The 57671-nt window shown below is 53.8% G+C and carries 52 protein-coding genes (1 of these 52 running past the window's edge); 17 read left to right on the forward strand and 35 right to left on the reverse strand.

Features of this window, described 5'->3' with window-relative positions; genetic code table 11:
- On the forward strand, positions 1–180 hold a 180-nt coding region (locus FVB43_RS24530; protein WP_207105626.1), incomplete at its 5' end, for a hypothetical protein.
- Positions 181–228: 48 nt separating this feature from the next.
- Here the strand turns inward: FVB43_RS24530 and gmhB are convergent.
- Positions 229–789: a D-glycero-beta-D-manno-heptose 1,7-bisphosphate 7-phosphatase gene (gene gmhB, locus FVB43_RS00005; RefSeq protein WP_133842165.1), complete on the reverse strand. Its 561-nt coding sequence runs from the start codon at positions 787–789 to the stop codon at positions 229–231.
- A 188-nt stretch (positions 790–977) separates the two neighbouring features.
- Here gmhB and metN point away from each other — a divergent pair, with 188 nt between their 5' ends.
- The 6 genes from metN (at position 978) to proS (ending at position 6565) form a co-directional block, all read left to right on the forward strand.
- Complete coding sequence (gene metN / locus FVB43_RS00010; protein WP_133842166.1) at positions 978–2009, forward strand: methionine ABC transporter ATP-binding protein MetN; 1032 nt, start codon at positions 978–980, stop codon at positions 2007–2009.
- A complete protein-coding gene (locus FVB43_RS00015; RefSeq protein WP_133842167.1) occupies positions 2002–2655 on the forward strand; it encodes a methionine ABC transporter permease MetI in 654 nt (217 codons plus the stop codon). Before metN ends, FVB43_RS00015 begins: the two co-directional genes overlap by 8 nt.
- Positions 2656–2691: 36 nt before the next feature.
- Positions 2692–3507: a MetQ/NlpA family lipoprotein gene (locus FVB43_RS00020; RefSeq protein ID WP_133842168.1), complete on the forward strand. Its 816-nt coding sequence runs from the start codon at positions 2692–2694 to the stop codon at positions 3505–3507.
- 140 nt (positions 3508–3647) lie between these two features.
- Positions 3648–4052: an Rcs stress response system protein RcsF gene (rcsF, locus tag FVB43_RS00025; RefSeq protein WP_133842169.1), complete on the forward strand. Its 405-nt coding sequence runs from the start codon at positions 3648–3650 to the stop codon at positions 4050–4052.
- On the forward strand, positions 4049–4756 hold the full coding sequence (gene tsaA, locus FVB43_RS00030) for a tRNA (N6-threonylcarbamoyladenosine(37)-N6)-methyltransferase TrmO (protein ID WP_133842170.1): 708 nt from the start codon (positions 4049–4051) through the stop codon (positions 4754–4756). Before rcsF ends, tsaA begins: the two co-directional genes overlap by 4 nt.
- 90 nt (positions 4757–4846) lie before the next feature.
- On the forward strand, positions 4847–6565 hold the full coding sequence (gene proS / locus FVB43_RS00035) for a proline--tRNA ligase (protein ID WP_133842171.1): 1719 nt from the start codon (positions 4847–4849) through the stop codon (positions 6563–6565).
- 73 nt (positions 6566–6638) lie between these two features.
- Here proS and FVB43_RS00040 read toward each other — a convergent pair whose 3' ends face one another.
- The 4 genes from FVB43_RS00040 to FVB43_RS00055 form a co-directional block, all read right to left on the reverse strand.
- The gene (locus tag FVB43_RS00040; RefSeq protein WP_167863197.1) at positions 6639–8495 is read right to left on the reverse strand and encodes a M48 family metallopeptidase; all 1857 of its coding nucleotides are present in this window, start codon (positions 8493–8495) and stop codon (positions 6639–6641) included.
- A gap of 337 nt (positions 8496–8832) precedes the next feature.
- Positions 8833–9243 carry a copper resistance protein NlpE N-terminal domain-containing protein gene (locus FVB43_RS00045; protein WP_133842173.1) on the reverse strand — a complete coding sequence of 137 codons (411 nt, stop codon included), beginning with the start codon at positions 9241–9243 and terminating at the stop codon, positions 8833–8835.
- 26 nt (positions 9244–9269) lie between these two features.
- The gene (gene arfB, locus FVB43_RS00050; RefSeq protein ID WP_133842174.1) at positions 9270–9686 is read right to left on the reverse strand and encodes an alternative ribosome rescue aminoacyl-tRNA hydrolase ArfB; all 417 of its coding nucleotides are present in this window, start codon (positions 9684–9686) and stop codon (positions 9270–9272) included.
- On the reverse strand, positions 9683–10237 hold the full coding sequence (locus FVB43_RS00055; protein WP_133842175.1) for a YaeQ family protein: 555 nt from the start codon (positions 10235–10237) through the stop codon (positions 9683–9685). Before FVB43_RS00055 ends, arfB begins: the two co-directional genes overlap by 4 nt.
- A 132-nt stretch (positions 10238–10369) precedes the next feature.
- Here FVB43_RS00055 and FVB43_RS00060 point away from each other — a divergent pair, with 132 nt between their 5' ends.
- Both FVB43_RS00060 and rof read left to right on the forward strand, forming a co-directional pair.
- Complete coding sequence (locus FVB43_RS00060) at positions 10370–10573, forward strand: YaeP family protein (protein ID WP_133842176.1); 204 nt, start codon at positions 10370–10372, stop codon at positions 10571–10573.
- Positions 10557–10823, forward strand: a complete 267-nt coding sequence (gene rof / locus FVB43_RS00065; protein WP_133842177.1) for a Rho-binding antiterminator — start codon at positions 10557–10559, stop codon at positions 10821–10823. Before FVB43_RS00060 ends, rof begins: the two co-directional genes overlap by 17 nt.
- Positions 10824–10860: 37 nt before the next feature.
- On the opposite strand, the gene FVB43_RS00070 is transcribed toward rof, so the two are convergent.
- From FVB43_RS00070 to rpsB, 21 genes are all read right to left on the reverse strand, one after another.
- On the reverse strand, positions 10861–11175 hold the full coding sequence (locus FVB43_RS00070; protein WP_159336930.1) for a c-type cytochrome: 315 nt from the start codon (positions 11173–11175) through the stop codon (positions 10861–10863).
- A 14-nt stretch (positions 11176–11189) separates the two neighbouring features.
- Positions 11190–12491 carry a tRNA lysidine(34) synthetase TilS gene (gene tilS / locus FVB43_RS00075; protein WP_159336929.1) on the reverse strand — a complete coding sequence of 434 codons (1302 nt, stop codon included), beginning with the start codon at positions 12489–12491 and terminating at the stop codon, positions 11190–11192.
- A 53-nt stretch (positions 12492–12544) separates the two neighbouring features.
- Positions 12545–12940: a VOC family protein gene (locus FVB43_RS00080; protein ID WP_133842180.1), complete on the reverse strand. Its 396-nt coding sequence runs from the start codon at positions 12938–12940 to the stop codon at positions 12545–12547.
- Positions 12941–13030: 90 nt separating this feature from the next.
- Entirely contained in the window at positions 13031–15181 is a 2151-nt protein-coding gene (locus tag FVB43_RS00085) for a lysine decarboxylase LdcC (RefSeq protein WP_167863198.1), read from the reverse strand.
- Positions 15182–15282: 101 nt separating this feature from the next.
- Entirely contained in the window at positions 15283–16242 is a 960-nt protein-coding gene (accA, locus tag FVB43_RS00090; protein ID WP_133842182.1) for an acetyl-CoA carboxylase carboxyl transferase subunit alpha, read from the reverse strand.
- Between the two features lie 12 nt (positions 16243–16254).
- Positions 16255–19737, reverse strand: a complete 3483-nt coding sequence (gene dnaE / locus FVB43_RS00095; RefSeq protein ID WP_167863199.1) for a DNA polymerase III subunit alpha — start codon at positions 19735–19737, stop codon at positions 16255–16257.
- A gap of 76 nt (positions 19738–19813) precedes the next feature.
- Entirely contained in the window at positions 19814–20446 is a 633-nt protein-coding gene (gene rnhB / locus FVB43_RS00100) for a ribonuclease HII (protein ID WP_159336926.1), read from the reverse strand.
- Positions 20443–21588: a lipid-A-disaccharide synthase gene (gene lpxB / locus FVB43_RS00105; RefSeq protein WP_159336925.1), complete on the reverse strand. Its 1146-nt coding sequence runs from the start codon at positions 21586–21588 to the stop codon at positions 20443–20445. Before lpxB ends, rnhB begins: the two co-directional genes overlap by 4 nt.
- A 3-nt stretch (positions 21589–21591) precedes the next feature.
- A complete protein-coding gene (gene lpxA, locus FVB43_RS00110; RefSeq protein WP_133842186.1) occupies positions 21592–22380 on the reverse strand; it encodes an acyl-ACP--UDP-N-acetylglucosamine O-acyltransferase in 789 nt (262 codons plus the stop codon).
- A 3-nt stretch (positions 22381–22383) separates the two neighbouring features.
- On the reverse strand, positions 22384–22839 hold the full coding sequence (gene fabZ / locus FVB43_RS00115) for a 3-hydroxyacyl-ACP dehydratase FabZ (RefSeq protein WP_133842187.1): 456 nt from the start codon (positions 22837–22839) through the stop codon (positions 22384–22386).
- Positions 22840–22987: 148 nt separating this feature from the next.
- Positions 22988–24010, reverse strand: a complete 1023-nt coding sequence (gene lpxD / locus FVB43_RS00120) for a UDP-3-O-(3-hydroxymyristoyl)glucosamine N-acyltransferase (protein ID WP_133842188.1) — start codon at positions 24008–24010, stop codon at positions 22988–22990.
- Between the two features lie 3 nt (positions 24011–24013).
- Positions 24014–24511, reverse strand: coding sequence for a molecular chaperone Skp (skp, locus tag FVB43_RS00125; RefSeq protein WP_133842189.1), 498 nt, complete (start codon positions 24509–24511; stop codon positions 24014–24016).
- A gap of 117 nt (positions 24512–24628) precedes the next feature.
- Positions 24629–27040 (reverse strand): outer membrane protein assembly factor BamA, encoded by a 2412-nt coding sequence (gene bamA / locus FVB43_RS00130; RefSeq protein WP_133842190.1) that lies wholly within the window; start codon positions 27038–27040, stop codon positions 24629–24631.
- 55 nt (positions 27041–27095) lie between these two features.
- Positions 27096–28445 carry a sigma E protease regulator RseP gene (gene rseP, locus FVB43_RS00135; RefSeq protein WP_133842191.1) on the reverse strand — a complete coding sequence of 450 codons (1350 nt, stop codon included), beginning with the start codon at positions 28443–28445 and terminating at the stop codon, positions 27096–27098.
- 9 nt (positions 28446–28454) lie between these two features.
- Positions 28455–29312, reverse strand: a complete 858-nt coding sequence (gene cdsA / locus FVB43_RS00140) for a phosphatidate cytidylyltransferase (protein ID WP_159336923.1) — start codon at positions 29310–29312, stop codon at positions 28455–28457.
- 18 nt (positions 29313–29330) lie between these two features.
- The gene (ispU, locus tag FVB43_RS00145; RefSeq protein WP_133842193.1) at positions 29331–30083 is read right to left on the reverse strand and encodes a (2E,6E)-farnesyl-diphosphate-specific ditrans,polycis-undecaprenyl-diphosphate synthase; all 753 of its coding nucleotides are present in this window, start codon (positions 30081–30083) and stop codon (positions 29331–29333) included.
- A gap of 293 nt (positions 30084–30376) precedes the next feature.
- The gene (gene ispC, locus FVB43_RS00150; RefSeq protein ID WP_133842194.1) at positions 30377–31591 is read right to left on the reverse strand and encodes a 1-deoxy-D-xylulose-5-phosphate reductoisomerase; all 1215 of its coding nucleotides are present in this window, start codon (positions 31589–31591) and stop codon (positions 30377–30379) included.
- A 149-nt stretch (positions 31592–31740) separates the two neighbouring features.
- Positions 31741–32298 (reverse strand): ribosome recycling factor, encoded by a 558-nt coding sequence (gene frr, locus FVB43_RS00155; protein WP_167863200.1) that lies wholly within the window; start codon positions 32296–32298, stop codon positions 31741–31743.
- A 128-nt stretch (positions 32299–32426) separates the two neighbouring features.
- Positions 32427–33152 carry a UMP kinase gene (gene pyrH / locus FVB43_RS00160; protein ID WP_133842196.1) on the reverse strand — a complete coding sequence of 242 codons (726 nt, stop codon included), beginning with the start codon at positions 33150–33152 and terminating at the stop codon, positions 32427–32429.
- 154 nt (positions 33153–33306) lie between these two features.
- Positions 33307–34158, reverse strand: a complete 852-nt coding sequence (gene tsf, locus FVB43_RS00165; protein ID WP_133842197.1) for a translation elongation factor Ts — start codon at positions 34156–34158, stop codon at positions 33307–33309.
- Between the two features lie 199 nt (positions 34159–34357).
- Positions 34358–35083 carry a 30S ribosomal protein S2 gene (rpsB, locus tag FVB43_RS00170; RefSeq protein ID WP_133842198.1) on the reverse strand — a complete coding sequence of 242 codons (726 nt, stop codon included), beginning with the start codon at positions 35081–35083 and terminating at the stop codon, positions 34358–34360.
- Positions 35084–35453: 370 nt separating this feature from the next.
- Here rpsB and map point away from each other — a divergent pair, with 370 nt between their 5' ends.
- The 4 genes from map to FVB43_RS00190 all read left to right on the forward strand — a co-directional run bounded on the left by map (position 35454) and on the right by FVB43_RS00190 (position 40632).
- Positions 35454–36245, forward strand: coding sequence for a type I methionyl aminopeptidase (map, locus tag FVB43_RS00175; RefSeq protein ID WP_133842199.1), 792 nt, complete (start codon positions 35454–35456; stop codon positions 36243–36245).
- 109 nt (positions 36246–36354) lie between these two features.
- Complete coding sequence (glnD, locus tag FVB43_RS00180; protein ID WP_133842200.1) at positions 36355–39012, forward strand: bifunctional uridylyltransferase/uridylyl-removing protein GlnD; 2658 nt, start codon at positions 36355–36357, stop codon at positions 39010–39012.
- Positions 39013–39185: 173 nt separating this feature from the next.
- On the forward strand, positions 39186–40010 hold the full coding sequence (gene dapD, locus FVB43_RS00185) for a 2,3,4,5-tetrahydropyridine-2,6-dicarboxylate N-succinyltransferase (RefSeq protein ID WP_133842201.1): 825 nt from the start codon (positions 39186–39188) through the stop codon (positions 40008–40010).
- Positions 40011–40239: 229 nt separating this feature from the next.
- Positions 40240–40632 (forward strand): DUF3461 family protein, encoded by a 393-nt coding sequence (locus FVB43_RS00190; protein ID WP_133842202.1) that lies wholly within the window; start codon positions 40240–40242, stop codon positions 40630–40632.
- Positions 40633–40730: 98 nt separating this feature from the next.
- Here the strand turns inward: FVB43_RS00190 and degP are convergent, their stop codons facing one another.
- Both degP and dgt read right to left on the reverse strand, forming a co-directional pair.
- Positions 40731–42176, reverse strand: a complete 1446-nt coding sequence (degP, locus tag FVB43_RS00195) for a serine endoprotease DegP (protein ID WP_133842203.1) — start codon at positions 42174–42176, stop codon at positions 40731–40733.
- A 147-nt stretch (positions 42177–42323) separates the two neighbouring features.
- Complete coding sequence (gene dgt / locus FVB43_RS00200) at positions 42324–43829, reverse strand: dGTPase (protein ID WP_159336920.1); 1506 nt, start codon at positions 43827–43829, stop codon at positions 42324–42326.
- A gap of 196 nt (positions 43830–44025) precedes the next feature.
- On the opposite strand from dgt, the gene mtnN reads away from it, so the two are divergent.
- From mtnN to FVB43_RS00215, 3 genes are all read left to right on the forward strand, one after another.
- Positions 44026–44724: a 5'-methylthioadenosine/S-adenosylhomocysteine nucleosidase gene (gene mtnN, locus FVB43_RS00205; protein WP_133842205.1), complete on the forward strand. Its 699-nt coding sequence runs from the start codon at positions 44026–44028 to the stop codon at positions 44722–44724.
- Positions 44717–45526: a vitamin B12 ABC transporter substrate-binding protein BtuF gene (btuF, locus tag FVB43_RS00210; protein WP_133842206.1), complete on the forward strand. Its 810-nt coding sequence runs from the start codon at positions 44717–44719 to the stop codon at positions 45524–45526. The genes mtnN and btuF overlap by 8 nt, the downstream gene beginning before the upstream one ends.
- A 120-nt stretch (positions 45527–45646) precedes the next feature.
- Positions 45647–45901: a hypothetical protein gene (locus FVB43_RS00215; protein WP_133842207.1), complete on the forward strand. Its 255-nt coding sequence runs from the start codon at positions 45647–45649 to the stop codon at positions 45899–45901.
- A 148-nt stretch (positions 45902–46049) separates the two neighbouring features.
- Here the strand turns inward: FVB43_RS00215 and erpA are convergent, their stop codons facing one another.
- Together erpA and clcA are read right to left on the reverse strand one after the other, a co-directional pair.
- Positions 46050–46394, reverse strand: a complete 345-nt coding sequence (erpA, locus tag FVB43_RS00220) for an iron-sulfur cluster insertion protein ErpA (RefSeq protein WP_133842208.1) — start codon at positions 46392–46394, stop codon at positions 46050–46052.
- Positions 46395–46494: 100 nt separating this feature from the next.
- Positions 46495–47910 (reverse strand): H(+)/Cl(-) exchange transporter ClcA, encoded by a 1416-nt coding sequence (gene clcA / locus FVB43_RS00225; protein WP_167863201.1) that lies wholly within the window; start codon positions 47908–47910, stop codon positions 46495–46497.
- Between the two features lie 168 nt (positions 47911–48078).
- Between clcA and hemL the strand changes: the two genes are divergently transcribed.
- A complete protein-coding gene (gene hemL / locus FVB43_RS00230; RefSeq protein ID WP_133842210.1) occupies positions 48079–49359 on the forward strand; it encodes a glutamate-1-semialdehyde 2,1-aminomutase in 1281 nt (426 codons plus the stop codon).
- 66 nt (positions 49360–49425) lie between these two features.
- Here the strand turns inward: hemL and fhuB are convergent, their stop codons facing one another.
- The 5 genes from fhuB to mrcB form a co-directional block, all read right to left on the reverse strand.
- Positions 49426–51402, reverse strand: a complete 1977-nt coding sequence (gene fhuB, locus FVB43_RS00235) for a Fe(3+)-hydroxamate ABC transporter permease FhuB (RefSeq protein WP_133842698.1) — start codon at positions 51400–51402, stop codon at positions 49426–49428.
- Positions 51402–52283 (reverse strand): Fe(3+)-hydroxamate ABC transporter substrate-binding protein FhuD, encoded by an 882-nt coding sequence (fhuD, locus tag FVB43_RS00240; protein WP_133842211.1) that lies wholly within the window; start codon positions 52281–52283, stop codon positions 51402–51404. Before fhuD ends, fhuB begins: the two co-directional genes overlap by 1 nt.
- Before the next feature lie 30 nt (positions 52284–52313).
- Positions 52314–53108: a Fe3+-hydroxamate ABC transporter ATP-binding protein FhuC gene (gene fhuC / locus FVB43_RS00245; protein WP_133842212.1), complete on the reverse strand. Its 795-nt coding sequence runs from the start codon at positions 53106–53108 to the stop codon at positions 52314–52316.
- Positions 53109–53156: 48 nt separating this feature from the next.
- Positions 53157–55370, reverse strand: a complete 2214-nt coding sequence (gene fhuA / locus FVB43_RS00250; RefSeq protein WP_167863202.1) for a ferrichrome porin FhuA — start codon at positions 55368–55370, stop codon at positions 53157–53159.
- A 211-nt stretch (positions 55371–55581) separates the two neighbouring features.
- Positions 55582–57671, reverse strand: the 3' portion of a protein-coding gene (gene mrcB, locus FVB43_RS00255; RefSeq protein WP_159336917.1) for a bifunctional glycosyl transferase/transpeptidase. 460 nt of this gene lie beyond the right edge of the window; only the last 2090 of its 2550 coding nucleotides appear in the window; its start codon lies beyond the right edge, outside the window; it ends in the stop codon at positions 55582–55584.

The raw sequence follows: 57671 nt of genomic DNA on the forward strand, positions 1-57671 counted from the left end.
AGCTTCCTGTTGCGAGGTGGCGTATATTACGCTTTCCTCCTTCGGAGTCAACTTCTTTTTGAGAAGTTTTTTCCGGCGGTTCAGATGCTTCCTGAACCTCCTGAGCCGCTGGCCGTAAGCCGTTGTGCCGTCTCAGTGGTTGCGCATTATAGACAGGCGCTCCGGGAACGCAAGCAGTAATCTCAACTTTTTCACTGCCTGCTGAAAGTTCCAGCGAAACGCTGCTTTTTAGCCCTGTTTGATACGTCCAGGCAGCTCTTTCAGGCTATTAAGCACCCAATCCGCTGCACTCTCGCCTTCAGCAGTGACAGGCTTCCCGCTACGAACCAGTACTTTTTTACCGACTCCGGCAGCTAAAGCGGCCTGCATGTCCTCAATCTTATCGCCAACCATATAAGAAGCGGCCATATCGATGTTCAGCTCCTGCTGCGCGGTCAGGAACATTCCCGGCTGCGGCTTACGGCAATCACATGACTGACGTAACTCTTCTACTATTGCTTCCGGATGATGCGGACAGAAATAGATGCCATCCAGATCGACATCGCGGTCGGCCAGCGACCAGTCCATCCATTCGGTCAGATGCATAAACTGATCTTCGGTAAACAAGCCGCGCGCGATACCGGACTGGTTTGTCACCAGCACCAGCGCAAAGCCCATTTCTTTCAGTTCACGCATGGCATCAATCACACCATCAATAAACTCAAAGTTGTCGCTTTCAAACACATAACCGTGATCGACATTAATGGTGCCATCCCGATCGAGGAAAATTGCGGGGACTTTCTCAGCCACGTAGTAACTCCTGCTACAAAATTTGCCGTAGTGTATCGCATCACTACCATAAAAGAGAGAATGGCAGATTGAATGACTTCGATTGATTTAGACGTCTGGATGCCCTACCATCCATCCAGTCCCTTCAATGCGGGATGCCGTTATAATGAATGCCACGGATAACTCCCATCACGATAATAAATAAATCAATGATTAAACTTTCAAATATCACCAAAGTGTTCCAGCAGGGTTCACGCACGATTACAGCGCTGTCTGATGTCAGCCTGCATGTGCCCGCCGGACAAATTTATGGCGTGATCGGCGCTTCCGGTGCAGGTAAAAGCACCTTAATCCGCTGCGTCAATTTGCTGGAGCGTCCAACTTCCGGCAGCGTGCTGGTTGATAACCAGGATCTCACCACACTATCAGAAAGCCAGTTAACACTGGCGCGTCGCCAGATTGGCATGATCTTCCAGCACTTCAACCTGCTGAACTCACGTACCGTCGCCGGTAACGTTGCACTGCCGCTGGAGCTGGGCAACCTGTCAAAGGCTGAGATTAAAGCCCGTGTCAGTGAATTACTTGACCTGGTTGGCCTGGCGGATAAACACGATGCCTGGCCTGCCAATCTCTCCGGCGGGCAGAAGCAGCGCGTGGCCATTGCCCGTGCGCTGGCCAGCAACCCCAAAGTGCTGCTGTGTGACGAAGCCACCAGCGCGCTGGACCCGGCGACCACCCGTTCCATTCTTGAATTGCTGAAAGACATCAACCGTCGTCTTGGGATCACCATCCTGCTGATCACTCATGAGATGGACGTGGTGAAACGTATCTGCGATTGCGTTGCGGTCATCAGCAACGGTGAGTTGATTGAGCAGGATACGGTGAGTGAAGTGTTCTCTCATCCAAAGACGCCGCTGGCCCAACAGTTTATTCAATCAACGCTGCATCTGGATATCCCGGAAGACTACCTGAAACGTCTCTCCCCAGAACCCAGCGCAACAACCGTTCCTTTATTACGCCTGGAGTTCACCGGTCAGTCAGTGGATGCCCCGCTGCTGTCCGAGTCAGCACGCCGTTTCAATGTGAACAACAATATTATCAGCGCGCAGATGGATTACGCCGGTGGCGTGAAGTTCGGCATTATGCTGGCCGAAATCCACGGTGAGTCAGCCGATACTCAAGCGGCCATCGCGTTCCTGCAAGAGCACCATGTGAAGATAGAGGTACTAGGTTATGTCTGAGGCGATGATGTGGTTAATGGGCCGCGGCATCTGGGAAACCCTGATGATGACCTTTGTCTCCGGCTTTTTCGGTTTTGTGCTGGGGCTACCAGTGGGTGTGCTTCTTTATGTTACCCGTCCAGGGCAGATCGTGGCGAACGCGAAGCTTTATCGCGTGCTGTCAGCCGCGGTGAATATCTTCCGCTCGATTCCTTTCATTATCCTGCTGGTCTGGATGATCCCCTTCACCCGGATTATCGTCGGTACCTCAATCGGTCTGCAGGCCGCGATTGTTCCGCTCACCGTAGGCGCAGCACCCTTTATTGCCCGTATGGTTGAGAATGCCCTGCTTGAATTACCTACCGGCCTGATTGAAGCATCACGCGCCATGGGTGCCACACCTTTGCAGATTATCCGTAAGGTTCTGCTGCCTGAAGCACTGCCAGGTCTGGTGAATGCCGCTACTATTACTCTGATTACCCTGGTCGGTTACTCAGCAATGGGTGGCGCCGTCGGCGCAGGCGGTCTGGGTCAGATTGGCTATCAGTACGGCTATATCGGTTACAACGCGACAGTGATGAATACGGTATTGGTTCTGCTGGTTGTTTTGGTGTATTTGATTCAGTTCTGTGGCGATCGCATTGTTCGTGCGGTTAGCCACAAGTAAACACAACAGTAATTTCTCTCTATTTAAGGAAGGGATATGTCTTTTAACGTTAAAACGCTTGCCGCTGTTGGCGCACTTATCGGTACTCTGGCACTGGCTGGCTGCGATCAGAAAGAGAAAGATCCAAACCACATTAAAGTGGGTGTGATCGTGGGTAGCGAGCAGCAGGTAGCTGAAGTCGCCGCGAAAGTGGCAAAAGATAAATACGGCCTGGATGTTGAGCTGGTGACCTTCAACGATTACGTACTGCCTAACGAAGCATTGAGCAAAGGCGATATCGACCTTAACGCCTTCCAGCATAAACCTTACCTGGACCAGCAGATCAAAGATCGCGGTTACAAGCTGGTTTCTGTAGGCAGCACCTTCGTTTATCCGATTGCGGGTTACTCGAAAAAGATTAAAACGCTGGATGAACTGCAAAACGGTGCACAGGTGGCTATCCCTAACGACCCAACCAACCTGGGTCGTTCACTGCTTCTGCTGCAGAAAGTGGGCCTGATCAAACTGAAAGAGGGTGTTGGCCTGCTGCCAACCTCACTGGATGTGGTTGAGAACCCGAAAAACCTGAAACTGGTTGAACTGGAAGCACCGCAGTTGCCACGTTCCCTGGACGATCAGCAAATTGCCCTGGCAGTGATCAACACCACTTACGCCAGCCAGATTAACCTGACGCCAGCAAAAGACGGCATCTTCGTTGAAGATAAAAACTCGCCGTACGTAAACCTGCTCGTTGCCCGCGAAGATAATAAAGACGCGGAAAACGTGAAGAAATTCGTACAGGCTTATCAGTCAGATGAAGTTAACGACGCAGCGAACAAAGTGTTCAACGGCGGCGCAGTGAAAGGCTGGTAATTTAACCAATGCGGGTGGCTTCTGCCGCCCGCTATCACATTCTCATCGTCCATACGTGCCAGACTGTACGCTCTCCGCTTGTTATTTCCCTCCCGGCTTGCTTCAATAACGCCACTTTTACCGATCGTGAGGATTTTCCCATGCGTGTTTTACCGCTCTGTTTGTTAGCGCTAACGCTGACAGGGTGCTCGTTGGTACCACGGCCCTATGAGCCTGTGAAACCTTTTCCACAGTCTACGCAAACTGGCGCATCTCAGTCGAAACCCGCAGCCCGCCCTGCCCCGGTAAAACTGTATACCGACCCTGCTGACCTCGTTAGCAAACCTTTTGCTGACCTGGGCGAAGTCTATGGCGAAGATTGCCAGAGCAGCGCACAGGATTCACCACCGAATCTCGCCACCGCACGTAAACGTCTGCAGATCCGGGCATCCGGTATGAAAGCCAATGCGGTGCTGGTACATAAATGTGAGATCGTGAGTGGCGCTCAGGGCTGCGTGCGTCAGGCCGTATGCCAGGGTTCAGCCCTCAAAGTCAGCAATCAATGAGTCGTTTCTCCTTCGATCAGATTGGCGTGATCCATTCACCGTGGAAGGAGAAATTTGCCGTTCCCCGTCAGCCTGGTTTGATACAGGATGGTGGCGGCGAGCTGCATCTGCAAGCGCCTTATAACCAGCCGGAAGCCGTACGTGGGCTTGAAGCATTCAGTCATCTCTGGCTGTTGTTTGTTTTTCATCAGACGATGGAAGGCGGCTGGCGGCCTACCGTACGGCCACCGCGGTTAGGGGGTAATGCGCGCATGGGTGTGTTTGCCACCCGCTCAACCTTCCGTCCAAATCCTATCGGCATGTCGCTGGTTGAGTTAAAGGGCGTTCGTTGTGAACAGCAGCAGGTGATCCTCGAATTAGGCAGCCTCGACCTGGTTGACGGCACGCCCATCGTGGATATCAAACCTTATCTGCCGTTTGCCGAGGCGCTCCCCGAAGCGCGCGCCGGGTTTGCCCAGCAAGCCCCCGATGCCGATATGCCGGTCTGCTTCAGCCTCCCGGCACAACAGCAGTTACAACAGCATCAGCGGCACTATCCGCACCTTGAACGCTTTATCGCTCAGGTGCTGGCTCAGGATCCCCGGCCAGCATATCGCAAAGGCGAAGAACCGGACCGGGAATATGCCGCCTGGCTGCTGGAATTCAATGTACGCTGGCGCGTGACCCAGTCCGGTACGGAAGTTATCGCCATCGACCCGCGTTAATTTCTCCCGGCATCTTTTGACTCACCTGACACGCTGGTACACTAGCGTCCACGTTTTTTGGCTTTATGCGTTCATATGGAATCGTAATTCATGCGTACTACTCAATACCTGCTCTCCACTCTGAAGGAGACACCTGCCGACGCTGAAGTGATCAGCCACCAGCTGATGCTGCGCGCCGGGATGATCCGTAAACTGGCCTCCGGTCTGTACACCTGGTTGCCGACCGGTTTACGGGTGCTGAAAAAAGTTGAAAACATCGTGCGCGAAGAGATGAACAACGCCGGTGCAATTGAGATTTCTATGCCCGTCGTTCAGCCTGCGGATCTGTGGCAGGAGAGTGGTCGTTGGGAGCAATATGGCCCGGAGTTACTGCGCTTCGTTGACCGTGGCGAGCGCCCGTTTGTTCTCGGCCCAACGCATGAAGAAGTGATTACCGATCTGATCCGTAACGAACTCAGCTCCTATAAGCAATTACCGCTGAACCTGTTCCAGATCCAGACTAAATTCCGTGATGAAGTGCGTCCACGCTTTGGTGTAATGCGCTCACGTGAATTCATCATGAAAGATGCCTACTCGTTTCATACTTCGCAGGAGTCGCTGCAGGAAACCTACGATGCGATGTATCGTGCCTACAGCCAGAGTTTCAGCCGTATGGGGCTGGACTTCCGCGCCGTTGATGCAGATACCGGCTCTATCGGCGGCAGCGCCTCCCATGAGTTCCAGGTGCTGGCGCAGAGCGGTGAAGACGATGTGGTGTTCTCTACCGAATCTGACTACGCCGCCAATATTGAAAAAGCAGAAGCAGTCGCCCCTGCCGGTGGCCGTGCAACCGCCACACAACCGATGGTGCAGTTCGACACGCCAAATGCAAAAACCATCGCCGAACTGGTAGAACAGTTTGGGTTGCCGATCGAGAAAACCGTCAAGACACTGATGGTGCAGGCAACCAAAGAGAGCGGCCATACGCTGGTTGCCCTGCTGGTTCGTGGCGATCATGAGCTGAATGAAGTGAAAGCGGAACATATTGATATCGTTGCTGCCCCGCTGACCTTCGCAACAGAAGAAGAAATCCGTGCGCTGGTTAACGCGGGCCCTGGCTCCCTCGGTCCGGTAGGCCTGAACATGCCGATCATTGCAGACCGTACTGTGGCAGCGATGAGCGATTTCAGCGCAGGTGCCAATATTGACGGACAGCACCTGAAAGGCATCAACTGGGAGCGCGATTTGCCGCTGCCACGCGTTGCGGATATCCGCAATGTGGTCGAAGGTGATGCCAGCCCGGATGGGAAAGGTACGCTGTTGATCAAACGCGGTATTGAAGTTGGCCATATCTTCCAGCTGGGCACCAAGTACTCTGAAGCGATGAAAGCATCGGTACAGGGTGAAGACGGCCGTAACCAGATTATGACCATGGGCTGCTACGGGATTGGTATTACGCGCATCGTTGCGGCGGCCATTGAGCAGAACCACGATGAGCGCGGCATTATCTGGTCTCCTGCGCTGGCACCTTTCCAGGTGGCCATCCTGCCAATGAACATGCAGAAGTCATTCCGCGTGAAAGAGCTGGCGGAAGAGCTATATGCCACTCTGCGTGCTAAAGGGATTGATGTGATCCTCGACGACCGCAAAGAGCGCCCGGGTGTGATGTTTGCCGATATGGAACTGATTGGCGTACCGCATACCATCGTGATTGGCGACCGTAACCTCGATAGCGAAGAAGTTGAGTATAAAGCGCGTCGTGCCGGTGAGAAACGTATGATCAAAACCAATGAAATCGTTGATTTCCTGGTGAGTGAGCTGGCGGTTTAAGATCCACGACTACTGACCAAAGCGATCAGACATAAAAAAGCCACCGCATGCGGTGGCTTTTTCGTTTTAGCTTTTAGCTTTGCGCTGCCAGAGCCTGGTCTTGTTCCTGTAACGCCCGCATTGTCTGATGGCGCTGCCAGTAGTGACTCAGTGTGTATTTAAATACCTCAATATCCTTCTTCACCCCAGGCAAACGGATCTCAGTGCGTTTTTTACCCGCTGCATTAGGCTGAACATGTTGTAGATAAAGCACGTCAGTGCCGAAACGGCGAATCACATTGATATTTTTAATATTATCCCACGGTAACAGTTCAGCGGTCCCTGGCTTCACAATCCCCTGATACGTAATCTCAATCGGGTTGCCGTCTTTCAGCGTCCAGGCCGCCGGTGGGAAATGCTTCAGTACCAACGCCGTCTCTTCTTCACCTTCCGGCTCATAACGCCATGCAAGGCTCTGTTCATGAGCAGATGAGAAATCCTGCTCATATTTCTGCCAAAGGTGTTGTTCAATGTCTGACGCCACTGGCATCAGGTCGACCCAGCTCTCCGTCGGCAGTTCCGCCGCGATTGCGGCATAACACGTTTCGTCGATCGTATAACCGACATTGCGCATGCGATCGGCCAGCGGCGGATGCGAATCGAACGGATGCGGTACGTTCTGTTCACGCATCACGCTAATAAAGTCAGGTGAATTAACGTGCTGAGGCAGGCCAATGGCAATCGCTTTACTGATCCCCAGCTCATTCCCATGCAGGGTTTTATTTTCAAACAGCATTTGCTCAACTTCACTACGATAGCTGGCATAGGCCGAGATTTTAATCAGCGACTCGACGATCGCCGCCGGGGTAATTACGTTTGCGGCACTGCGGTCAGCCACAAATTCGCGCTCACGGCTGTTACGCTGCCACGCCAGTTCAAACAGCATGCGATACAGGCAGAGCGGATAGAACACCACCAGCGTAGACACATCGCTGCTCATCAGATGAATGTACTGATCGAAGCGATGCAGCTTCGGCCCCAGCAGGGCACCCGAGGCGGTATCCCCCTCATGCAGGTGCGTTAATTCATGCACCATCACGCCATCTGCCTGTGCCGTAGTTAGCTGGCGCAGCAAGGGAATACTGACGTACAGTTTGCGACCATTCAGTGCCTGCTCATTCACGCTGAGAGGCGCTTCAGTAACATAAAAGTTGGTATCGATACCCGCAATAATATGATCCGGCGGCGTGGTCCCCACCTGCGACGCCAGTGCATCAATGCGTGCCCAGAGTTCAGGTGCGGCTTCGCGCGTGACCACTTCACCTTCAACATCCTCATCACGTGGCAGCTTTTTGAAGATGCCTCTGATCATATAGAACATCGCGACCAGCACCAGCAGGCCCATCGCCATAACCAGCTTCGGATAATAGGTTTGGGTAAAGAATGCCGTTCCCCAGAAGGAGAGCCAGACCAGCATACCTCCCTGCACCAGCACTTCCAGCGCACTGGCCAGCATCAGGAAGGGACGTGCCAGCGTCAGGCTTTGCAACTGTCCCTGACGATTTTTAAATGCCAGCACGCTGAACAGAACAATCATCAGCAGCATGGCGACACCGCCCACCAACGTCCAGAAGGCAACTTTATCCATCATCCAGAACTGCCACAGCTCTGACTTCTCTGCACAAACCGCCCCCTGATAGTCGAGCAGATCGTCCGGTACCACACCACAAACGCTGGAAGGGGGATTCTGTTGCAGGAAAGCAGTCAGTTTATTGACGTCCTGACCTTGCCCGCGGGCATCATCAATAAAAATTTCGCTGTATTCCTGATCGAGCTGGCGTGTGCCGTATTCAGCAAAAACCAGCGTAATAGTGGGGATCAGGAAAAGCGTGACTAAAAGCCACAGGAAGACTTTTGCATAGCCTTTTTTCAATGCCGTTAATTGATTCAAAATTATAAACTCGCAAACTGTGTGTAAGAAGACAAAGCTGCTTATATCAGGCAATACCGAAAGAGTGATCTCCCGACATAATGGGAAATGGCGTGAGATCCTTCTCTGGCGTGCTTCAGCTATATTGGATAATAAAGGTCAGAACGAGGATATAAAACGATAAATGAACCGAAGCAACAAGAGGTTAGCCACGTTTTAGGATTATTTACCTGGGGAAGTGCGCCATGACCATTGCAGAGAATCGTTCTGTTCTACAATGGCCATATTAATTTGAGTTAATTCCACTTAATCCCGGAAATGCATCACGTTAATAAATACGGGATGATTTAAGGGACTTTTATAACACCTTACGGTTATTCGCCGTGAGATGATAAGGATGCTGACTGTTCATTGCCACCGAGCGCCAGGAAATCACGTCGAGGCCATTTTCCGTGGGGCGAAAACGTTGTTTCTCACCGTTCATGGCCACCAGCGTCAGCGTATCAGCCGTGCGCGCCCATTTACCATACTGCGCACTACGTAGCGTACTCTCTCCGCCCGCACGCTGCTCCAGCACATAACTGCCATCGGCCGCCAGGAACAACGAGGATTCACTGTCCTGACAGGCAGGTCCGCAGGGCAGCAACCCGCTATAACTCTGCTGCATCGGCTCCAGCGGTGAGGGTTGTTGTGCGTTTTGTCGGTTATTACAGCCAAATAACGCGCCCAATGCCAGTGTGGCAAACAGCGTGAGAACAACAGCTTTCATAGTCGCTCCTGCAAAAAATAAACAAGTCAGTCGCCGCGAACTTTACCCCGCAGCGATTTGGTTGAGGCCTTATGCGCTTTACCTTCCAGCCGACGCTTTTTTGATGCCAGCGTCGGACGCGTTGCGCGGCGGGTTTTCTCCACCACGGTAAGCTCAAGAATCAAATTCTCCAGCCGCTTTAATGCCGCCTCACGATTCATCTCCTGGCTGCGATATTCCTGCGCCTTAATAATCACAATGCCTTCGGGAGTGATCAGATGGTGGCTGACAGCCATCATCCTTTCCTGATAAAACACCGGCAGGCTGGAGCGCCGAATATCAAAGCGCAAATGGATTGCCGTCGAACTTTTATTCACGTTCTGACCACCGTTTCCCTGCGCTCTGATCGCGGTGATTTCGATTTCGGCATCAGGAATAGTGACGCTACGTGATAATACAATCATACCCTTTTTCCTGCCTCCAGCCACTGCTCAAACTGAATTTCCAGATGATGAGTCTCATCAGAGAGCCAGATAGTGCCGTCCTGAATAGTGGCCTGTAACGTCATTGAGCGTGATGCCAGTTGCGTCAGAGCACTCAGTTGCTCGTCATTGAGGTAACGTATCGTCAGATTATCATGCTGGGTCAGTTTGTTTTGATGCTGCTGCCACCAGGGCTGTGCCGCGCGCCAGTTATAGGTGTACAGCCAGACATGTTGAGAGCGACTACAGGCCTTTTTAATTCTGCGCTCATCTGGCAGACCGAGATCCACCCAAACATCAATCCCACCATGATCGTTCAGCTGCCAGATTTCTGGCTCATCTTCTGCGCTCAGTCCACGCGTAAAGGTCAAACGCTCATTCGCATGAACCAGCCAGGCCAGCAGACGCAGCATCAAACGCTCTTCGGTTTCCGAAGGGTGGCGGGCCAGCGTCAGGGTATTATCGATAAATACATTGCGGTCCATGTCTGCGACGTTAACCGTGGCTTTATAAATCGTTGCTTTCAGTGCCATAAGGATCCTTATCTCAGTTACCCGCTATTGTAACCTGATGACGAAGCAAATCACCCGCTCGCAGGCTGATTTCCCGTAAATGCCTGTGCTATAGTCGGATAATCGCCAGAGAAAACTCGGAAGGGGGTGCATGTGCAAAAGTATTGTGAATTAGTTCGCCGGAAATATGCCGAAATAGGCAGTGGCGACCTGGGATACGTGCCTGACGCATTAGCGTGCGTGTTGAAAGCGCTTGATGAAGTAGCGGGCGATCCTGTGCTACCGTCTTCCATCAGGGAAAAGGCAGCGTTTGCTGCCGCGAACTTATTGGTGAGCGACTATGTTGACGAAAGATGAAGCCTACAAACCGATCAACTGTGATGACTATGACAACCTGGAACTCGCCTGCCAGAACAACTGGATGCTGACACTGGCGTTAAAAGACGGTGAACAGCTTAAGGCAAAGGCCAAAGATATGGTGTCGCGAAAGAACGTGGAATACCTGAGCATTGACATTGCCGGAGAAAACCGCGATCTCCGCCTCGACCATATTGCCAGCTTCAGCCACCCCGACCTCGGTACCGTGGTGGTGAGTGAATCCGATTAGTCTCCCAGTCAGGCGGATCGTCGATCCGCCTCTCTTCTCAGGGCTTCAGCCCCGCATAATACGCTGCTAAATCATCAATATCGTCATCACTCAGCCCGGCAACAAACGCTTTCATCACTTCCGCCTGGCCGCCGCTGCGTGCCCCACTTTTATACGCCTGCAATGCCTGAGCCAGATAAGGCGCATGCTGCCCGGCAAGGTTGGGGTAGATCGGTGCCGATGCTTTTCCTTCTGTTCCGTGGCAGGCCATACAACGCGCTGATTTTTCCTGCCCGGCGCCGCTGTCTCCTGCGGCCAGGGCGGGCAGGCTACCACTCAGCAGCAGCAACACCATCACTCTGATAATTATCATGACTCTCTCAATATTTAGCGACGCCAGTACACAAACCAGTCCGTATCCGCAGCCGTTGGGGCACCGTCACGGGTGACAAAAAAATCAGCGGCGGCAATCAGACGGTCGCCATAAAAAATCAGCGGTATTCGACCCCGCTGCCACGGCGGCACCGCCAGTTCCTGCCACAGTTTTTTCAGCGGGCGACTGCCTGCGCGTCCGACGATATGCAACGATCCCTGTGCCTGGAAGCGTACGCTGACCGCCTCACCGGAAAGGGGGCGCCGCAGCGCCAGACCATCATTATGCTGTTCCAACTGCCCTAGCCCGTCAGGCAGCTGTAGCGGTTGTGCTCTATCCGGCCACGGCAGCGCGTGCTCGCTTAACGATGTCAGTAATGGCAACCAGTAAAGACGGCCACGAAAACGGCGTACCTCGTTCTGCCCGAGCCGAAAACGCGGCTCTGCATCCTCACGGCTACAGGCCACCTCCTGCCATACACGCCGCAGCGCATCGCGCGAGGGCATACTGCCCTGCTGATGCGCAATCCAGCGCCGCAGCAGGGCAAAGCGCCGGGCTTCACTCATCTCCAGCATCGGGAGAATCGACAACGTGCCGGATGCATCCATCAGCGAATCCAGTGACTCCGCCAGTAACTCATCCAGAAGTTGTTCCTGCTCGCCACACAGCGCTGCGCTGCGGGCCACCGCACGTGAGAAGTGCGGCCAGCGGGCATTCAGCATTGGCATCACCTCGAGGCGCAGAAAATTCCGGTCATAGCGCGCATCGCTGTTGCTGTCATCCTCAATCCACATCAGCTGGTGCTGTTCGGCCCACTCCTCCAGTTGCTGACGACTGTGTGTCAGCAAGGGACGCAGATGCCGGTGTTCGCCCAGCCAGTGTTGTTCCGGCATCGCCGCCAATCCAGCCGGCCCACTGCCCCGCTTCAGCGCCAGTAACAGGGTTTCGCTCTGATCGTCCTGATGCTGGGCGGTTAACAGCGTTTCCCCCGCCCGCAGCCGCTGACGGAAGGCCAGATAGCGTGCGGTACGTGCGGCTGCTTCAACCCCCCCCTGACGTGCATCCACACTGACATAGACCACCTCCAGTGGCACCTGCCAGCGTGCACACTGCTGCTGACAGTGCGCGACCCAACTCTCCGCCAACGGGTTGAGGCCATGATGAATATGCACCGCCCGCAGCTGCAACGCCGGACGCTGCTGTCTGAGCAACACCAGTTGATGCAGCAATACGCTGGAGTCGAGCCCACCACTGTAGGCCAGCAGCAGGCTGTGCTCATTCGCCAGTGTGGCTTCAAGATGGGCAAGGGATGACATGGCTTTCCTGAAAGAAGAACCCGACAAAAAGCCGGGTTTAGCAGAGGGGTATTTTAAGCCTGATACAACTCTAACGGCAATCCATCCGGATCATTAAAGAAGGTAAAGCGCTTACCGGTCAGCGGGTCAATACGGATCACCTCACAGGACACGCCGTGTGCTTCCAGTTGTCGTTTCGCCGCATCAACATCCTCCACGCTAAATGCCAGATGGCGCAGACCGCAGGCTTCAGGCTGAGTTGGTCGTGCAGGGGGGTGCGGGAAGGAGAACAGCTCAATAATGTACTCACCGTTTAGCGTCAGATCCCCTTTCCACGAATCGCGCTCCTCGCGATACACTTCGCCCATCAGGCCGAACCCCAGGATATCGCAGTAAAATGCCTTACTCACCGCATAATTCCCGGCAATGATTGCCACGTGATGGACTTTTTTTAACTGTAAACCTGACATTGTGGCTCCTGAATGCTCCTGATAAATACATGCCTGACGACCTTAACCGCCAGGCCTGACAGCGACAATGGCACGATTCTGGATCTTGGGTTAAATCTCTACGTCGTCCTTTAGCACGCGCACCAGATATTGCCCCTCATCGGTGAGCTTCGCGCCGTGAATATCGGTCTCAAACCCCGGATAGTGTTTGCCGATAGCGCACAACATCAGGAGAAAATCGAGCACTGCCCTGCTCTGCTCGGTGATCATCTCGCCCGGCATCACCACGGGTACGCCGGGAGGATAAGGCAGGATCATATTGGCCGAGACACGCCCCACCAGCTCACTGATATCTACTGTTTCGATATTGCCCTTCACCTGCTGCTGAAACATATGATGTGGTGTGAGCTTCATCTCGGGCAATGTGGCAAAGGCCTGTAACATCAGACGCGGCAGATCGTGTTGGCGGATCAGCGTATGGATCCCCTGCGCCAGATCCTGAATACGCATAGTGCGGTAAAAATCGGGATCTTCTGCATACAGATCCGGCAGCATGTTTTTCACCCGGAGGTTAAGATCGTACGAGCGCTTAAATTCGGTCAGCCCGCGCAGGACGCTCATCGCTTTGGTCTTATCAATACCGATGCTGAACAGGAACAACAAATTGTATGGCCCGGTTTTTTCCACCACCACACCACGTTCATCGAGGAACTTCGCCACCAGCGCCGCCGGTATCCCCTCTTCTGCCATCTCACCCAGTTCGCTCATCCCTGGTGTCAGGATCGTGACTTTGATCGGGTCGAGATACATATGGTCAGCATCTGCATCGCGGAAACCGTGCCACTCCTCGTCCCCGGGCTGAATCGCCCAGCATTCTGGTTCATCGACGCCTTCCGGCTGCCAGATATCAAAGAACCAGCCCTCAGACTCTTCGCGCAGACGCTGAACTTCGCGACGAAAATGCAGTGCCCGCTCCACTGACCGATTAATCAGACGCTTACCCGGATTACCACGCAGCATCGCTGCCGCCGTCTCAATAGAAGCCACAATCGCGTAGTTGGGGGACGTCGTGGTGTGCATCATGTAGGCTTCATTAAAGGTTTGCTCGTCATAGTCACCTTTAATATGAATCAGCGAGGCCTGTGAAAAGGCCGCCAATAGTTTGTGCGTCGACTGGGTTTCATAGATCACCTTACCCGGCGTGCGCTCTCCGCTCATACCGCTGAGTCCCTGGTAGATCGGGTGAAAGTTGGTATAGGGCACCCAGGCAGAATCAAAGTGGATAGACGGCACATCCAGCGTCTCTTTGATGTACTGCGTGTTATACAGCAATCCGTCATACGTCGAGTTGGTGATCACCGCATGGACCGGCCAGCTGGCACGCGGTGTTTGCGCGACTTTCAGGGCAATACTCTCTTTGGTGAATTCACGTTTCGGGATGCCGCCAAGAATACCCAGCGCGTTACGCGTCGGTTTCAGCCAGATCGGGATGATATCGCTCATCATCAACAAATGGGTGAGCGACTTATGGCAGTTACGATCCACCAGCATGGTGCTGCCTGCGGGGGCGGCGTACATACCGACGATTTTATTCGACGTCGAGGTGCCATTGGTGACCATATAGCTCTGTTCGGCACCGAAGGTGCGCGCGACATACTCTTCAGCTTCAAGATGCGGGCCGGTGTGGTCGAGTAGCGATCCCAGTTCTGTGACGGAAATCGAGATATCCGCCTTCAGCGTATTGGCACCAAAGAAATCATAGAACAGGCTGCCCACCGGGCTTTTCTGGAACGCCGTTCCTGCCATATGCCCTGGCGTACAGAAGGTGTATTTACCCTCCTTCACATAGGTAAACAGCGCTTTGGTCAGGGGTGGCGTGATGGTATCGATGTATTCATCGGTGTAGTGCCGTATGCGCTGAGCAATGTCATCGGCCGCATTCAGGGCATATTCAAAGAACCAGAGGGTCATGCGCATTTCGTTAATGCTGACATCCATCGTCGAGTGGGTGTTGATAAAGGCGTATAGCGGCAGATACTCATTTAACTGGTTGATATCACGGCAGAGTTCGAGACTGTATTCGTCCCAGTCAAACACCACGCCACAGATGCGCGGGTTGTGTTCAATCAGCTTCAGCAGGTCGCTGGCATCGTGCGGATAGATGGTCTGAAAACCCTGGTTTTTTAACGTAGCGTCGAGTTCACGGATGGGTTCATCTTTATAGAATGCGTTATGCGGTCCCATGATCGCGATAATATTCAATGTGGCCTCCTGGTCGGTTTGCTCCAGTGTGTAAGCATAGTGGACGCAAAACAAAAAGGGCCAGACAATGTCTGGCCCTTTGGGTAACGAATGCTGAACGATCAGGCGTAGCCGTAGCTCATCAGACGTTGGTAGCGGCGATCCAACAACTCTTCTTTCGTGAAGGTATCGAGATCGGCCAGATCGGCAAGCAGCTGGGCCTTCAGTGACACACCAATCGCCAGTGGGTTGCGGTGTGCGCCGCCCAGGGGTTCCGGGATCACAGTATCAATCAGCTTCAGCTCTTTCAGACGCGGTGCAATGATGCCCATCGCTTCTGCGGCCAGTGGCGCTTTGTCGGCGCTTTTCCACAGAATAGATGCACAGCCTTCCGGCGAAATCACCGAGTAGGTGCTGTACTGCAACATGTTCACTTTGTCACCGACACCAATGGCCAGTGCGCCACCGGAACCGCCCTCACCGATAACAGTACAGATAACCGGCACGGTCAGGCCAGACATCTCACGCAGGTTGCGTGCGATGGCTTCAGACTGACCGCGCTCTTCTGCGCCCACACCAGGATAGGCACCCGGGGTGTCGATAAAGGTGATGATCGGCATATTAAAACGCTCGGCCATCTCCATCAGGCGCAGCGCTTTACGGTAACCTTCCGGCGCAGGCATGCCGAAGTTACGACGAATTTTCTCTTTGGTTTCACGCCCTTTCTGATGACCAATGATCATCACCGGACGGCCATCGAGACGCGCAGTACCACCAACGATAGCTTTATCATCGGCATAGGCGCGATCGCCCGCCAGCTCGTCAAAGTCAGTGAACACATTGCGAACATAGTCCAGCGTATACGGGCGCAGCGGATGACGCGCAAGCTGCGCGATCTGCCAGGCACCTAAATCTGAGAAGATTTTACGGGTCAGCTCAACGCTTTTATCGCGCAGACGCTGAATCTCTTCATCCAGATTAATATCCAGTTTTTCATCCTGACGGCCAACCGACTTGAGCGAATCAATTTTCGCTTCAAGCTCAGCGATTGGCTGTTCGAAATCCAGGTAATTAAGACTCATAATAATCCTGTTTTAGTCAAACTCCAGTTCCACCTGCTCCGATCCTATCAACGATCGCAGATCGTTCAGCAAACGATCGCTCGGCGACACGCGCCAGGTTGCACCGAAGCGCAACTTCGCCCGCGCATCCTCTCTCTGATAGTAGAGATGTACCGGAATTGTCCCCGAACGATGGGGTTCCAGGGATTGACGGAGACGGTTCAAAAGCTGGTCATCAATTTGCCTGTCCGTCAGCGAGATAGCAAGCCCACGTGCATATTTTTCACGTGCTTCATTAATGTCCATCATCTCGCGGGCCATCATTTTAAGCCCGCCGTTGAAGTCATCGAAGCTGACCTGCCCACTGACGATCAGGATACGGTCTTTCTCCAACATATGCTGGAACTTATCTAACGCATCTGTAAATAACATCACTTCCAGACGACCAGAACGGTCATCCAGGGTGCAGATGCCAATACGGTTACCGCGTTTTGTTACCATGACGCGGGCCGCCACCACCAGACCGGCTGCGGTGATCATCTTACCACGCTCGGTCGGGTGCATGTCTTTCAGGCGCAGTCCACCGACGTAGCGCTCAATCTCTTTCAAGTACTGGTTGATCGGGTGACCCGTTAAGTAAAGCCCTAACGTCTCTCTTTCGCCATCCAGTTGAATCTGTTCCGGCCATGGCGTGACGTCCGAATAGGACTTCTCTACCTGTTCCGGGGCTTCTGCCAGCACACCAAACATATCTGCCTGGCCGATGGCTTCGGCTTTGGCATGTTGGTCGGCTGCTTTCAATGCATCCGGTAAGGCGCTCATCAAGGCGGCGCGGTGCGGACCTAAACGGTCAAACGCGCCGGACATAATCAGTTTTTCCAGCACCCGCTTATTCAGCTTTTTGGTATCGGTGCGTGCGCAGAGGTCAAACAGCTCGCGGAAATACCCGCCCTCATTACGTGCGTCAATGATGGCTTCGATCGGGCCTTCGCCCACCCCTTTGATCGCGCCAATGCCGTAAACAATCTCGCCGTTATCGTTAACGTGGAACTGGTACTGCCCGGAGTTAATATCCGGCGGTAAGACCTTCAGCCCCATGCGCCAGCACTCATCCACCAGGCCAACTACCTTTTCGGTGTTGTCCATATCGGCAGTCATCACGGCGGCCATAAACTCAGCCGGATAGTGTGCTTTCAGCCACAAAGTCTGATAAGAGACCAGCGCATAAGCGGCGGAGTGAGATTTGTTAAATCCGTACCCGGCGAATTTTTCCACCAGGTCGAAGATTTTAACCGCCAGCTCGCCATCAATGCCGCGTGATTTCGCCCCATCTTCAAAGCCGCCACGCTGCTTGGCCATCTCAACCGGGTTCTTTTTACCCATCGCACGACGCAGCATATCCGCCCCGCCTAAGCTGTATCCTGCCAGTACCTGGGCGATCTGCATTACCTGTTCCTGATAGAGGATAATGCCGTAGGTCGGCTCCAGCACGGGCTTCAGCGACTCATGCTGCCACTGAATATCCGGATAAGATATCGCCTCACGCCCGTGTTTACGGTCAATGAAGTTATCCACCATGCCGGACTGAAGCGGGCCGGGACGGAACAAGGCAACCAGAGCGATCATATCCTCGAAGCAGTCAGGCTTCAGGCGTTTGATCAGGTCTTTCATGCCGCGTGATTCGAGCTGGAACACCGCCGTGGTTTCCGAGCGTTGCAGCATATCGAAACTTTTCTGATCTTCAAGCGGGATCGCCGCAATATCGATCGGATCTTTACCTTCTTTCGCACGACGGGCGTTGATCATCGCCAGCGCCCAGTCGATGATCGTCAGCGTGCGCAGCCCCAGGAAGTCAAATTTCACCAGCCCGGCATATTCCACATCGTTCTTATCGAACTGGGTAACCGGATGGTGGCCATTTTCGTCACAGTAGAGCGGGGCAAAATCAGTAATTTTGGTCGGCGCAATCACCACGCCCCCGGCATGCTTACCGGCGTTGCGCGTCACCCCTTCCAGAATGCGCGCCATGTCGATCAGCGCTTTAACCTCTTCATCTGCCTCATAGATTTCTGGCAGCTGCGGTTCTGCGGCAAAGGCTTTTTCCAGCGTCATACCGGGGTCAGGTGGCACCAGTTTGGAGATGCGATCCACGAAACCGTAAGGATGCCCCAGCACGCGGCCGACATCGCGGATGACCGCTTTTGCCGCCATGGTACCAAAGGTGATGATCTGTGAAACCGCCTGGCGCCCGTACATCTCAGCCACATGCTCAATCACCAGATCGCGTTTTTCCATACAGAAATCGACGTCGAAGTCGGGCATCGACACACGTTCCGGGTTGAGGAAACGTTCAAACAGCAGATCAAATTCGAGCGGGTCGAGGTCGGTAATTTTCAGCGCATAGGCCACCAGTGAACCGGCACCCGATCCACGTCCCGGCCCCACTGGCACATCGTTATCCTTCGACCACTGGATAAACTCCATCACGATCAGGAAGTAACCAGGGAATCCCATCTGGTTGATAACGTTGAGTTCAATATCCAGGCGCTCATCATAGGCGGGGCGGCGTTCGGCGCGCACCTGCTCATCAGGGAACAGAAACGCCAGGCGATCTTCCAGCCCTTCTTTCGATTTCACCACCAGGAAATCTTCCGTTGTCATGTCACCCGTCGGGAACTGCGGCAGGAAGTACTCACCCAGACGGATAGTGACGTTACAACGACGGGCAATTTCCACGCTGTTTTCCAGCGCTTCCGGGATGTCCGAGAACAGCTCGCACATCTCCTCACTGCTACGCATATACTGCTGCGGACTGTAGTTGCGCGGACGTTTTGGATCGTCGAGGGTAAAACCATCGTGGATGGCGACGCGGATTTCATGTGCATCGAATTCTGATTCCGTCAGGAAACAGACTTCGTTGGTGGCGACCACCGGGATCGCGTTCTCCATCGCCAGCGCAACGGCAGCATGCAGGTACGTTTCTTCGTCCGGGCGACCGGTACGAATCAGTTCAAGGTAGTAGCGATCGGGAAAATGATGCTGATAAAACGCCAGACACTCTGCGACCTGCGCCGTGTTGCCGCGCAACAGCATTTTACCGACATCGCCACGTCGTCCGCCTGACAATAAAATAATCCCCTGCTGATGCTCAACCAACCAGTCCCGATCAATCGTCGGGCCCGCCGGACCGTAGCCACGTTGGTAGGCTCGGGAAATCAACAAGGTGAGGTTTTGATAACCGTCGTTATCGGCGGCCAGTACGGTGATTTGGGACAGCTCATCACCCATGGCCTCACTACTGACGTTGAAATCTGCGCCAATAATCGGCTTCATGCCTTGACCGTGTGCAGTGCCGTAAAATTTTACCAGCCCACACAGGTTGGTGAAATCCGTGATCGCGATGGCTGGCATGCCCATTTTTGCCGCGTTTTTCACCAACGGGCCAGTTTTGGCTAGCCCATCGATCATGGAGTAGTCGCTGTGGACGCGTAAATGAATAAAACGAGGTTCGGCCATCGGTGATCCTGTTAAAACAGAGGAAGAAGATTAACTATTCTGCAAACGTGAAACGGCAGCGCTGCCACCGTAACCGTTATATCGGCTCACGCGTACACGCAACCGTAGCGGCAACATCGGCATCCATTAAGACATTGCGTACCGGAGCGAAACTGCGCCGATGCTGCGATGTCGCGCCAAACTGAGTCAGTTTTTCCATATGCAATGCGGTCGGGTAACCTTTGTGCTGGGCAAAACCATATTCAGGATAGAGCCGATCCAGCTCAGCCATTTCGCGGTCGCGTGTCACCTTCGCAATAATTGAAGCGGCGCTGATTTCTTTCACCAGGCTATCACCTTTAACCACTGCCTGACTGGGCATGGCCAGCGCCGGGCAACGGTTACCGTCAATCAGTACAAAGTCTGGCGTCAGGTGCAAACCGGCCACCGCACGCTGCATCGCCAGCATGGTGGCATGCAGAATATTCAGCTGATCAATCTCTTCCGGTTCTGCCCGGCCCAGGCTCCAGCTGAGTGCCTTCTCTTTGATCTCATCGTACAACGCCAGCCGGCGTTTTTCCGACAGTTTTTTCGAGTCGGCAAGCCCGACAATAGGCCGCGCCGGATCGAGGATCACGGCGGCAGTCACCACGGCGCCCACCAGCGGGCCACGGCCAACTTCATCAACGCCCGCAATCAGCGCGGCATTGGGATAAATAAATTCACTCATGGGCACAGCTCCAGTACGGCTGCCGCTGCCTGCTCATCGGCATTCCAGCGGATCTGATGATGGAGTTCAGCAAAAGTCGCCAGCAGTTTATCGCGGGTTTCACCTTGTGCCAGCAGCGGTTCTAATGCTGCGGCCAGCCGCTCGGGCTGACATTCATCCTGAAGCAGTTCTTTCACCAGCTCACGGCCCGCCAGCAGATTGGGGAGTGAGACGTAATCCGTTTTTACCAGGCGTTTTGCCAGCCAGAAGGTGAAAGGCTTCATACGATATCCCACCACCATCGGACACTTCGCCAGCATACACTCCAGCGCGGCCGTACCGGAAGCCAGCAGTGCGGCATCACTGGCGACCATTGCCTGTCGCCCTTTACCATCCAGCAGATGCATGGTCAGGTCAGGTGCAACCTCGGCTTTGATTTTCTCAAACTGCTCGCGACGGCGCGGATTCACCAGCGGCACCACAATTTCCAGCGCCGGGTATTTTGCCCGAAGCAGCATCGCCGTTCGCAGAAAATCGCCACTGAGCATCTCGACTTCAGCCCCACGACTGCCAGGAAGCAGTGCCAGACAAAGTGCATCCGGGGCAATGCCCAGCTCGCGGCGTGCAGCCTCTTTATCCGGTTCTATCGGCATCGCATCAGCCATGGTATGGCCAATAAAGCGACACGGCACATTAAAACGGTCGTAGAAAGCTTTTTCAAATGGCAGGAATGCCAGCACCAGGTCAGTGGAGCGACCAATCTTAAACACCCGTTTCTGACGCCATGCCCAAACGGACGGACTGACGTAGTGAATTGTCCGGATGCCCTGCTGTTTCAGACGCCCTTCCAGGGTGATATTGAAATCTGGCGCATCAATGCCGACAAAAACGTCAGGCTTTAGCGCAGTAAAGCGGCGGGTCAGATCGCGGCGTATATGTAACAGGCGACGCAGGCGGCCGAGCACTTCAACAATGCCCATCACCGCCAGTTCTTCCATTTCATACCAGGCTTCACAGCCTTCAGCCTGCATCAGCGGGCCAGCCACCCCAACAAAACGGGCGTCAGGATGCTTTTCTTTCAGCGCACGAATGAGACCTGCACCAAGAATATCGCCGGAGGTTTCTCCGGCGACAAGGGCAATCGTTAAGGGATGCTTTGGCATGAGTTAACGAATCAAACCCCTTGTAGAGCGGGCAAAGAAGTCATAGAACGGCTGAACTTCAGGATGCGCTTTCGCGATTTCCTCAATTTCAGGTTTCACTTCGTCCAGTGTTTTGCCGCTGCGGTACAACAGCTTGTAGGCGGCAGTAATCGCATGCAGCGCGTCTTTGCTGAACCCACGGCGCTTCAGGCCCACAAGGTTAATACCAAACGGCGTCGCATGGTTACCCTGCGCAATCACGTAGGGTGGCACATCCTGGGCAACGCCAGAACAACCACCTACCATCACATGAGCACCGATGATGCAGAACTGATGCACTGCCGTCATCCCCCCAATGATCGCATGATCATCGACGGTCACATGGCCGGCCAGCGTTGCGTTATTCGCCAGGATGCAATGACTTCCTACCACACAGTCGTGCGCCACGTGCGCATTGACCATCAGCAGGTTGTCATCACCGACTTTCGTCAGCCCACCGGACTGCGCCGTACCACGATGGATGGTGACGCTTTCACGGATGCGGTTACGGTCGCCGATCTCAACTCGCGTCGGTTCACCAGCGTATTTCAGATCCTGATTCGCTTCACCAATTGAAGCAAACTGGTAGATAGTATTGTCTTTACCGATAACGGTGTGACCATTGACCACTACATGGGACTTCAGAACCGTGCCTTCGCCGATCGAAACGTTCGCACCAACGATGCAAAACGGACCAATCTGGACACCGGCACCAATAATGGCGCCTTCTTCTACGATCGAGCTGGGGTGAATTACGGCGGTGCTATCAATCACGAATTAAGCCTCCCGGCTGCGGGCACACATCATCGTTGCTTCGCAGACAATTTTACCGTCAACAGTGGCCACACCTTTAAAGCGTGTCACACCACGGCGGGTTTTTTCGAAAGTGACTTCCATGATCATTTGGTCGCCTGGTACTACGGGGCGCTTGAAGCGCGCATCGTCAATACCGGCAAAGTAGTACAGCTCACCCGGCTCAAGTTTACCAACGCTTTTAAACGCCAGAATACCTGTTGCCTGTGCCATTGCTTCCAGAATCAGCACACCGGGAAAAATCGGTTTACCAGGGAAATGGCCCTGGAAAAACGGTTCGTTGACCGAGACGTTTTTTACTGCACGCAAGAACTTGTGTTCTTCAAACTCAAGGACGCGATCAACCAGTAAAAACGGATAACGGTGCGGTAAAAGTTCAATAATCTCTTCAATCTTCAGAGTATGAGTTTCAGTAGTCAAAATACTCTTCCTGTCCTAAAAATTCTGATGGCATCAATGACACGGCCCGCAACGATCATCCCATCGTCTGCAGGCCGCAAATTTTTCTGTACGCTAACGCTTTCGCATATTGTATTTATGAAAGCCGGGCAGCGTGATGTTGACGCGCTTAGTCTTTGCCGACCTTGCGTTCGATGGCTTTTAAGCGTTTGCTTATTTCATCGATGTTCATCACCAGAGCTGCAGTTTTGCGCCAGGATTTGTTGGGCTGTAGCGGAATCCCGGAGGAGTATACTCCAGGTTCAGTGATTGGCCTCATCACCATTCCCATCCCTGTGACGGTAACTTTGTCACAAATTTCCATATGACCATTAATCACGCTGGCACCACCAATCATGCAATAGCGGCCAATTTTCAGGCTGCCAGCCATAATTACGCCACCGGCCACTGCGGTGTTGTCGCCAATCACCACATTGTGAGCAATCTGGCACTGGTTATCTATGATAACACCATTCCCTATTTGGGTGTTATCGAGAGCACCGCGATCGATGGTGGTACAAGCACCAATTTCTACACGATCGCCAATGATCACCGTGCCAAGCTGGGGAATTTTCACCCAATTGCCACGATCGTTAGCATAACCGAAGCCATCAGAACCGATCACTGTGCCAGACTGAATCAGGCAATCACGGCCAATCTCAACTTCATGGTAGACAGAAACGTTGGCCCACAAGCGGCTACCGGCACCAATACGTGCCTTTTTACCCACAAAGCACCCTGGGCCGATAACAACATTATCGCCAAGGGTAACATCAGATTCGATCACCGCATTCGCGCCAATCGAGACATTATTGCCAAGCTGTGCGCTCGCATCAATCACGGCGCTGGGGGCGATATTTTTGGCAGGTTGCGGCGTAGTATCCAGCAACTGTGCCATACGGGCGTAGGTCAGATACGGGTTTTTAACCACCAGCGCTGCGCCAGGGAAAAATTCCAGATCCGCTTCAGTGAGCACCACGGCTGAAGCCTGACAGGCTGCGAGCTGCTCGCGGTAACGGCTGTTTGAAAGAAACGTGATCTGACCGGTTTGGGCGGATTGCATAGAAGCAATGCCGGAGATGGCGATATCGCCATCTCCGTGCAATTCTGCATCCAACTGCTGGGCTAAATCAGCCAGTCGAATTGAAGACATGAATTATTTAACCTGTTTCAGAACATCAGCAGTGATGTCTTTAGATTTAGCAGAGTATGCAACCGCATTTTGATCGATTACAACATCGTAACCTTCGCTATCAGCCACTTTCTGAACGGCGTCCTGGATACGGCTCAGGATCTTGTTACGCTCTTCCATCTGACGACGACGGTTGTCCTGCTCGAAAGCCTGCGCTTTCGATGAGAATGCTTCACGCTGCGCCATCACGTCTTTTTCCATGCGGCTGCGGTCGGCTGCCTTCATGGTAGAACCGTCACGCTGCAGACGCTGCATTTTAGTTTGCAGATCACGTTCCATACCCTGCAACTCAGTTGCACGGCCTTTGAATTCGTTCTCCAATTGCTTCGCAACGGTCGCACGCGCTGGTAACTGTTGGAAAATGCTGGAAACGTTCACCACTGCAATTTTATCAGCAGCCTGAGCACCGGCGGAAACCGCCAGAGCAATACCCAGACCTGCGGCACACAACAACTTTTTCACTATAAAACTCCTCACCATCAACGTTTGTGTCACGGACACATGTGTTGCGCTTACCCGCTCTTTTTTCAAACAGAGTAAGCGCGATACTCTCTTGCAGTGCTTCCGTGCAAATCCGAATTACCAGGTTTTACCAATGTTAAATTGGAACTGTTCGGCCTTATCTCCATCATACTTTTTGAACGGCTGGGCGTAAGAGAACACCAGCGGGCCCAGAGGGGACATCCATTGTAATGCCAGACCTGCTGACATACGGATGTTGCTTGGATCGCTGTAGTCCGGGATACCTGCTGCACGGGTGGCAGCAGTGTTTTCCCATTTGGTGTCCCACACAGTACCAGCGTCCACAAACAGGGACGTACGTACAGAGTTAGCGTACTTCTCACTCAGGAACGGCGTTGGGGTGATCAGCTCTGCGCTGGCAACCGCCATGGCGTTACCACCGATAGCATCATCGGAGTTACACACCTTATTCACATCGGTACCTGAACAGTCCGAAGAACCGTTATTCAGGTAAGCCGCTTTAGGACCAATGTTATTGGAACGGAAACCACGAACGGTGCTGGAACCACCGGCATAGAAGTTCTCATAGAACGGCATTTCTTTACCGCTCAGGCCATCCCCATAGCCCACACGGCCACGACCTAACAGAACCCAGGTACGATCCTGGTTCAGTGGCAGATACTGTTGCGTATCCAGCGTCGCTTTGTAGAAGGCATTATCGGAACCTGGGATGGTCACTTTACCGTTCAGGTTGGTACGGTTACCCGCCGTTGGGAAGAACCCACGGTCAAGGGTGTTATACGTCCAGCCATAGTTAAAGGTGAAGTCATCTGCGGAGTAGTCTTCATCACCAGACAACGTCGGATTCTGCCCCACAGAACGCAGGTAGCGCCACATGGCAACCTGAGGCTGCATATTAGACAGGCTGTTATGAACATAGCCCAGGCCAACACGCAAACTGTTGTTCTCATTGATTGGGAAGCCCAGCGTTCCATCCACACCATAACTTTTATTGGTGTAGTCAGACAGGTCAGCATCGTCCGCTTTAAAGTCATTATAGAAGACGCGGCCACCCAGGCTGACACCATCAACCGTGAAGTACGGGTCAGTCAGTGAGAATTCAGCATAGGTTTGGTAATCGTTCTTGGTTCCGCTGATGCCAACGGTATTACCCGTACCCAGCCAGTTATCCTGGGTGACGCCGACCTGGAAGCTCACGCCACTCTCGGTGCCGTAACCCACGCCGAAGTTCAATGTACCGGTGTTGCGTTCTTTCACCTTGTACACGACGTCGACCTGGTCAGGCGAACCTGGCACACGCTGAGTGTCAGTGTCGACGGTTTCGAAGTAACCCAGACGGTTCAGACGCTCTTTACCCTGCTCGACCAGGTCGCTGCCTAACCACGCACCTTCCATCTGGCGCATTTCGCGGCGCAGAACAGAGTCTTTAGAGGTGTCGTTACCTTCGAAGCGGACTTTGCGCACATAGAAACGGTTGCCCGCATCCACATTGATACGTAATTTTACGGTTTTGTTCGCATCATCAATTTCTGGCTGTGTCTGCACACGCGGATAAGCGTAGCCATAACGACCCAGCAGTTTCTTGATATCGTCTTCGATGCGCGTCACTTTCGAACCGTTATACAGTTCACCTGGGGTGATTTTACTCAGCGTTTCGATTTCTGCTGAGTGCCCGGCCAGATTACCCGTCACCGCAACACCGGAAAGCTTGTACTGCTCGCCTTCATTGATGTTAACGGTAATGTAGATACCTTTTTTATCTGGCGTCAGGCTGACCTGGGTTGAGTCGATATTGAATCGTGCGTAACCGCGATCCAGATAGAAACTGCGCAGGGTTTCAAGGTCACCCGCCAGTTTCTGTTTCTGGTATTTACGATCGCCGACGACGTTCCACCATGGCACATCATCACGCAGCTGGAAGCGCGAGATCAGTTCATCTGAACTGTACGCTTTATTACCCACGATGTTGATCTGTTGGATCTGAGCAGAGACACCTTCAGTAAACACCAGCTTCAGGTCAACACGGTTACGTGGCAGTGGCGTAACCACTGCTTTCACGCTGGCACTGTATTTACCGACGCTGTAATAGAAGTCTTCCAGGCCTTTCTCAATGGAGGAGATCGTGGTGCGATCCAGAGCTTCACCCACTCGCACACCGGATGCTTCAAGGTTCTGCTTGAGCATGTCCTCTTTCACCGCTTTGTTACCGGAGAAAGTGATACTGGCAATGGTCGGACGCTCTTTCACCTGGACGATCAACGTATTGCCGTCGCGCAGGACCTGAACATCTTCAAAATTCCCGGTGGCAAACAGTGCACGAATGGTGTTACTGAGATCTTCATCGGAGACAGTATCTCCAACGCGGACTGGCATACTGAGCAATGCCGCACCGACGGCGACTCGCTGCAGGCCTTCAAAGTGAATATCATTCACCACGAATCCGTCTGCACCGTATACGGTAGCGCTGCTAAGCAGCAGCGACGCTATGAGCAACTTTTTCATCGCCATCGTTTTTCTGCAATCTTCCTAACTAGTTCTCACAGACAATTTACCGATTGGTAAACTATAGCCTTGAGAAGTCATTGAATAGCGCAAGCCCCATTAACAGCACCAGCAAAATCGAGCCGATACGATAACTGAAGTCCTGAACTCGCTCGGACACCGGCCCTCCCTTGATCTTTTCGATCAACAGGAACAGCAAATGGCCACCATCTAACACCGGCAATGGGAACAGATTGATAATTCCAAGGTTCACGCTAATCAGAGCGAGGAACATCAGGTAGTAAATCAAACCGTATTCCGCTGACATCCCAGCACCCTGCGCGATCGAAATCGGCCCGCTGAGATTGTTCAACTTCACATCACCAACAATCAGTTTGCCCAGCATGCTGACCGTAAGCTTCATCAGTTGCCAGGTTTTCGCGCTGGCCTCACCGATTGCGGCAAACGGGCCATACTGGCGCACCGTTCTGTACTCTTCAGGCAGAGGAATAATGCGCGGTATCACTCCGGCAAACCCTTCGGCCTTGTTATGAGGATTAACGTCCGGTGTCAGTGTCAAACTGACCGTACTGCCCTGACGCTCCACCTCAATGGCTATATCTTTACCTGGATTATCGCGCACTGTGGCAACAAAATTTTGCCACTGGTCTAAAGGCTGACCATCGACTTTAACGATCCTGTCGCCAGCTTGCAAACCCGCTCGACTTGCAGCGGAATCCTTTTGCACCTGTGCCAACACCGATTCGATCTGTGGTCCACGCGGCTGTATCCCCAATGACGTCACGGGATCCTGCTTGTCTGGCTCAAACTGCCAGCCGTGCAGATTCACTGTCTTATCACTGGTTTTTTCACTGCCGAATGGCGCAAGGGTTAACGTGGTGCTTTCGTCACCAATCTTCGCAACCAGTGCCATACGCACAGCATCCCAATCAGGCGTTTCGATACCGTCAACGGCTTTAAGTTCCGTGCCTGGGGTAATTTGCGCTTCAGCAGCTGGCGATCCGCTCACTATTTCGCCAACAACCGGGCGTACACCCGGAACGCCGATGATAAACACCAGCCAATAGGCGAAGATGGCAAAGATGAAATTTGCGATAGGGCCGGCACTGATGATCGCGGCACGCTGGAGGACCGTTTTGTTATTGAAGGATTGATGGCGAAGTTCTGGCGGTACACTTTCTACACGCTCATCGAGCATCTTGACGTAGCCGCCCAGCGGGATCAACGCGATAACGTACTCAGTGCCCTGCTTGTCACGGCGCCGCCACAGCGCTTTACCGAAACCAATGGAGAAGCGCTCAACTTTCACGCCGCAACGGCGGGCTACCCAGAAATGGCCAAATTCATGCACGGTGATTAATATCCCCAGTGCAACAATAAAGGCAGCAAAACTCCAGAGTACGCTCAACATAATGTTTCCCTACAGCGTCCCAAAGACCAGCAGCAACAGGCAGGCAAACACCGGTACAGCTGCCGTGAGGCTGTCAATGCGATCAAGAATACCGCCGTGACCTGGAATAAGACTGCCGCTGTCTTTAATGCCCGCTTCGCGTTTAAACATGCTCTCGGTTAAATCACCCAGGACCGATGCAAGCGCGGCAGTAATTGAACAAATCAGCAATGTCGACAATGGCACTTGAAGCGGAGCGAACACGCTAAACAGCCATGAGAGTACTGCTGATGTCACCAGCCCGCCGAAGAAACCTTCCCACGTTTTACCTGGTGAGACCTTAGGTGCCAGCTTGTGTTTGCCGAATAATTTGCCAAACATATACGCGCCAGAGTCAGCTCCCCACACGAGGAACATCACATAAAGCAGCCACCATGCACCCGCATAATGGTCAGCTTCGTAGTGATACTGACGCAGCGCCAGCATCCCCCAGAAGAACGGGACAATGGTAAGCAACCCAAATACCAGACGTAATGGGCGGGAATTACGCCAAAATGCGGCAGAACCGGGATAGGACAAGACCAAAAGTAGCGCCACAATCCACCAGCCAAGTGACACCCACAAGGCGCCACCAATCTGCGGCAGATGCACGGAGTGCTGATATGCAGGCAATGTAAACAGCATAAAGGCCAGCAGCAGCCCACACAGCAGTGCAAGCCAGATGCGCTGTGAGCGGGCAGCAAAGCCCGCAAACTGGCCCCATTCCCACGCGGCCAGCATGCAGATCGCTAAAATTGTGATGGCAAACCCTAGCGGCGGCAGCATAAACAGCGCTGCAATGACGATAGGTATTAATATAAACGCGGTAATCAGGCGAGACTTTAACAAAGATTACCCCCAGTGCGCTTATGCGCCGCCGGGTGCTGCGCCGCCAAACCGACGCTCTCGTTGTGCAAACGCATTCAGTGCACCTTCAAAAACTTGTTCATCAAAATCAGGCCAAAGAGTATCGGTAAACCAAAACTCTGCATAGGCGACTTGCCACAGCAGGAAGTTACTAATCCGATGCTCTCCCCCGGTCCTTATTACCAGATCCACAGGTGCCAGTTCATTCAGGCAGAGATACGGGTGCAAGGTCTCTTCTTCGATCTGATCCGGGCGAAGAAGTCCTTCCTGTACCTGTTCTGCTATTTTTCTGACTCCGTGGATAATATCCCAACGTCCGCCATAATTCGCGGCAATGTTGAGTGTTAGTCCATTATTTTGTTGAGTAAGTTCTTCAGCACGGCGAATACGCTCTTGCAAACGTGTGTTGAACCGACTGATATCACCGATAATTTTCAACCGGACATTATGTTTGTGCAGGCTTTTTACTTCACTGTCGAGTGCCCAAACGAACAACTCCATCAGCGCCAGAACTTCCTGCTGAGGACGGTTCCAGTTTTCACTACTGAAGGCATAGAGTGTGAGCGCATCCAGCTTATTGCTCACCGCAAAACTCACGGCGCGACGGACGGATTTCACTCCCGCTTTATGACCAGAAATACGCAGCTTGCCCTGGCTTTTAGCCCAGCGACCATTGCCATCCATAATGATGGCCACATGGCGGGGGCCTGCCCCCTGCTGGTCATCGGTTTGTAATTGATTTTCGGACGACATAATGCGTAATTATTTCCTTATTCAGAAATATACCCTTCATATTTTAAGCTGCTGCTGCGCCGACCGCCGACATTCGCGCCTGTCACTTACTACTGTAAGCGTAAACAGAACAATGCCTTGCCGCCTTGCTGCAGCGCCAATGATTTGGGTATGCAATGGCTTCTGAAATATCTCACCCGCCCGGCGTAAATAGACTGCAATTGCACGAACTTATCCGCTTAATCACGCACTGGCACCGGAACGGTGGGGCAAGACTATACCACCTCCGCCCAGCGCTCACAAATAGCGGCGCGTTAAATCGCGCTGGCTCTGCCTGCAGAAAAACGTGGCAGTAAAGCACTTGCCATCGCGCGGGCTTCCCGGTCAATGGCAATCACCGCGTCGACGCTAGAAGGTTCCTGGCAGGACAGTGTCTCCAGTACCGCAACATTCAAAGCAGCAATATCGGTAAAGCGGATCTCAGACGCAAGAAACGCGGCAACCGCAATTTCATTCGCCGCATTCAGCATGGTGGTCGCCGCCTGCCCGGTAATACTGGCATCAATAGCCAGTTTCAGGCAGGGATAGCGCGCATAATCAGGCTCAGAGAAGGTCAATGCCGACATACGTGTGAAATCAAGCGGTTGGGCACCTGAAGTCACGCGCTGCGGCCAGGCCATCGCGTGAGCAATTGGCGTACGCATATCCGGCGATCCAAGCTGGGCAATCACACTGCCATCACGATAACGGACCATTGAATGAATAACGGATTGCGGATGCAGAACCACTTCCATCTGCGCATCAGTCGCATTAAACAGCCAGCGGGCTTCAATATATTCCAGGCCTTTGTTCATCATGGTGGCCGAATCGACAGAGATTTTTCGCCCCATCGACCAGTTCGGATGCGCACACGCCTGATCCGGCGTCATATGGCGTAACTCTGCCAATGGCGTCTCACGAAACGGGCCACCTGACCCCGTGAGGATAATGCTGTCAATGCCATTATCTTCTAAAGAAGCGTACCCTAACTGCTGCTGGAGGGAAGCAGGCAAACTCTGAAAAATGGCGTTGTGCTCGCTATCGATGGGCAACAACTGCGCTTTCGAGGCGCTTACTGCCTCCAGGAATAGGCGGCCGCAGGTCACAAGCGACTCTTTATTGGCCAGTAAGACCTGTTTTCCAGCGCGAATTGCAGCCAGGGTAGGCAATAATCCTGCTGCACCAACAATCGCGGCCATTACCTGGTCCACACCATCCAACGCGGCCAGATCGCAGGCAGCCTGCTCCCCGCTTAACACTTCAGTGGCCACATTCAGATCTTTCAGACGAAGACGCAGTGTTTCAGCCGCTTTACTATCTGACATTGCGGCGTAATCCGGGCGAAATGCCAGGCATTGTTCGGCCATCAGTTCCACATTGCGCCCGGCAACCAGTGCCTTCACGGCAAACAAGTGAGGGTTAGCACGTACCACGGCCAGCGTGCTGGTCCCGATAGAGCCGGTCGAACCGAGGATCGTCAAGTGTTTCATGAGGCTGCTCTGTGTAATGACCCGGCGCAGGCAGCAATCAGGAGAAGGGAGAGAAACCTGCCGGGGAAGTTAACAAATGCAAAACGCCGTAAGACCGACCCTTCATGTGAATGGCAATCTGTACGGCGTTTCATTGGGTGATGACGAACTCAGAAGTCCATCAGCTCCGCTTCTTTTTCGGCCAGCGCAGTATCAATTTTCTTGATAAATACGTCAGTCATTTTCTGTACATCTTCCTGTGAACGACGATCATCGTCTTCACTGATCTCTTTGTCTTTCAGCAGTGCTTTCACTTTGTCATTCGCATCACGACGAACGTTACGCACAGACACACGACCCTGCTCAGCTTCACCGCGCACGATTTTGATCAGGTCTTTACGACGCTCTTCGGTCAATGCTGGCAATGGAACACGGATGTCTGTGCCTGCTGACATTGGGTTCAGACCCAGATCAGACGCCATGATCGCTTTTTCAACGGCAGCGCTGATAGAGCGGTCGAAGACGTTGACTTTCAGCGTACGCGAATCTTCTACGGTCACACTGGCCAGCTGACGCAGCGGGGTTGAAGAACCGTAATAATCGACCATGATACCGTCGAGAATACTCGGCGATGCACGGCCGGTGCGGATTTTGCTGATATGGTTTTTGAATGCCTCGACGCATTTATCCATGCGCGTTTCTGCATCTTTCTTGATGTCGTTAATCACGTGGGAACCCTTGGATTCTGTTTGATCCACCAGCCTCTGGCATCGCCAGAAGCCGTTCAAATACATTTAAAGATAATCCTGACATGCAGAATATACCTTATTTTAACCCTTTTAACCGCAGACTGATATTAATGCGTAATCAGTGTGCCTTCTTTTTCACCCATCACTACGCGACGCAGTGCGCCCGGCTTGTTCATATTGAACACGCGGATTGGCAGTGAATGGTCACGCGCCAGGGTAAAGGCGGCCAGATCCATCACTTTCAGTTCTTTATCCAGCACTTCAGTATAGGTCAACTGCTCGTGCAGGACCGCATCCGGGTTCTTCACCGGGTCGGAGGAGTACACGCCATCCACTTTGGTGGCCTTCAGCACCACATCGGCTTCGATTTCAATGCCACGCAGGCAGGCTGCAGAATCTGTGGTAAAGAACGGGTTACCGGTACCGGCGGAGAAAATCACCACGCGGTTATTACGCAGCAGGCTGATGGCTTCTGCCCAGCTGTAGTTGTCACACACACCGTTCAGCGGAATAGCCGACATCAGGCGGGCGTTAACATAGGCACGGTGCAACGCATCACGCATCGCCAGGCCATTCATCACGGTTGCCAGCATACCCATATGGTCGCCAACAACACGGTTCATACCAGCCTGAGCCAGACCAGCACCGCGGAACAGATTACCACCACCGATAACCACACCTACCTGAATGCCCAGTTCTACCAGTTCTTTCACTTCCTGAGCCATACGATCCAGCACGCTGGCATCGATACCGAAGCCTTCAGCACCTTGCAGGGCTTCGCCACTCAGTTTTAGCAGGATACGTTGATATACGGGTTTTGCATTGGTCGCCATGGTTTTTTTCCTGGAAGATATCGTCGAAAAGGGGTGTTAACTGTGTGCGGTATCATCCTAAAAGCATCAGAGAAATACTATTGGGATGAGACTGAAAATGCGCTGCCAAAAGCAGGCAAAAAAGAACCGCCATTTGGCGGTTCTTTTCGGATCATTAAGACTGCTTGGACATGGCAGCAACTTCTGCCGCAAAATCTGTCTCAGCTTTCTCAATGCCTTCGCCCACTTCAAAGCGGATGAAGTTGGTCACGTCTGCGTTTTTCTCTTTCAACAGTTGGCCCACAGTTTTGCTTGGGTCAATGACGAAAGGCTGGCCGGTCAGAGAAACTTCGCCGGTGAATTTCTTCATACGGCCTTCAACCATTTTCTCTGCGATTTCTTTTGGCTTGCCAGACTGCATAGCGATGTCCAGCTGAACCTGGTACTCTTTCTCTACCACTTCAGCAGACACGTCTTCAGGCTTAACGAATTCTGGTTTGCTTGCAGCAACATGCATTGCCAGCTGCTTAACCAGCTCTTCGTCAGCGCTTTTAGCCGCGATCAGAACGCCGATGCGAGCACCGTGCAGGTAGCTACCCAGTACTTCGCCTTCCAGAGTAGATACGCGACGAATGTTGATGTTTTCACCGATTTTAGCAACCAGTGCAACGCGCTCTTCTTCGAACTGTGCTTTCAGCACTTCAACGTCAGTGATTTTGCCTGCAACAGCAGCATCCAGCACTTTGTCAGCGAAAGCCTGGAAACCAGAATCTTTAGCAACGAAGTCAGTCTGGCAGTTAACTTCCAGAATCACTGCGTAGTTGCCGTCGATCTTAGTTTTGATCACGCCGTCAGCAGCAACGTTGCCTGCTTTCTTAGCGGCTTTGATCGCGCCAGATTTACGCATGTTCTCGATCGCCAGCTCGATGTCGCCGTTGGCTTCGGTCAGTGCTTTTTTACAATCCATCATGCCAGCGCCAGTGCGCTCGCGCAGTTCTTTTACCAGAGCAGCGGTAATATCAGCCATTCTCTAATCCTCGGTTAGCTTGCATCTGCCAGCTCGCCTTGCGGCGTTCGCTTGAGATGCCTGGTCTCGGGAGAAACATTCTGCCCCGCCGATTGTGACAACCGGCAAAGCGAAGTCGAAAAAATAAAGGGGCCAATCAAGGCCCCTTCCTTACAGATTCACATCTGATGTACAAGGGCTCTCTAAAGAGCAAGCCTTATTACTCAGCTTCAGCGAAGGTTTCTTCAGCTTGCTGAGCCAGGTCCTGAGAGCGACCTTCACGTACAGTGGTAGCCACTGCAGTCAGGTACAGGCTAACAGCACGGATTGCATCGTCATTACCAGGGATAATGAAGTCAACACCGTCTGGATCAGAGTTGGTATCAACGATAGCAAATACTGGGATACCCAGGTTGTTTGCTTCTTTGATAGCGATGTGTTCGTGATCTGCATCAACAACAAACAGTGCGTCTGGCAGGCCGCCCATATCTTTGATACCGCCCAGGCTGTTTTCCAGCTTGGCCAGTTCGCGGTCGCGCATCAACGCTTCTTTCTTGGTCAGTTTGTCGAAAGTGCCGTCCTGAGACTGAATTTCCAGATCTTTCAGACGTTTGATTGACTGACGAACAGTTTTCCAGTTAGTCAGCATACCACCCAACCAGCGGTGATTAACGAAGAACTGGTCGCAGCTCAGAGCGTGCTCTTTTACCGCTTCGCTTGCAGCGCGCTTAGTACCAACGAACAGAATCTTACCTTTACGGGAAGAGATCTTGCTCAACTCAGCCAGAGCTTCGTTGAACATTGGTACAGTTTTCTCAAGGTTGATGATGTGAACTTTGTTACGAGCGCCGAAGATGAATGGCTTCATTTTCGGGTTCCAGTAACGGGTCTGGTGACCGAAGTGTACACCGGCCTTGAGCATGTCGCGCATGGAAACAGTTGCCATGATTACCTCTATAGATATAGTTTGGGGTTAAGCCTCCACGTATCCCATACAACCGACCCATCGGCTCTTTCGAACCAGCAAGGCACCCCGGCGTAGGTGTCGATACGTGTGTGTTATTTACACATAGTGAGATTTATGCGTTTCTCTCATCGCAGTGAGAATCACCGAACAGAGAATCGTCGGCGCGCTTTATACCATAAATGAGGCATTGAAGCCAACTGGTAGTTGCCTTATTCACCGAAATGGGCTGACTCACGTCTGCGCCGCGGTTTACGCTACAAACTACAATTGGCAGCGTCCGGGGGGACTGCTACCATTGCAGCACTTTCTTTATTATTGTCGAAAATGACGACAAATGCGGACCTGATGAATGGCTATTTCAATTAAAACCCCGGAAGAAATCCAAAAAATGCGCGTGGCTGGCCGCCTGGCCGCCGAAGTTCTTGAAATGATTGAAGCGCACGTTAAACCGGGCGTCAGCACCGGTGAACTTGATCGCCTGTGTAACGATCATATTGTGAACCAGCAGCATGCGGTTTCTGCCAGCCTGGGCTACCACGGTTTCCCTAAATCTGTATGCATATCTGTGAATGAAGTGGTGTGCCACGGTATTCCCAGCGACGAAAAAATCCTCAAAGATGGCGATATCGTCAATATCGATGTCACCGTCATTAAAGATGAATACCACGGTGATACCTCTACCATGTTCATCGTCGGTAAACCGACCATTCAGGGCGAGCGTCTGTGCCGTGTGACTCAGGAAAGCCTGTATCTGGCTCTGCGCATGATCAAACCCGGCATTCGCCTGCGTACCCTGGGCCGCGAAATTCAGAAATTTGTTGAAGCACAGGATTTTTCTGTTGTGCGTGAATATTGTGGTCACGGTATCGGTAAGGGCTTCCACGAAGAGCCACAAGTATTGCACTACGATGCCGATGACGGCGGTGTCGTCTTGCAGGCCGGTATGGCTTTCACCGTTGAGCCAATGGTCAATGCCGGTGATTACCGCATTCGCGTCATGAAAGATGGCTGGACGGTAAAAACGAAAGATCGCAGCTTGTCCGCTCAGTACGAACACACTATTGTGGTGACAGAAAACGGCTGCGAAATTATGACGCTGCGCAAAGATGACACCATTCCGGCCATTCTGGTCGCAGAATAATGCGTAGGGGCTGACCTTATCTTCCGGTCAACCCGGGTCAAATTTAAAGCCGGCGCCAGCCGGCTTTTTTACGTGTTCAGTATGATCAGATCCACATTGGGGCGGTGAAATGAATAAAGACGTACCTGAAGCCAGCATCCTGAAAAAACTCACCAAGGCCCCGCGCCGCTGGGAAGATGCCGAACTGAACCGCGATACGCTCAGGCATCACCTGGATGTTTTCCAGCAGCATCTCGCTGCCGCTTTTGACGCCGGGCAGGATGCAGAAAGCCTGATCGACGCCCGTACCCTCTTCATCGATCGCCTTCTCCGGCGCCTGTGGCGCTTCTTCGGATTCCCGGAAAAAGACGGCATTGCACTGGTTGCGGTCGGTGGCTACGGTCGGGGTGAACTGCATCCACTATCGGATATTGATGTCCTGATCCTCAGTCGTAAACCCCTGTCCGAGGAAGATGCCCGTCGTACCAGTGAGTTGCTGACCCTGATGTGGGACCTCAAGCTGGAAGTCGGTCACAGCGTGCGAACGCTGGAAGAGTGTTTGCTCGAAGGGTTGTCCGACCTCACCGTCTCAACCAACCTGATTGAATCGCGCATGTTGACCGGCGATCTCACGTTATTTCTTGAGATGCAGAAGAACGTCTTCAGCGATGGCTTTTGGCCGTCAGACCGCTTTTTCGCAGCAAAAATTGATGAACAACAGGTACGTCATCAACGCTATCACGGCACCAGCTACAATCTGGAACCGGACATCAAGAGCAGCCCCGGTGGCCTACGCGACATTCACACGCTGTTGTGGGTGGCACGCCGTCACTTCGGCGCGACCTCACTGGATGAAATGGTCGGTTTTGGCTTTCTGACGGAAGCCGAGCGTAACGAGTTGAACGAGTGCCAGAGCTTCCTGTGGCGCATCCGTTTTGCCCTGCACCTGACACTGACGCGCTACGACAACCGCCTGCTGTTTGATCGTCAGCTCAATGTTGCCCAACGCCTGAACTATCAGGGCGAAGGGAACGAGCCGGTTGAGCGCATGATGAAGGATTTCTTCCGTGTCACACGCCGCGTTGGCGAGTTAAACCAGATGCTGTTACAGCTGTTTGATGAAGCCATTCTGGCGCTGCCAACCGACGAGAAACCCCGCCCGCTGGACGATGAATTCCAGCTACGCGGCACGCTGATTGATCTGCGTGATGATACGCTGTTTGCACGTCAGCCAGAGTCCATCATGCGTATGTTCTACACCATGGCGCGTACACCGAAAATTACCGGTATCTACTCCAATACGCTGCGCCATTTGCGTCACGCGCGCCGTAACCTGAAGCAGCCCCTGTGTACCATCCCAGAGGCCCGGGAGCTGTTCCTGTCGATACTGCGCCATCCAGGTGCAGTCAGCCGGGCACTGGTGCCTATGCACCGCCACAGTGTGCTGTGGGCTTATATGCCGCAGTGGAGCAACATCGTTGGTCAGATGCAGTTTGATCTGTTCCACGCCTATACGGTCGATGAACACACCATTCGCGTACTGCAAAAGCTGGAAAGCTTTGCCGACGAACGTACACGTCAGCAACATCCGCTGTGCGTTGAACTCTGGCCACGCCTGCCGCAGTTGGAATTACTGCTGATGGCGGCGCTGTTTCACGATATCGCCAAAGGGCGCGGCGGCGATCATTCCATTCTCGGGGCCCAGGATGCGCTGGAGTTTGCCGAGATGCACGGCCTGAACTCACGCGAGACGCAGCTGGTTGCCTGGCTTGTGCGCCATCACCTGCTGATGTCGGTCACCGCCCAGCGCCGCGATATTCAAGACCCGACGGAGATCCAGCAGTTTGCCGAGGTGATGCAGAATGAAAACCGCCTGCGTTATCTGGTGTGCCTGACCGTTGCCGATATCTGTGCCACCAATGAAACCTTATGGAACAGCTGGAAGCAGAGCCTGTTACGCGAACTGTTTTTCGCCACAGAGAAACAGCTGCGCCGTGGAATGGAAAACAGCCCGGACCTGCGCGAACGCGTGCGCCATCATCGGCTTCAGGCGCTGGCCTTACTGCGCATGGATAATATCGACGAAGAAGCGTTGCACAGCATCTGGGGCCGCTGCCGCGCCGACTATTTCCTGCGGCACACGCCAAACCAGCTCGCGTGGCATGCGCGTCATCTGATGAATCACGATCTCAACCAGCCCCTGATCCTCGTTAGCCCGCAGGCGACACGCGGCGGTACCGAGATCTTTATCTGGAGCCCGGACCGCCCGTACCTGTTTGCCACTGTAGCCGGTGAGCTGGATCGTCGTAATCTAAGCGTCCATGATGCCCAGATCTTCACCAGCCGCGACGGCATGGCAATGGACACCTTTATCGTGCTGGAGCCGGATGGAAGCCCGCTGGCGACTGACCGCCATGAGATGACACGCCAGGCGCTGGAACAGGCGATCTGCCAGACCAGCTGGCAGCCTCCGCGCACGCGCCGTCAGTCAGCTCGTTTGAAGCATTTTAATGTCGATACCGCGGTCAACTTCTTACCCACACACACTGACAGGCGAACTTATCTGGAATTAGTCGCGCTGGATCAGCCGGGATTGCTGGCGCGCGTTGGCGAAGTTTTTGCTGACCTGAACGTGTCGCTGCACGGTGCGCGCATCAGTACCATCGGTGAACGCGTCGAGGATTTGTTTATTCTCGCCAATAGCGAGCGCCGGGCATTGGATGCCGATTTGCGCCAACGGCTGCAACAACGGTTGACAGAGGCCCTTGTTCCAAACGATAAAGTGTGACCCAGATTTACTTTTCATCCCTAAAGAGTGACACAGGCGTCATTGTCGCAGGCAGTTTGAGCGCAGACAGCGCAGCGTACTGAAGTACGTGAGGATGGCGAGCACTGCCTGCGCTCAAAATGGCAAGTAAAATAGCCTGTTACACCGAACTCACTGAAATTGAGAGATCTAATATGCAACAGTTACAGAGTGTTATTGAAGCGGCCTTCGAACGCCGTGCGGACATTACCCCAGCAAACGCTGACGCCGCAACCCGCGAAGCCGTCAACCAGGTTATCGCCCAGCTGGATAGCGGTGCCCTGCGCGTCTCTGAGAAAATCGACGGCGAATGGGTTACGCATCAGTGGTTGAAGAAAGCGGTCCTGCTCTCTTTCCGCATCAATGACAATCAGGTAATTGATGGCGCAGAAAGCCGTTATTACGACAAAGTTCCGATGAAATTCGCTGACTACGACGAAGCACGCTTCAAAAAAGAAGGCTTCCGCGTTGTTCCACCAGCGGCAGTACGCCAGGGCGCATTCATCGCACGTAACACCGTGCTGATGCCTTCTTACGTTAACATCGGCGCTTACGTTGACGAAGGCACGATGGTTGATACCTGGGTCACCGTAGGTTCCTGCGCGCAGATCGGTAAAAACGTTCACCTGTCTGGCGGCGTTGGCATTGGTGGCGTACTGGAGCCATTGCAGGCCAATCCAACCATCATTGAAGACAACTGCTTCATCGGTGCGCGTTCAGAAATCGTTGAAGGCGTGATCGTAGAAGAAGGTTCCGTGATTTCAATGGGCGTTTATATCGGCCAGAGCACCAAGATCTTCGACCGCGAAACCGGGGAAGTGCATTACGGCCGTGTCCCTGCGGGTTCCGTTGTCGTTTCAGGCAACCTGCCATCGAAAGACGGGACTTACAGCCTGTACTGCGCCGTTATCGTGAAAAAAGTCGATGCGAAAACGCTGAGCAAAACCGGCATCAACGAACTGCTGCGCACTATCGATTGATCCTCCTGCGGGCCACACCAGTGGTCCGCACCTTACTGTAAAGTAAGTTTTACACTCCTGCCCTGAACTACCTCTTTCACGTCACGAAACAAGTGGTGCTATTGTGCACAATCTGCGCCATAATCCGCGCCAGAAAATACTGTATTTAAATTAAACGATCCTTTTCCGTTTCTCGGATAGCGACTACTCTGATCGCATCTGGATCGATAGTCTCTTAAAGGAAAATACCATGTACGACAATCTCAAGGGTTTGGGCATCGCGACGCCGGAAGATATCGACCGTTACAGCCTGCGTCAGGAAGCCAACAATGACATCCTGAAAATCTATTTCCGTAAAGATAAAGGCGAGTTCTTTGCCAAAAGCGTGAAATTTAAATATCCGCGCCAGCGCAAAACCGTGGTAGCTGACAATGCCAGCCAGGGTTACAAAGAAGTTCAGGAAATCAGCCCGAACCTGCGCTATGTGATTGATGAACTTGACCAGATTTGCCAACGTGACCAGGTAGAAGTTGATCTGAAGCGCAAAATTCTTGATGACCTGCGTCATCTGGAGAGCGTGGTCTCCAACAAGATTGCTGAAATTGAATCAGACCTGGATAAACTGACCCGCGGCGGTCGTTAATTCCTTTTCTGACATAAAAAGGGGTGACCAGAATACTGGTCACCCCTTTTTTTTGTCCGGTGCCGCTCTTATTTTCGAACGGCACTTTTCAGCATAACTTACTGCATCAGCAAATAAATACTGGCATCGCCACGCTGGATATTCAGCGCCAGCACTGACGGTTTGGTATCCAGGATTTTGCGCAATTCGCCCAGATTCGCGACCGGCTGTTGGTTAACGCCTAAAATCACATCATCTTTCTTCAGGCCAACGCGCGCTGCCGCAGAACCCGCTTTAACGCTGTCCACTTTCACACCCTTAACGCCTTTCGCATCAAAGTTGCTCAGGTCAGCCCCTTCGATACCGTTATAGATAGTGCCAGAATCGACTTTCGCTGCGGCGCTTTGTTGCAACGCCACGTTCACTTTCATTGGCTTGCCATCCCGGATCAGGCCCAGTTCCATTTTGGTGCCAACCGGCAACGACCCCACTTCCGCACGCAACGCAGAGAAACTGGAGATCGGCTTGTTGTTGATCGACACAATCACGTCACCGGCTTTAATGCCCGCCTGCGCCGCTGAAGACTTCGGCAATACCTGACTGACGAACGCACCGCGCTGGGCATCAACTTTCATCGCCTTCGCGAGTTCGGAGTTCAGTTCGGTGCCCATGATCCCCAGCTCACCGCGTTTCACCTGACCGAATTCAACCATCTGTGACGTCAGGTTTTTCACCATATTACTTGGGATGGCGAAGCCAATACCGATGTTGCCGCCGTCTGGCGCGAGGATCGCCGTGTTAATCCCAATCAGCTCACCATTCAGGTTCACCAGCGCCCCCCCGGAATTACCCCGGTTAATCGCGGCATCAGTCTGGATAAAGTTTTCGTAGTTTTCCAGGTTCAGACCACTGCGGCCAAGGGCAGAGACAATACCGGAGGTAACCGTTTCCCCCAGACCATACGGGTTACCAATCGCTACCGTGTAATCGCCCACGCGCAGATTATCGGAGTCAGCAAGCTTAATCGCGGTCAGGTTTTTCGCCTCTTTCAACTGGATCAGCGCAATATCAGAACGCGGATCTTTACCAATCACTTTTGCATCGTATTTACGACCATCGCTCAATTGAACCTGAATTTTTGTCGCATTGTCGACCACGTGGTTGTTGGTTACGACGTAGCCTTTAGCTGCATCAATCACCACACCGGAACCCAGTGCGCGGAATTTCTGCTGCTGGCTGTCAGCGCCGCCGTTGCCCTTCCCTTCCGGGCCACCTTCCTGACACATCGGCGATCCCTGGAATGGAGAACCGTCCTGACAGAATGGGGAATTATCGCCAAAGAACTGCTGGAACTGCTGAGGCATGCGCGGCGTACGTACCGTCGTGCTGCCCTCAACATTAATGCTGACAACCGAAGGCATCACTGTTTCCAGCATAGGAGCCAGACTGGGTAATGGCTGGCTTGAAGAGGAAGAGGCCGTTTCAGCAGCACTCGCCGCTAAAGGGTTTAACGCCAGCCCAAGGCTCAGAGCCAATGCGCTCAATACTAACGTGGTTTTTTTCATTCGTCGGATTCTCAAGTGATTCTGTGGGATAACCATTGCTGTGGTTGTGAAGGTGAGATTAATTTTTTATCCCTAAGTTCATATTTAACCACTAAGAAAAAGTAAAAAAATATTGTTCTTCTTTACAAATCATCACGACTGATGGATTTATTCCACGGCCATTAACCGTCGATACTCATCCCAGGCATACAAATCTGTCATCCCGCTAATGTAGTCCTGCAATAAACGAACGCGATAATAGTATTCCCATATATTCTCTTCGTCGGGATTTTTATCCAGAGACTCCACCGCTTCGCTGTAAGCAAGACGAAAACGCGTCGAAAGCTTATGGAACAGGCGTGTTTCAATCGGATAACCTTTTAAATAATCCTTTTCCGTCAATTCGCTGAACTCTTCGCGCGTCAACAGCAACAGTGGCTGGTAAATATCCAGCAAGCCGCTGATCACCCGATACCCTTGCAACTCTAACTGTTCCACTTCAGGATGGTTAAACACATGACGAAAAGCGACTTTTTTGAAAATATCTAATAGCTGACTATGCGGGCTACCATCTTCCAGCAGCGCCTCATTAAACTCGCCGTGGTACACCGCAGGCAAATGCTCGATAAAACGGCTGGCCGCATGGGGCACCAGTTCTGCCACCGTATTCACACGTAAATACATAAAGAACTGGTCTTCACTGCTGCGATTTGTGCGGCGACTGCGTGATTTATCTAACGCGCTGGTCACCACGGTGGCAAACAGATCGCCTGCCTGATGGTCAGGCCAGAGTTGGAATAAATAATGATACAGTTGTTCAACAGTAAAGATATTTTTTTCTACGGCATCTTCTAAATCGGCTACGCAGTAAGAGATATCGTCAGCAGCTTCCATAATATAAGTCAGCGGAAAACGGCAATGCGGCTGAAGATCTAATTGCTCACGCAGTCGCGCGATATATTCCTCTTCTGCCAGGTAGTATCCCGGTTTCTTCATTAAATAATCATGGCTGGCGGGAATGGCTCCGCTATGCCAGGCAGGACGCGTGTATTTTAAAATACAGCCGACCTGCGCCCAGGTCAGGTTCATCTTCATCAGCGTATGCACCGTGCGGATTGCCTGCGCGTTGCCTTCAAAATGAGACAGGTCCTGACGGACTTTAGCCCGCAGCGCATTCAAGCCATCATCCTGATGGCGTAATACCTCGGGTACACAGCGATCTTCCCGTCCGCTCTCCGGCTGCCAGCTTGTATCAAACTGCTGACGGAACCAGTCATTGATCGCTGCCTCACCAAAGTGACCAAACGGCGGATTGCCAATATCGTGCATCAGGCAAGCCATCTCGACGATACTCTCAAATGGCCCGGTCAACTGCGCCAGCCCCAAAGAGACTAAACGGTCAGCTTCCTGCAAGCGTGTCAGTACTTCTTTTGCGATATAGCGCCCCACCTGCTGCACTTCCAGCGAATGCGTCAGCCGGGTGCGAACGGCGGCATTACGCTCAAGCGGGAAGACCTGGGTTTTCTGCTGCAGTCGGCGGATAGCTGCTGAATTAATAATACGACCACGATCGCTTTCAAATATGCGCAGGATTTCATGTTCATCCTTCGGTCCCTGATAGGGGCGATAGCGCCGCTGCCAGTTGATTTTTATGCGAAAATCGATCCCAGTCATACCTTATTCCCTCTGATAAATGGCGCAGTCATTCTCGCAGTATACCCAAAATAATTCGAGTCCCCTCATGGGGCCTACTTTTGATGCAGCCAACGCCTGTGCAGCTTGAAGTATGACGGGTATAGCGATGATGTTTGTCATGATAAACTATGCGCCGCAATGAATAATACATTCCACAACTTCAGAGAGTATCCCTATGAAAGCAGGCATTATTGGCGCAATGGAACAGGAAGTGACGCTGCTGCGTGACAAAATTGAAAACCGTCAGACCCTCACCCTGGCGGGCTGTGAAATTTACACCGGTACACTGAATGGCGTTGAAGTTGCTCTGCTGAAGTCGGGCATCGGTAAAGTGTCTGCGGCGCTGGGCACCACCCTGCTGCTGCAACTGTGCAAACCCGATGTGGTCATCAATACCGGTTCAGCTGGCGGCCTGGCCCCTACGCTGAAAGTGGGTGATATTGTGGTGTCTGATGAAGTGCGTTATCACGACGCCGATGTGACGGCCTTTGGCTATGAACCTGGCCAGATGGCGGGCTGTCCGGCGGCGTTCAAGGCGGATGATAAGCTGATTGCCGCTGCCGAACAGTGCATTGGCGAACTGAACCTCAACGCAGTCCGTGGTCTGGTGGTGAGCGGCGATGCCTTTATCAATGGCGCAGCGCCGCTGTCACGTATTCGCAGCACCTTCCCGCAGGCCATTGCGGTTGAGATGGAAGCGACCGCGATTGGCCACGTTTGCCATCAATTCGGCACACCGTTTGTCGTGGTCCGTGCTATCTCCGATGTAGCCGATCAAGAATCACACCTCAGCTTTGATGAATTCCTGGTGGTGGCAGCACAGCAATCATCACTGATGGTGGAAACCCTGCTGACCCATCTGTCTCGTGGCTAAACGCCTTGTTTGCCTGCTGCTGTGGCTGGCCTGCGCCGCCACAGCTCAGGCCGCCCCCCGCGTGGTCACGCTGGCACCCAATATTACCGAACTGGCCTTTGCTGCCGGAATTACTCCGGTGGGCGTCAGCGCTTATTCCGATTACCCTGCCGCCGCACAGCACATCGAACAGGTCGCTAACTGGCAGGGGATCAACAGCGAAAAGCTACTCAGGCTGAAGCCGGATGTCGTGGTTGCCTGGAAAGGCGGCACGCCGCAACGCCAGGTCGATCAGCTTCAGGCGTTGGGCATCAGGGTGGTCTGGCTGGCACCGGATTCTATCGATCAGTTGATTGCCAGCCTGCGTCAGCTTGCCGCCTGGAGCCCGCAACCGCAACAGGCAGAGCAGGCGGCTGCCACGCTGCAACAGCAGTTTGCTAACCTGCGCCAACGCTATCAGCACTCACCCAGGCAGCGCGTCTTTCTTCAGTTTGGCCTCAAACCGCTGTTTACCGCATCGGGCAATACCTTACAGGATGAAGTTCTGCGCTTATGTGGCGGAGAGAACATCTTTGCCGATGCCCGCGTGCCCTGGCCACAGGTGAGCCGCGAGCAGGTATTGTTACGCCATCCCGCCGCTGTCGTCATCCCCGGCGATCATACTCATGCACAGCAGATTGTGCAGTTCTGGCAACCCCAGCTCACACTCCCGGTCATCGCCATCAATGATGACTGGATAAGCCGAGCCGGACCGCGTATGATTCTGGCCGCACAAAAATTGTGCAGTGAATTACACACCATCGGCACGTCAAAACCGCAATAATCGCCGCCAAAGGTGAGTAAAGTTCTGACAAAAATTGCCGTTAACCAAAGATAACGGGCGACTTTACGCTCGTTTTTTATTCAGGGCTTTTTGCTCTGATTTTGACCAGGAAATTGCAACATGAAAACCGTTTATCTGGCCCTCGGGCTGATGATGACGGGTCACGCCTTTGCCGCTTCGATTACCGGCAGCATTGGCGTGAAATTAACCATCTACTCACAGTGCAGCGTAGAGAGTCGCAGCTTGTCTGCTGTCAATTTACCCGGTGTTGTGTGTGGAGCTCAGCCTGATGCGCAGCCAAAAGTGACGCAAAGCGTTATATCACGTAATGCGGATACGCGGCAGGAAGCAAGGTTAGTGACCGTCGAATGGTAAGTTCTTACTAAACAGTATCTGTTTACCCAGAATAATTGGCGGTGCAGCAAGGCGGAAAGTGCTTGAATCCCCGGGAGCTTACATCAGTAAGTGACCGGGGTGAGGGTTCGCAGCCAACACAGCAGCGGCGTCAAGTATGAAGGGTAAATCAGATACTGAAGGACGATCCGCAGCCACAGGTGGTCTTGGCATTCGGGTTGGTCACAATAAAGCGCGACCCTTCCAGCCCTTCGGTATAATCCACTGCGCCACCCACCAGATATTGCAGACTCATCGGGTCAACAACCAACGCCACGCCCGCTTTCTCAATGGTCATATCACCATCGTTAATCTTATCGTCAAAGGTAAAACCGTACTGGAAGCCGCTGCAACCGCCGCCGGTGATGTAGACGCGCAGTTTCAGATCCGGATTGTTTTCATCGGAAATCAGGTTTTTGACTTTACTGGCCGCTGCTTCAGTAAATTGCAGGGGCAGTGCTACATCGTCGCTCATAGGTAACTCCAGTATACATACGTACAGGCCGGGTGCCTGACAGGTCACAAATCGACCATAATTGTTGTTATTATCTTACACACTGGTATAGCAATCAAGCTCAGGCTGTACCACCCTGTGCGGTAGCATTAGCCGTTTCCTGCTGCTGTTGTTTCGCCAGAGTGCGGGTAAGCAGTGACGAATACAAGGGTTGCCCCCCAAGAAACTGGGCTAATAGCGTCGCGCCAAGGCAGGTAATAATCATCGGTAAAATCAGCTGATAGTTATCCGTCATCTCCAGTACCAGTATAATACCGGTCAGTGGCGCACGTACCGAGGCGGCAAACAGCGCGCCCATCCCGGCAATGGCAAAGGTGCCGGCCTGCAAGTGATACTCCGGGAGCCAGCTTGAGGCGCACAGGCCAAATGCCGTTCCCAGCAGCGTGCCGAGTGCCAGCATCGGGGCAAAAATCCCGCCGGGTGCGCCGGAACAGAAGCACAGTAAAGTGGTAATCAGTCGAACAATAAACAGAAACAGCAACATGCCGATAGAAAAGTTTCCCGCCGCCGCCAGTGGGATCAGGCTGGCTCCCCCTCCGGCCGCCGCGGGCAGAAACACCCCCAATACGCCGCACGCCCCTCCCAGCACAGCCCCCACCAACAGTATTTTACCTAAACGTCCGCCGTGGAAACGCTGGAACAGATCCTGGATGCGGAAAATCAGCTGATTGAACAGCACCCCCACCACGCCAAACACCATACCGAGCAGCAGATAGAGCCACAGAGTATTGACAGGGGCATCGGTCAGGCGGCCTATCTCGATCACCGCATGTTCACCGTTAAAAATCCGAAACACCACGCTCGACATAATCACGCCAACGAACACGGCTTTAATGGAAATCAGACTGTAGCGAAATTGCAGACGCATCTCTTCAATAATAAACAGGATCCCGGCAAGAGGGGCATTAAAGGCAGCCGACAGACCCGCCGCCGCGCCCGTTGCCAGCAGCGTGTGCCGCGCCTCAGTGCTTCTCATCCTGAAAATATCCAGCATCATGCGGCCAATATTGCCACCCAACTGAACCGTTGGTCCTTCACGTCCCAGCACCATCCCCGCTCCCAGCGTGCCCATCCCGCCGATAAACTTCACTGGGATCACCCGCCACCAGCGCACCGGCCGCAGTTCCTCCAGGGCACCTTCAATCTCCGGAATCCCCGACCCCGCCGCCTCTGGTGCAAAGCGGCGCACCAGGTAATAGCCGATAGTGGCCAATAGCGCGGAGACCAGAAATGCGCACAGCACCATCACCCCAGGATGGCTTTCCAACGTGGCAAGCCAACGGGTGCGCTGGTGAATAATCTCGTTGACGGCCAGCTCGAAACCCACGCCCACCAGGCCAGTCAGTGTGCCAACAATTCCCGCCATCACCAGCACCGCCAGCGGCGTTTTATCGCGGCGTAACAACATCCGCAGGAAATCACCGCGCCGGGCAGGCACAACATTCAGTTCGTTGGTAGAAAGTGATTGTTGATTCATGAGCCATTCATAACATTGTCAATCCATGTCAGCATTTTACGTATTCTCACGCTGAATGCCCGCATTTAAGGCTCTCTAATCGTGTCGCAGATGCGAGTAGCCTTTCGCTACCCCATGATGTTCACTTAGAATAGAGGGGTTTTTAAATGAATGATCAGGAGCGGTTCCATGAGTAAGTCTGAAAACCTGTACGCCCAGGCGCAGCAGTTAATTCCCGGTGGCGTAAATTCACCGGTGCGGGCCTTTAACGGCGTGGGCGGCGTGCCGCTGTTTATCGAACGTGCTGACGGTGCCCTGCTGTACGATGTCGATGGTAAAGCCTATATAGACTATGTCGGTTCATGGGGCCCAATGGTGCTGGGTCACAACCATCCCGCCATCCGTCATGCCGTTATCGACGCTGCCGAACGCGGCCTGAGCTTCGGCGCGCCGACGGAGATGGAAGTCAAAATGGCCGAACTGGTCACCCAACTGGTACCGACCATGGATACCGTTCGCATGGTCAACTCCGGTACAGAAGCCACCATGAGTGCCATTCGTCTGGCACGCGGTTTCACCCACCGTGACAAAATTATTAAGTTTGAAGGCTGCTACCATGGCCACGCTGACTGCCTGCTGGTGAAAGCGGGCTCTGGCGCACTGACGCTGGGCCAGCCGAACTCACCGGGCGTGCCCGCTGACTTTGCCAAACATACCCTGACCTGCACCTTCAACGATCTCACCAGCGTACGCGCCGCCTTTGAGCAGTACCCGGAAGAGATCGCCTGCATCATCGTTGAACCGGTCGCGGGCAATATGAACTGCATTCCACCGCAGCCGGACTTCCTTCCGGGCCTGCGTGAACTGTGCGACGAATTTGGCGCGCTGCTGATTATCGACGAAGTGATGACCGGTTTCCGCGTTGCGCTGGCAGGTGCACAGGCCCATTACGGTGTGAAACCGGATCTGACCTGCCTGGGTAAAATCATCGGTGGCGGTATGCCAGTGGGCGCCTTTGGTGGTCGTCGCGAAGTGATGGATGCGCTGGCACCGACCGGCCCGGTATACCAGGCGGGTACGCTGTCCGGTAACCCGATCGCGATGGCAGCGGGCTTTGCCTGTCTGACGGAAGTCTCCCGCCCGGGCACGCATGAGACGCTGACCCGTCTGACCACCCAACTGGCCGATGGCCTGCTCGCTGCGGCAAAAGCCGAAAATATCCCGCTGGTGATCAACCATGTCGGCGGGATGTTTGGGATTTTCTTCACGGATGCAGACAGCGTGACCTGCTATGCGGATGTGACGAAGTGCGATGTTGAGCGTTTCAAGCGTTTCTTCCATCTGATGCTGGAAGAAGGTGTGTATCTGGCACCGTCCGCCTTTGAAGCAGGCTTTATGTCGCTGGCGCACAGCCCGGATGATATTCAGCACACCATCGATGCGGCACGCCGTAGTTTCGCGAAGCTGTAACATCCAGACGGGCGGGGCATGCCCCGCCCCGACCCGAAGGGGTCAGGCATGCCTGACCCTTTTTTTTTATACCTTACGCAGCAGATAGATAAAGTACGGCGCACCGATAAAGGTCGCCAGCAGCCCTGCCGGGATCTGATCCGGGAACGAAAGCATTCTGCCGCACCAGTCCGCCGCCACCATCAATCCACCGCCCAACAGTGCCGCCATCACCTGCTGCGGCAATGCCCGGCGGAAACCGAGCATCCGCGCAATATGCGGTGCCATCAGCCCCACAAAGCTTAATGGCCCAATGGTCAGCGTTGCGGCAGCAGTCAGCACCGCAGCCAGCAGCAGCAGTGTCAGACGCGTTGGCGTCAGCGCCATACCGACTGCGCGCGCCGTGGCACCGCCCAGTGGAAGGATGGTCAGCCAGCGACGGCATAGCGGCACCAGCGCCAGCAGCACGACCATAATGATCAGCGTGCGCTTCGCCTGCAAAACATCAATGTTATAGGTTGAGCCGGAGATCCACGTCAGCAGATTCGCCATACGCGGGTCACCGCTGGCCAGCAGCAGCATCATCAGCGTGGTGAAGGCCGTGCTGAGCGCCATCCCGGCCAGCAGCATCCGCTCCGGTGAAAAACCCCCGCGCCCGGCAGCGATCGAGATCACCAGCAGCGTCAGGGCCGCGCCAATACTCCCGGCAGGCAGCAGCCAGCCAAACGCATCACCCGGTACGATAAACAACATCACCACGACGCCAAATGCCGCTCCAGAGCTAATCCCCAGCACTTCAGGGCTGGCCATCGGGTTGCCTGTCAAACGCTGCACGACGCACCCTGCCACACCCAGCATCATCCCGGTCGCCATCGCGGCCACCAGGCGCGGCCAGCGCCACGGCAGAAGTTGCTGCCACAGTTCACCGCTGGCCCATACCCAGCCGTGAGCATCGCGTCCAAAGCTCAACGCCACCGCCATCAGCAACAGCAGTGCACCGCCCCCGATGAGCGCCCACCACAGTACCCGGTGACGTTCTGTCGGCACATTGTCACCCTGGTTCATCGCTGGCGGCACCGAACCGGTTCGCAGACGCGGCAGCAGCCACAGCAGCAGCGGCGCACCGATAACCGCAGTGATGGTTCCCGTAGAGATCTCTCCCAGACGACTGGTCAGCCAGAGCACCGACTGATCCGCCAGCCACAGGAGTAGCGCCCCAATAATCGGCGCCACCAGCAAACGGCTGATCAGACGACGGAAGCCCAGCATCCGCGCCAGCAGAGGAGAGAACAGCCCGATAAAGCCGATAATACCGACAGCATTTACCAGGGAAGCACTGATTAAAATCGCCAGTGCCAGCAGGCCAAAGCGGGCCAGCGAGATCGCCAGGCCCAGGTTCTTTGCCACACCATCATCCAGCCCCATCAGGGTCATCGGACGTAACATCAGTAGCGTGAGCAACAGGCCGCCGAGCAGCCGTGGCCAGAGGAACTCCACGTTGCTCCAGTCCATCTGATTCAGTGAACCGGTGCTCCACAGAAACATATTCTGCAGCTGGTCGTGATTGAAGATGGCAAAAATCTGGTTCACCGCACCACAGTAAAGTGACACCACCAGCCCGGCGAGGATCAGCGTTACGGGCGACATCCGTTTGCCCCAGGCGACGCCGAACACAATCAGCCCCACCAGCACCGCACCGATCATCGCGGCCAGCTGCTGCGTGACCATACCGCCCGGCACGCTCCACAGCGTGACAACGGTCAGCCCCAGTTGCGCACCGCTGGCGACGCCCAGGGTTGCCGGTTCGGCCAGGGGATTGCGCAGCACCTGCTGAAACAGCAGGCCCACCAGCCCCAGGCCTGCGCCCGCCAGCAATGACAGCGACAGGCGCGGCATCAGGCTGTAATGAAACACCATCTGCTCAATGCGGTTGGTGTCCGGGGACAGCAACGCCGTCAGCCACTGCGCACCAGGCAGCCGCTGTTGCAGGTTAATCAGCGTCAGAGCCAGTGCACTGGCAAACAATGCTGTTAACAGCAGGATGGCTAAACGATAGTGACGCATCATTTCACCTCCAGCGCATGGTCAAGGCTGTGGATCAGCTGCATTGCCGACAGTGTGGCACCGTAGAACCACACGCGCGGCATCTGCCTGAAACGCCCGGCACGCACAAACGGCAGCGACTGCCAGAGTGCGGTCCCGGTCACCTGATCAACAATCGCCTGATTGTCATGTTCGAAGCCGATGGCATCGACATCCCCCAGATCGGCCAGACGTTCAATGCCAATGATCACGCTCCCCCAGAAAGTGCTTTCTGCTTTCCAGGCATTTTCCAGCCCGAGATTATCCAGCACTTCCTGGAACAGTCCGTTTTCAGTGAACACAATCACATGACGCGGATCGACAATCGACAACAGCAGCAGCGGGCGCTTCGGCCTGTTTGCCAGTTTGGTTTTCAGGCGCTCAGTCTGGCTATCCAGTTCGGCCAGATTCGCCACGGCCTGCGGGACGCGATCGACCCGCTTTGCCAGCTCCATGAGTGCGTGACGCGCACTGGTCAGCGGTTTCCCCTTCCCGCCTTCGTTAAAGGCAAAACCCATTCCCGGGGCGATGCGCATAAAGCGAGTCGGATCGGGCCCATAGCCCTGTGAAAACAGGATCAGAGAAGGCTTCATCTGAGTTATCAGTTCAAGATTAGGTTCGGTTCGCAGCCCGACATCGACCACGGAGGCGGGCAACTTCGGTTCACCAACCCACTGGCCATAACCGTAAAGCTCGGCGGCGCCGATCGGCATCACGCCCAGCGCAAGCAGCAGCTCAAGGGGATACCACTCTAGTGCGATAATGCGCTGTTCTGTCGCAGCACGCAGCGGGAAGGGAAACTGGGCCAGCAGCGGGGAAAAAGCCAGTGCCGTCAGTAAACGGCGACGCAAAATATCCGGCATCACAACATCCAATTCTCAGAGCCTAAGCGCTTAGTAAACAAAGCTTACCGGCGCGCCACCTTGTGGGTGCGGTAAAATTCCCATAGGAATGCCATAAATCTGTTCCAGCACATCCCCGTTCATAATCTCAGCAGGCTCGCCCTGAGCAATCATTTCGCCACCGCGCAGCGCCACCAGGTGGTCGCAATAACGCGCAGCCATATTGATATCGTGCAGTACCGCAATCACCGTCAGGCCACGTTCACGGCTGAGACGCTGGATCAGCGCCAGCACATCGACCTGGTGGGCGATATCCAACGCGGAAGTGGGTTCATCCAACAGCAGGCAACGGCTGTTCTGCGCAACCAGCATGGCAATCCATGCACGCTGACGCTCACCGCCGGACAGACTGTCCACCAGGCGATGGGCAAAAGGCTTCAACCCGACAAGTGCAATGGCTTCATCAACACGTTCGCGATCTTCCACACCGTAACGCCCCAGCGCACCGTGCCACGGATAGCGGCCAATGGCGACCAGTTCACGTACTGTCATCCCTTCCGCCGCAGGCAGTTGCTGAGGCAAATAGGCAACTTCACGGGCAAAGGCTTTACTCTGCCAGCTGGCCACCGGCTGCTCATTCAGCAGCACCTGCCCGGCCGATGCCGCGTGATGGCGGCCGAGCATTTTCAGCAGTGTGGATTTTCCTGAACCGTTATGGCCGATCAGCCCACAGACTTTTCCGGCGGGAAAGGCCAGCGACAACGGTTGTAACAGGGTACGGCCTGGAACGCTAAAACTGACGCGGTCCAGGGTGAAGGTCGTTTCTGACGTGTGCTGTTGTTGCATGGTGATCTTCTGATTGGCGAGCGCGGCGAACCGCGCCCGGATAGATATTTAGAAACGGAAGGTGGCAGTACCGACAATCTGACGCTCTGCGCCCCAGTAGCAGGCATGCTCACGATAACAGCTGGCAACATACTCACGGTCAAACAGGTTGTTAACGTTAATACCGACCGATGACCCTGGAAGTCCAAAACGAGCCAGGTCGTACTTCACGACGGCATCAACCAACGTATAACCGGCAACATCAAAATTCTGATCCTGGTTATCGCCATTACTCGCCTGATGACGATACAGACCTTTACTCTCACCCACGTAGCGCAAGCCCGTGCCCAGCGTCAGGCCGGATAAGGCACTTTCATTGAATGTGTAGTCGCCCCACAGTGATGCCATATGTTTAGGCACCTGCACTGGCGTTTTTCCACGCAGGTAATTGTCTTCTGTATATTCAGCATCGGTATAGCTGTATGACGCAGTCACGTTGATGTTGGCATTGACGGCGGCTTTGGCTTCAAACTCGAACCCACGGGAACGAATCTCCCCGCCCTGTACGCTAAACAGTGGCGCAGTCGGGTCACCCATCAGGTTGTTATTTTTGGTCAACTGGTAAATCGCCCCGGTCAGAACAATAGGACGATCTTTCGGAACGTATTTCACGCCTGCTTCATACTGTTTTGCACGGGAAGGTGTGAAGGTTTCCCCACCGAGAGTAGTGCCAGTATTAGGAATAAATGATTCGCTGTAACTGAAGTAAGGTGCAATACCGTTATCGAAGACATAGTTCACCCCGCCGCGCCAGGTAAAGGCCTGGTCGTGGGTTTTGTTTTCACTGGCATTACGGTCAAACGCCGACATGGTCAGGTAGTCATAGCGTCCGCCCAGTGTCAGCACCCAACGATCCCACTCCATTTGGTCCTGCGCATACAGACCGGTTTGTTCCTGCTTATTCAGATATTGATACGGGAATCCTGATCCCTGAATCATTTGATCGTTTCCATATTGTGGATTCAACGCATCCAGCGGAGCGGCGGCGCCAAAAATCGCATCAATATCATTGCGTGAACGCTGATAATCCACGCCCATCAGCAGAGTGTGATCCACCTGACCAGTAGCAAACTTCGCCTGGGCCTGGGTATCAACCGCAAACTGATTCAGCTTTTCCTGTGAATGCGCGTAACCGCGATCGATAGTGTTGTTAGCGGTATTCAGGCCATTGCCATAAATGCTCAAGTAATTGGTACGCATCTGCGCATAACGCAGGTTCTGACGTACGGTCCAGGTATCATTGAACGCATGATCGAAGCTGTAACCGATCATTTTGGTGTTGCGGGAGATTTTATTGCTGTCTTCACCCTCATCAAAATCGGTTGGTAGCTTGTGCTGATTGCCGTTGGCATCCGTAATGGGCACGACCGTGCCTTCACGCGGTAACCAGCCGTAATAACCGGTTTCCGGTTCATTCTGGAAGTAGCTCAGGAAGGTGAAATGGGTATTCTCATCCGGTTGCCAGCTGAAAGATGGCGCGATGGTATAACGCTTCTCTTTATTCATCTGCTGCTGCGCATCTGCGCTGCGTGCCAGACCCGTTAAGCGGTAAGAGAACTCGCCGTTGTCATCCAGAGCGCCTCCGAAATCAAAGCCGGTAGAAAACAGGTTATCGGTCCCCATCTGGAACTGGACTTCACGCAGAGTTTCGGTGGTTGGGCGCTTGCTCACCATCGATACAATGCCACCCGGGTTACTTTTTCCATACAGCACAGACGTTGGCCCGCGCATCAGTTCAACGCGTTCCAGGAAATAAGGGTCAACAGCAAATTCGGAGTAGTTATCACCCTGTAATTTCAGGCCATTGAGATACTGATTGGTATTCGTTTCACTAAAACCACGAATGGATAATGCATCAATCACGTTTGACGCACCGCGGTTACCTACCATCACTCCGGTGGTATAACCCAGCGCTTCTTTTACTGACAAAGGCTGATGTGTTTGCATTTCCTGGCTGGTGATAACAGACACAGACTGCGGGTTTTTCTCAATCGGTGTATCGGTTTTGGTGCCGGTGGCGCTGTGTTTTGCCGCAATGGTCGGGGCCGGGCCCCAGGCACTTTCCTGCGGCGCACTGCCAGCATCCGCCGTGACATTAATCGTCTGCTCAGCGGCAGCAAAGGCTGCACCACTGGTGAGTGAGAGAGCGACCAGCGCCGCCAGTTGTCGTTTTGCTGTTTTCAGGTGTGTAAAATCAGTGGATAAATCGCGCACATTGGCCATTTAGCTTTTCTCTGAACAAGGATTGTTGAATGTGAAACGAAACGATAATTATTATTATAACGCTCGGATAATATGCGAAACAAAGTCAGTTCTGCAAGGAAAAACGCCCCACATGATCTGCCACACAAGCGGCATGGGCATTGACCTGGCGCGGAAAAAAGCCAAAAAAAAAGCCGGTTTCCCGGCTTTTTCATTCAGATAACAGTGAAGGCTACTGACCAAACATATCTTTGATCCAACCAGCCACACCATCGCCATCCTTTTGCTGATTCTGCGGTTGCTGCCCTTGTTGCTGATTCTGTTGCTGATTCTGCTGTTGATTCTGCTGCTGCAACATCTGTTGCTGCTGCTGAACCTGCTGCTGTTGCTGCTGGCACAGGGCGTTAGCATCCGTGGTCCAGACCGGCAGGCTACGCCAGCTGCTGCTGGCACTGCCGCAGACAAAGTTACCGGCAGAATCGACGTTCATCAGTGCAATATCTTCTGGTGGCGTAAGGGTTAACGGCATCGGCGCCTGCATTTCCAGATAACGACGATACAGCTGCATCGCCCCGCTGGAACCATACAGTTTGGTCGGCTGGTTGTTATCACGACCCACCCAAGTGATGGCGACTTCTTTGCCATCGATCCCGGCAAACCAGGTATCCACCTGATTGTTGGTGGTGCCGGTTTTGCCTGCCAGCGTCGCTTTCGGATACTTAGCCCCAAGCGCACGCGCCGTACCGTGATCCACCACCTGCTGCATGCTGTAGAGCGTCAGGTAAGCCCCCTGCGCCGGAACGGCACGTTCGGCCTGCGGGAAGCTCTGATACAGCACGCTACCATCTTCAGCAATCACGGAACGTACGGCCGACAGCGGCGCACGGCTGCCGCCGCTGGCGATAGTCTGGAAAGCCTGTGCCACTTCAATCGGTGTCAGGTTCAGTGCACCCAGTAACATCGCCGGCACCGGATTCAGCTGATCTTTCGGTACACCCAGCTTGGTCCAGGTATCCACCACCTGCGGCAGACCGAGCGTCATCCCCAGGTTCACCGTCGGCACGTTCATGGAGTTGGTCAGTGCATCCACCAGCATCACCTGGCCGCTGTAACGACGGTCGTCGTTCTGCGGTTTCCACACCTGGCCGTTAGGCTGTTTCAGCGCAATCGGATTATCCGCGAGCCAGGTATTCAGACGGTAGGTATCCGGCTGGCTCAGCGCGGTCAGATAGGTCGCCGGTTTTGCCAGTGAACCAATCGAACGACGCGCCTGCAAGGCACGGTTGTAGCCCGCGAACTGTGGATCGGCACCACCGACCATGGCGCGCACTTCACCGCTGAAGCGGTCCACCACCACCATCGCCGCTTCCAGATCGTTGACCCCACGCTGTTTACGCAGCGCCGGGATCCCCTCTTCGACTGACTTCTCAGCAGCATCCTGCGACACCGAATCCAGCGTGGTGAAAATTTTCACCCCGGAGAGATCCTTCACCTTATCGCCGAGTTTGCTCTGCAACTCGTTACGCACCATCTGCATAAACGCTGGCTGTGGGGTGATCACGCCGCCTTTCGGCTGCACGCCCAGCGGACGCGCACTCAGCATGTCGTAAAGCTCCTGGTCGATCACCTTCTGCTGCTGCAACAGGCGCAACACCAGGTTACGACGCTCCAGTGACAACTGCGGGTTGCGCCACGGGTTATACAGCGATGCGCCTTTCACCATGCCCACCAGCAGTGCCTGCTGGTCAAGGCTCAGCTCATCCACGGGACGGCCAAAGTAATACAGGCTGGCCAGCGGGAAGCCACGGATCTGATCGTTGCCTGCCTGGCCGAGATACACCTCATTGAGGTACAGCTCCAGAATGCGGTCTTTGCTGTAGCGCGCATCCATGATCAGCGCCATATAGGCTTCGTTGGCTTTACGCCACAGCGAGCGTTCGTTGGTGAGGAACAAGTTCTTCACCAGCTGCTGGGTCAGCGTACTTCCGCCCTGCACTGCACGTCCGGCAGTGATGTTGGCGACAAAAGCACGGCCAATCGAATAGAGGCTGATGCCATCATGCTGATAGAAATGACGGTCTTCGGTCGCCACCAGCGTATCCACCAACAGGTCCGGGAACCCGGCGCGTGGTACAAACAGGCGCTGTTCGCCGTTAGGCGACTGCAACATGGTGATCAGACGCGGGTCAAGGCGGAAGAAGCCGAAGCTACGCCCGTTGTCGAGGTTCTTAATATCGCTCAGCCGATCGCCGCTGAAGCTCAGACGCGCGCGGATCTGCCCCTCTTTGCTGTCGGGGAAATCAAACGGACGACGGATCATCT

Source organism: Erwinia rhapontici, assembly GCF_012271765.1.
In the GTDB taxonomy this organism is placed as follows: Bacteria; Pseudomonadota; Gammaproteobacteria; order Enterobacterales; family Enterobacteriaceae; genus Erwinia; species Erwinia rhapontici.

Coding starts and splice junctions, on each gene's coding strand:
- lpxB (WP_159336925.1), bottom strand. CDS start 21,588: ATGCCAAAGCATCCCTTAACGATTGCCCTTGTCGCCGGAGAAACCTCC.
- dapD (WP_133842201.1), top strand. CDS start 39,186: ATGCAACAGTTACAGAGTGTTATTGAAGCGGCCTTCGAACGCCGTGCG.
- ispC (WP_133842194.1), bottom strand. CDS start 31,591: ATGAAACACTTGACGATCCTCGGTTCGACCGGCTCTATCGGGACCAGC.
- mtnN (WP_133842205.1), top strand. CDS start 44,026: ATGAAAGCAGGCATTATTGGCGCAATGGAACAGGAAGTGACGCTGCTG.
- metN (WP_133842166.1), top strand. CDS start 978: ATGATTAAACTTTCAAATATCACCAAAGTGTTCCAGCAGGGTTCACGC.
- rseP (WP_133842191.1), bottom strand. CDS start 28,445: ATGTTGAGCGTACTCTGGAGTTTTGCTGCCTTTATTGTTGCACTGGGG.
- proS (WP_133842171.1), top strand. CDS start 4,847: ATGCGTACTACTCAATACCTGCTCTCCACTCTGAAGGAGACACCTGCC.
- dgt (WP_159336920.1), bottom strand. CDS start 43,829: ATGACTGGGATCGATTTTCGCATAAAAATCAACTGGCAGCGGCGCTAT.
- accA (WP_133842182.1), bottom strand. CDS start 16,242: ATGAGTCTTAATTACCTGGATTTCGAACAGCCAATCGCTGAGCTTGAA.
- FVB43_RS00080 (WP_133842180.1), bottom strand. CDS start 12,940: ATGTCAGGTTTACAGTTAAAAAAAGTCCATCACGTGGCAATCATTGCC.
- FVB43_RS00015 (WP_133842167.1), top strand. CDS start 2,002: ATGTCTGAGGCGATGATGTGGTTAATGGGCCGCGGCATCTGGGAAACC.
- dnaE (WP_167863199.1), bottom strand. CDS start 19,737: ATGGCCGAACCTCGTTTTATTCATTTACGCGTCCACAGCGACTACTCC.
- clcA (WP_167863201.1), bottom strand. CDS start 47,910: ATGAATCAACAATCACTTTCTACCAACGAACTGAATGTTGTGCCTGCC.
- FVB43_RS00020 (WP_133842168.1), top strand. CDS start 2,692: ATGTCTTTTAACGTTAAAACGCTTGCCGCTGTTGGCGCACTTATCGGT.
- fhuA (WP_167863202.1), bottom strand. CDS start 55,370: ATGGCCAATGTGCGCGATTTATCCACTGATTTTACACACCTGAAAACA.
- arfB (WP_133842174.1), bottom strand. CDS start 9,686: ATGATTGTATTATCACGTAGCGTCACTATTCCTGATGCCGAAATCGAA.
- glnD (WP_133842200.1), top strand. CDS start 36,355: ATGAATAAAGACGTACCTGAAGCCAGCATCCTGAAAAAACTCACCAAG.
- FVB43_RS00215 (WP_133842207.1), top strand. CDS start 45,647: ATGAAAACCGTTTATCTGGCCCTCGGGCTGATGATGACGGGTCACGCC.
- fhuD (WP_133842211.1), bottom strand. CDS start 52,283: ATGCCGGATATTTTGCGTCGCCGTTTACTGACGGCACTGGCTTTTTCC.
- erpA (WP_133842208.1), bottom strand. CDS start 46,394: ATGAGCGACGATGTAGCACTGCCCCTGCAATTTACTGAAGCAGCGGCC.
- tilS (WP_159336929.1), bottom strand. CDS start 12,491: ATGTCATCCCTTGCCCATCTTGAAGCCACACTGGCGAATGAGCACAGC.
- rnhB (WP_159336926.1), bottom strand. CDS start 20,446: ATGAGTGAATTTATTTATCCCAATGCCGCGCTGATTGCGGGCGTTGAT.
- FVB43_RS00190 (WP_133842202.1), top strand. CDS start 40,240: ATGTACGACAATCTCAAGGGTTTGGGCATCGCGACGCCGGAAGATATC.
- ispU (WP_133842193.1), bottom strand. CDS start 30,083: ATGTCGTCCGAAAATCAATTACAAACCGATGACCAGCAGGGGGCAGGC.
- degP (WP_133842203.1), bottom strand. CDS start 42,176: ATGAAAAAAACCACGTTAGTATTGAGCGCATTGGCTCTGAGCCTTGGG.
- rof (WP_133842177.1), top strand. CDS start 10,557: ATGTTGACGAAAGATGAAGCCTACAAACCGATCAACTGTGATGACTAT.
- FVB43_RS00070 (WP_159336930.1), bottom strand. CDS start 11,175: ATGATAATTATCAGAGTGATGGTGTTGCTGCTGCTGAGTGGTAGCCTG.
- FVB43_RS00045 (WP_133842173.1), bottom strand. CDS start 9,243: ATGAAAGCTGTTGTTCTCACGCTGTTTGCCACACTGGCATTGGGCGCG.
- FVB43_RS00055 (WP_133842175.1), bottom strand. CDS start 10,237: ATGGCACTGAAAGCAACGATTTATAAAGCCACGGTTAACGTCGCAGAC.
- map (WP_133842199.1), top strand. CDS start 35,454: ATGGCTATTTCAATTAAAACCCCGGAAGAAATCCAAAAAATGCGCGTG.
- fhuB (WP_133842698.1), bottom strand. CDS start 51,402: ATGCGTCACTATCGTTTAGCCATCCTGCTGTTAACAGCATTGTTTGCC.
- hemL (WP_133842210.1), top strand. CDS start 48,079: ATGAGTAAGTCTGAAAACCTGTACGCCCAGGCGCAGCAGTTAATTCCC.
- bamA (WP_133842190.1), bottom strand. CDS start 27,040: ATGGCGATGAAAAAGTTGCTCATAGCGTCGCTGCTGCTTAGCAGCGCT.
- fhuC (WP_133842212.1), bottom strand. CDS start 53,108: ATGCAACAACAGCACACGTCAGAAACGACCTTCACCCTGGACCGCGTC.
- tsf (WP_133842197.1), bottom strand. CDS start 34,158: ATGGCTGATATTACCGCTGCTCTGGTAAAAGAACTGCGCGAGCGCACT.
- rcsF (WP_133842169.1), top strand. CDS start 3,648: ATGCGTGTTTTACCGCTCTGTTTGTTAGCGCTAACGCTGACAGGGTGC.
- rpsB (WP_133842198.1), bottom strand. CDS start 35,083: ATGGCAACTGTTTCCATGCGCGACATGCTCAAGGCCGGTGTACACTTC.
- pyrH (WP_133842196.1), bottom strand. CDS start 33,152: ATGGCGACCAATGCAAAACCCGTATATCAACGTATCCTGCTAAAACTG.
- tsaA (WP_133842170.1), top strand. CDS start 4,049: ATGAGTCGTTTCTCCTTCGATCAGATTGGCGTGATCCATTCACCGTGG.
- lpxD (WP_133842188.1), bottom strand. CDS start 24,010: ATGTCTTCAATTCGACTGGCTGATTTAGCCCAGCAGTTGGATGCAGAA.